Below are 46797 nucleotides of genomic sequence, written 5' to 3'. Positions count from 1 at the left end.
TTTAAGTATGCCTGAAATTTGCTTCCTACTAAGATAGAATAAATTTTGCCCTTCTCAATTTGCTGGTTTTGTGACTTTTCATTAAAAAGGGAGTGCCGCTTATTACCTCTTTGGTAGTTTTGCGACACTCCCTTTTTTCCGGACCTAACAGAGGAGTTCCGCTTCCAAGGTAAAGGTCTGGGCGTTCGTGATCCGGGCGGCCACCAGATCGCCGGGATGAATGTGGGCGACCGGTTTGAAATGGACCAGTTTGTTCTGGCTGTTCCGGCCGGACCAGACCACCGGATTCTTCTCGCTGGGTCCCTCAATCAACAGTTCGGTCAGCGTCCCGATAAACTCCCGGTTCTTCTCCAGGGAGATTTGGTTCTGAATCGCGATCAATTGCTCAAGCCGCTGCTTCTTCACAGTCTCGGGGACTTGATCGGGCATCGCCGCGGCCGGAGTCCCGATCCGTGGCGAATAAATGAAAGTAAAAGCGCCGTCGTAGCGGATCTTCCGGACCAAGTCCAGCGTTTCCTCGAAATCAGCCTCGGTTTCACCCGGAAAGCCGACGATGATGTCGGTCGTCAGGGCGATCTCTGGCAGCCGCGCTTTGATCTTGGCGACCAGCGCCTCGTAACTCTCTTTGGTATATTTGCGGTTCATCCGTTCTAAGACCCGGCTGCTGCCGGCCTGCACCGGCAGGTGCAAATGGCGGCAGATCTGCCTAGAGGCCGCCATGGTCTCGATCAACTCATCCGAGAGATCCTTGGGATGAGAGGTTTGAAAACGAATCCGCGGGATCCCGGTACCGGAGGCGATCTCCTGCAAAAGTTTAGCGAAATTCCAATCCCGCTCCGGGAAGTCCAGGCCGTAGGAGTTCACATTCTGGCCGAGCAGGGTCACCTCTTTGACCCCGGACTCCACCAATTCCTTGATCTCCTGGCGGATCTCGGCCGGCCGGCGGCTGCGCTCCCGGCCCCGGACATACGGCACGATACAATAGGAACAATAGTTATTGCAGCCATACATCACCGTAACCCAGGCTTTATGGGGATCGTCCCGTTTGGTGGGCAGACCCTCATGAATCTCCCCTTCGCTATCCCATACTTCAAAGACCCGCGACTGGGAAGTACGGATCTTATCCAGCAACTCCGGCAATTGATGCACATTATGGGTGCCAAAGACCAGATCCACATGTTTGTAGGTCTCCTGAATCTTGGCGACTTCGCTGGGCTGTTGAACCATGCAGCCGCAGACGCCGATGATCAGGTTGGGATTCCGTTCTTTGAGCGTCTTCAGATTCCCGATATGACCGTATAAACGATTTTCGGCATTCTCCCTGACGCAACAGGTATTGAGCAGAATCAGATCCGCCTCTTCCGGGGAGGCGGCCTGAGAATAACCCATCTTGCCGAGTAAGCCCGCCAAGACTTCCGAGTCGTGAACATTCATCTGGCAGCCGAAGGTGGTGATGAAATATTGCTGTGGCACTGTAAATTCCCCTATTTTTTAGTCTCACTCAAATAAGGCCCGGGTAAAGGCCAGCGCGTCGAATTCCTGCAGATCTTCCTTTTTCTCACCCACTCCGATGAGGTAGATCGGGATCTGGAACTGATGCGCGATAGCCAGGACCACGCCGCCTTTGGCCGTGCCGTCCAGCTTAGTGAGGACGATCCCGTCGATTGCGACGGCCTCTTTGAATACCTTGACTTGATTGACTGCGTTCTGTCCGGTGGTGGCGTCCAGCACCAACAAGGTCTCCAACTGGCGGCCCCCGATATTCTGGGTGATGATCCGGCGCACTTTCTTCAATTCTTCCATCAAATTGACCTTTGTATGCAAACGCCCGGCGGTATCGACGATCACCAGATCGCTCTTGCGGGACTGCGCCGCCGCCATGCCGTCAAAGACGACCGCCGCGGGATCGGCCCCTTCCTGGTGATGAATGACGGGCACGCCGATGCGTTCGCCCCATTGCATCAATTGCTCGGTGGCCGCGGCCCGGAAGGTGTCGGCCGCCACCAGCAGAACCTGGCGCCGATGGTCGCTGAAACGGGCCGCCAATTTGGCGATGGTGGTCGTCTTGCCGACACCGTTGACGCCGACGATCAGCAACACTTTATCGCGGGCATCGAAATTAAACTGTTTTCGTCCGGCTCCTTCGATCACCTGCCGGATCAGTCCGATCAGCAATGGCTTTAATTGGGCGGGATCGGACACCTTTTGCTGCTTCACAGTCTCTCGGAGCTGATCTGTCAGGTAAGTGGTGGTTTCCACGCCGACATCCGCCATGATCAGGGTGTCTTCCAACTCGGTAAAGAGCTCCTCGTCAATTTTCTGATAGGATGAGAAGATCCCTTCCAGATTGGTCACTAAAGAATTCTTGGTTTTCGATAGCCCTTCTTTTAAACGGGCAAATAGGCCTTTGTTATTCTCCGCCATCGTATGGTCCATTCCTTATGATTCATATTTTTAGGGCTCAGCCCACTTTTTCATTCAGATCCAGCGAGATTAATTTGGAGACTCCCATCTCTTCCATAGTCACCCCGTAGAGCGCGGTCGCCGCTTCCATGGTGCCGCGACGGTGGGTGATCACAATGAATTGCAGTCTGTGGCTGAACATTTCCAACAGATGCGAGAAGCGTTCCACGTTCACTTCATCCAGGGTGGCGTCGATCTCATCCAGCACGCAAAAAGGCGACGGTTTGACCGCCAGGATCGCAAATAATAAAGAGATTGCGGTCATGGCCCGCTCTCCTCCGGAAAGCAGCGACAGACTTTGTAGTTTTTTACCCGGCGGTTGGGCGATAATTTCGATCCCCGATTCCAACGGGCTGTCCGGCTCCAATAAGTATAAATCGGCATTGCCGCCGGCGAACAGTTCGCCGAAGATCTGCCGGAACTGGTCGCGAATGGTGGCGAAGGTCTCGTTGAATTTCTTGATGATGGTCCGTTCAATCTCATAAATCACCTTAAGCAATGATTCTTTGGCCTTGGTCAAGTCTTGCGACTGATCGGTCAGAAACTCAAAACGTTCCTTGACCTGCCGAAAATCCTCGATGGCCGCAATATTGACGGTGCCCAAGTCCCGCAGTTGGCTCTTATATTCCTCGATCCGGCGCTCCGGCTCCTCAGGCAGTTCCCAGGCAGGATCATACTGGGTGGACCAATCGGAGCCGTAATCTTCGTCCAGGTTTCGTTCAAAATTTTCGATCTCCATCTGCTTCTGATTGGCTTGCAGCTCCAAACGGTGCAGCTGATTCTGGAACTCATTGCTCTTCCGGCGCAGGCTCCGCTGTTTGGTCTCAAGTTCCTTGATGGCCTGGCTGATGGTGGCGCGTTCATGCTTGTTCCGCTCGATCAGGCTTTCCTGGGTTTGCAGTTGCTCTTTAATGGCCGCGGTTTTGGTCTCGGTGGCGGCGATGGTCTCCCGAATCTTAAGTCTTTCGGCGTCAAACTGCGCCAACTTGTTATCCAATTCAGCAAAGAAAGCCAGCAGTTCCGCCAGTTGCTTATCCAACTGCCCTTTGAGCGCATTTTTGCCCTGCTCGGCTTGGCGCTTGGCGCTCAAACTGGATCGTAACTCGCCGATCCCCTGGATCAGCGCCTCTTTCTGTTCCTTGGCGGCTTTCATCTGTCCCGCCAGTTCCGAAAGCTGATGCTCCAGTTCCCGCAAGGCTTGCTCTTTCTCCGCCATGGACTGGGCCAGTTCACCCTGGCCCAACTCGAACTGATCGCATTGGCCGGCCAATTCCTGCAATTGTTCGGCATGGAGCCGCTGCTCCTGATGGGTCTTTTCAATGGCCAGTTGTAGATTGGACAGTTCTTTGGCAACCGTCGCTTTTTGGATTTTCGCTTCGTTCTCCTGCCTCATCAAGTCTTTGGCAGTCTGCGCGTTTTGCTGCAATTCCTGGCGGTAACCGGCCGCAGTCGCCATCCCTTTTTGAAGCTCCGCTTCGGCAGCTGTTTTCTCCGCCTTGAGGTCCTCGATTTCTCTGCGCCGGCTCAACAGGCCTAAGCGCCGTTTGTCGACGCTTCCGCCGGTGATGGCACCGCCGGGAATCACCAGATCGCCTTCGGGAGTGACAGTCCGGATGCTGCGGTCCAGTTTCTGTCCAATCTGAATGGCCGTGCGCAGGTCGGGAGCGACCACGGTTTGACCGATCAAATAAGCGAGCGCCTGGCGGTAAAGGGGATCGAAGGTCAACAGAGAAAGCGCGGTATGACAGCCATGTTGCGCCAACAATACCTGATACTGTCCAACCCGCCCTTCCGAACCCTGAATCGTATTGAGTGGCAGAAAGGTAGCTCTGCCCTTATTATGTTTCTTTAAAAAGGTGATAGCCGCTTCGGCCTGCCGGTCGCTTTCGATCACCACGTTTTGAAGATTGGAACCCAGCGCGGTCTCGATAGCCAGCTCCATACCGGGCCGGACCTGGATCAGATCGGCAATAATCCCTTTGATGCTGGCATAGAAGGGTTCGCGGACTGCTTCCGCCAATAAGGATTTGACGCCCTGAAAGTAACCCTGGTAACTCCGTTCCATCTCATCCAGCAGTGCGATTTTACTCTCGAGACCCCGGGCTTTATCCTGCCATTCTCTGTTTTTCCGCTCCAACCCGCCCACTTCCTGCTCCAGCCGGGTATTTCTGGAGCTAAGCTCGATCATGGTTTGTTGACAATGAGAAAGCTCAGCTTCGATGCGGGACAAATCCTGCTGTCGCGATTCCGCTTCGTTTTCCGATTGTGCCAGCTGTTTCTCGAGGATTTCTTGTTTGCGTCGGCATTCGGAGACTTGCTTCTGGATAAAATCTTTTTGCAGTTCGGCACTATTGATCTTATTTTTGAGAGCGGCAATCTGATTCAGCGTCTCGATATAATCATTCTTCACCGATTGTTCGGTCGCTTCGAACGTGGCGAGCTGCTGATTGAAGGTTGCCAGCACGCTTTCCTGCTCCTGCAACAATTGGCCTTCGGCTTCCACTTGCTGGCGGATGGCGGTGATTTCGGTCTCTAAAACCCCCTGCTGTTCCCGGAGTGCAGCCTGACGCTGACGCCCCGTCTCCAAACCGTTTTGCTGCTCCAACTGTTGCCGGTCCAGATCGGATAGTTTTTCCTGGAGAAAATTCACCTGCTCGGCAAACTTGTCGATCTGGTTCTGAAGGCGGTAATATTCCTCGTTAAACTGCGTGAGCTGGTTGTCGTGCTCCAACAGTTGATAGCGTTTGGCCTCAATTTCCGCTTCAATAATATTCTCCTGGCCTTCAAAATCCTGAAAAGCCGCGTCCAATTCAGTTCGGGTTTGAATGATCCCGTTCAGCTCGGTTTGAAGCCGAGTAATCAAAGCGCCGAAATAATGGATTTCCACCTGGCTCAATTGCTGCCTGAGCGCCAAGTATTTTTCGGCCAGAGCCGCCTGAGATTCGAGCGGTCCCAACTGTCCCGCCAGCTCTTGCAAGATATCTTGCACCCGGAGCAGATTCCGGTCCGTCTCTTCCAGTTTTCTTTCCGCAATCATCTTGCGGGTTTTATATTTGTTGATCCCCGCGGCCTCTTCAAAGATGGCCCGTCTGTCCTCGGCCTTCACCGACAGAATGGAATCGATCTTCCCTTGTCCAATAACAGAGTAAGCCTCCTTGCCGAGGCCGGTATCGAAAAAAAGTTCTTGCACATCCTTAAGGCGGACGGAGGATTTGTTGATTAAATAATCACTTTCTCCAGAACGGAAAAGCTTTCGGGTCACGGCGATCTCCGTAAAATCCACCGGAATGGAATGATCGCTGTTGTCCAACACGATCGAGACCTCCGCGAGACCCAGTGGCCGACGTTGATCGCTGCCCGCGAAAATAACGTCATCCATCTTGGAGCCGCGCAGAGTTTTGATGCTCTGTTCACCCAATACCCAGCGCAAAGCGTCGGAGATATTGCTCTTGCCGCTGCCGTTCGGCCCGACCACTGCGGTCACGCCGGATGGAATTTCCAACCGGGTTTTATCGGCAAATGATTTAAAACCCACGATTTCCAGGCGTTTTAAATACAAAACGGTTCCTCCTTCGCTCAAAGTATTTTACCACAAGATGGGCAAAAAAGAAATACCCGCCGAATTGAGCGGGTTTCTGCAGGTTAACCGACTTCAAGGTGGATCGAGAGGTCTTTTCGCTTGCGAGCTTTGAGTGGAATTTTGGGGTTCAGTAAAGAGCCGTATTGAAATAGTATCTTCTTCAACTTGATCCGCGCCCGAGTCCGTGCATTATCGACAGCCTTCATGGAAAGTCGCAAATGCTGCTGAATCTCATGAATCGTCAGGCCATTCAGCAGCATTTGAATGACTTGGTACTCTACGGGGGAAAGATGAGCCTCCAATACAATGGCCAATTTTTGTACAATCCATTCATTTTCCACCTGCAGGAAAGGCTCTGGCTCTTCCGCGGGGATCGAATCCAGCAATGTTCGGGAGTCTTCTCCATTTAACTGAATATTCAGCGACAGGGCTTTGGCCGAAAAAATTGCTTTCTTGCTCATGGATTGCTTGATAAGATTATAAATCCGGCGCAGTATACAAATATAAGCAAAGGTACTAAATTTAATGGGATAGTTATCCGGGTCATATTCATCGATGGCTTTCAAAAGGCCGATGGAGCCTTCCTGAAAGTAATCTTCAAATTCATTAAACGATGGACTTTGGATTTTAACAATATGCCGAACCATCGGCAAATATTTTTTAACCAATTCTTCTTTGGCTTGAGTATCTTGTCCGGTCCGTATCCGGGAAATTAACGACAGGTCAAGCAGCTGATTCACCCTGAATACCCCCCTTTTTCATCTTAAAATAATTTATATGAGCGGGTTGTCCAGGATATTCCTTGGAAAGATATCTACAAAGAAAAGTTGATAAAAGAAAAATGGCTGGAAACTAATCCAGCCACCGTTAGACATTAAAAGCCATGTGATAAAGTCTTTTGAATCGGAAATTAGAAGGCAAAAAGGTTTATAAACGACTTTATCACTTGCTTTTCTGAGCTTTTGTGTTCACCCTGGCCTTCGGACAGGGTTTATCATAACGCTTTTAAAAGAGCTGTGATAAACCCGGCTAAAAGCCGGAAGGGTCACAGCGATTGCCTGAAGCAAGTGATAAAGTCGTTTTAAATCTTTTTATGAACTGATTTCCGTTTCGAGAGACTTTATCACATGGCTTTTAATGCAATTAAGTTTTGGTATCCCTATCGAGTTCGAGTAAAGTCGGCATCGTAGGAATTGACCGCTAATCCCATTGCTGTTTAAGATATTGAATGCCGGCTTGAGCCGCGTGGTTCTCCGCCTCTTTGATGCTGCGGCCACGCCCGGTTCCGATAACCGTTTCATTCAACAGCAGTTCCACTGTGAAAGTTTTTTCATGGGCCGGTCCTTCCTCTTGGATCAGCCGGTACAAGGGTTTAAAGCCCCGCGCTTGGGTGAACTCCTGCAAGGTGGTTTTGGCATCAATGGCCTCGTATTTCCGGATAATCTCCGGTGTTACCGCTTCGATAAGCGGCATGATGAGTTCGATCGTTTTTTCCAAACCAAAGGTTAAATAATACGCTCCCAAAAAAGCTTCGAAGAGATCCGCCAGAATGTTGACCTTGGCCCGGCCATTGCTGCGCCGCTCGCCTTCGCCCAACAAGAGAAAACGGTCCAAATTCAAGTCCAATGAAAACTGGGCCAACACATTGGCGCTGACAATGATCGCCTTTAATTTCGCTAGCTGTCCTTCATTATGCTTTGGAAAACGGAACAACAGATAGCGGCAGACAATAATCGAAAGCACACTATCGCCTAAAAACTCCAACCGCTCGTTGCTGGCGATATGGTGCTCGTTGGCATAGGAAGAATGGGTGGCAGCTTCAAGAAAAAGTGCCCCATGCTCTGGTTGAAAATGAAACCGTGCCGCCATTTCGTGAATTGCCGATGCCGGCATTGCCGGGATTGTCTTTTTAGTTGAGTCTTTCTTAATCATTCACTTTTTTAAAGGCCAGGCAAGCATTGTGGCCACCGAATCCCAATGAATTGGACAACACATATTCCAAGTCTGCCTTTCGGGCCTGATTTGGAACATAATCCAGATCACATTCCGGATCAGGGGTCCGATAATTGATGGTCGGTGGAATCAATCCATCCCGTATGGCCAAACAGGAAATAATAGCTTCGATTCCCGCTGCGGCACCGAGCAAATGGCCGGTCATGGATTTGGTGGAACTCACCGCCAATTTGGCGGCATGGTCTCCAAAAATGCGTTTGATGGCTTTGCTTTCAATGCGATCATTCGGAGGGGTGGAAGTCCCGTGGGCATTAATATATGAAACCTGTTCCGGAATTATTCCGGCGTCGGCCAGCGCCAGGGCCATTGCCTGCGCGGCCCCGTTTCCTTCCGGTTCGGGAGCGGTCATGTGGTAAGCATCCCCGGTCTCACCAAAGCCGACAAGTTCAGCGTAGATTTTGGCGCCGCGTTTTACCGCATGCTCCCATTCTTCGAGAATAATGATTCCCGCCCCTTCACCCATGACAAAACCATCCCGAGTCAGATCAAAAGGACGACTCGCTCCGGCAGGATCATCATTGCGGGTGGATAATGCCCCTGCTGATGTAAAACCGGCATAGGCCAATCCGGTAATGGCTGCTTCGGCGCCGCCGGTGATCATCACTTTAGCATGACCATGCTGGATGATTCGAAAAGAATCTCCGATGGAATGGGCGGCCGAAGCGCAGGCGGTCACCGCCGAGTGATTAGGGCCCTTCGCCCCGGTAACAATCGAAACATATCCTGAAGGCATGTCAGGAATGATCATCGGAATAAAGAACGGACTTACCCGACCCGGACCTTTTTCCAAGTAAATCCGAGTCTGCTCCTCAAAGGTTTTGATTCCACCGATCCCCGAACCGATAATCACACCAATGTCTCCGGCATTTTGATTGTCAATCGCCAACCCGGAATCTTCAAGCGCCATTTTCGCGGCGGCGACCGCAAATTGAACCACGCGGTCGGTCCGTTTCAGCTCTTTTTTCTCTAAAAACTGAGCCGGGTCGAAATTTTTGACTTCCGCTCCGATTTTTACATCATAATCGGTCGTATCGAAAGCAGTTACATAGTCAACGCCGGACACTCCCTCGATCATCGACTGCCAAAAGCGCTTCATTCCAATTCCGCCGGCGGCCACAATACCCAAACCGGTGATTACGACACGTTTTTTCATAGTTTCCCTCCTTGTTAGGGAGTTTGCTACACCAAGCTCAGAGGCTTCAATAAGCTGAAGATATCGCGATATGAAGAGAGTCCCGTCGGAACGAGACTCTCTGGTGCTTACTGACCGTTTTCCTTAATGTAGTTTACTGCATCACCGACAGTAGTAATCTTTTCGGCATCTTCATCGGGTATTTCCAAGTCGAATTCCTCTTCCAGAGCCATCACCAGCTCGACGATATCCAATGAATCTGCACCTAAATCATCAACAAAAGAAGCCTGTTCAGAAACTTCTTCTTCATCAACACCTAATTGTTCAACGACGATTTCTTTTACTTTTGCAAAGATATCCAACCACTTCACCTCCTTCCACTGGGTTGGTTAGAATTGGTTTTATATCAAAACAAAGATATTCTTCCCGCTAAATTACATTACCATACCCCCGTCGACATTCAAGACCTGTCCAGTCGTGTAACAAGCCGCCGGTGAAGCCAAAAATACAACGGCCTCAGCCACGTAATCAGGTTTTCCCAGAGTTCCCAAAGGAATCAGCCGCGTCAGATTGGCTTTCGCTTCTTCCGAAAGAACCTCAGTCATTTTGGATTCGATGAAACCAGGGGCGATAGCATTGACCCGGATATTACGCGAACCCAACTCTTTGGCCATGGTCTTGGTAAAGGCGATAACTCCGCCTTTTGAAGCGGCATAATTGGCCTGACCGGGATTCCCCATCTGGCCGATCACTGAGGCAATATTGATGATCTTTCCCGAACGTTGCTTCATCATCGGTTTGATTGCGGCTTTGGTGCATAGGAACGTGCCTTTGAGATTGATCGTTAGCACCGCGTCCCAATCCTCCTCGCTCATCCGGAGGAGTAAATTATCCTTGGTTATTCCGGCGTTATTCACCAGAATATCGATTTTGCCGAATTGCTTGACCGCCGTATCCACCAGAGTTTCACAATCCGCCATCTTGGTGACATTGCCCACGACGGCTACAGCCTGACCTCCGGAACGATTAATCTCCTCGGCCACTTGGTGGATCTCTTCATTGATATCAGATATGACAACGATCGCGCCTTCACGAACGAGAGCCAGTGCAATGGATTTGCCAATTCCCCTGGCAGCGCCGGTAACTATTGCCACTTCCCGCGCTAATCTCATATTACTAGACCTCCTTTAAAATTGCAAGTGCTTTTTTCAGTGACCCCGGATCCTCACAACCCAATAAAGTCACATCTTTCAGCGTTTTTTTGGTCAATCCGGTCAAGACTTTCCCCGGGCCGATTTCGATATACGTCGTGATCGCCTTTTCAGCTAAGAAACGGAGGGTGTCTTCCCAAAGCACCGCAGAAAAAATCTGCCGATAGAGGCTGTCGGCCATATCGAAAGCTAAAACGGGGCGTGCGGAAACGTTCGCAATCAAAGGAATAGCCGGGTCCTTCCAATGGCAGGCTTCTAATTCGGGACGGAATGCTTCAGCGGCCGGCCGCATTAGACTGGAATGAAAAGGACCGCTTACCGCCAAAGGAATCATCCGACCGCCTTGGGCAGCAATTGCTTCTTGTGCTTTGGCTATGCCAGTTTTTTCTCCCGAAATGACAATCTGTCCGGGGCAATTATAATTCGCTGCTTCCACTCTGCCAAACGAAGCGGCTTCGCTCAAAAGCGGCATCAAACTGGCCCGGTCAATTCCTAACACCGCAGCCATCGTTCCCTTATGGTCAGGATCGGCTCCGGCCATGAATTGAGCCCGGCGATTGAGCAAACATAACGCTTCTGCAAACGTCAACGCGCCTGAAGCTACCAAAGCACTGTATTCTCCCAGACTGTGCCCGGCAACATAGTCAGCCCGAATGCCTTCCGCGGTCAAGACTTTCCATGCTGCGATACTCACTGTGAAAATAGCCGGTTGAGCGTTCCGAGTATCTTTCAGCGCCTCTTCTGGGCCAGCGAAACAGAGTTCGGATATTTTTCTTCCCAGAACCTGGTCGGCCTCGTCAAAAACAGCCTTGGCTTGTGGAAAGTTTTCGTAAAATTCTTTTCCCATACCGACGTATTGCGAACCTTGTCCGGGAAACAAGAAAGCGATATTGGTCATGAGTGCTCCTCTGCAGATTTCTTAATAAGTTTGTACTGCGTCGGCGATCTTTTGAATAACTGACTCATGCACCGCTTTTTGAGCGGCTCTCACAGCGTTTTTAACCGCCTTGGCATTCGAACTGCCATGACTGATGAGGCTAACTCCGTTTAGGCCCAATAATGGGGCTCCGCCATACTCAGTATAATCCAGGCGCGATTTCATTTTATATAAGGATTTTTTAATTAAGGCAGCACCAAGGGACGACATGAGATTGGCGGAAAGCGCTTCTTTGATCTGACTCATTAAAACGGAGGCTAGTCCTTCGGAGAGTTTGAGTACGATGTTTCCAATAAAGCCGTCGCAAACAATCACATCGCATGCGCCGCGATGAACGTCGCGTCCTTCGATGTTACCAATAAAATTTAATTTACTTTCCGCTAAAAGTTGGTGGGCGGCCAAGGTTAGTTTATTTCCTTTGGTTGCTTCCTCCCCAATGCTTAACAAGCCGATTCGTGGATTCTTAACGCCCAAGACTTTTTCGGCATAAATCGACCCCATCATCGCAAACTGGAGCAGATATTCCGGTTCGCAATCCGCATTGGCTCCGGCATCCAATAAAACGCTGACTCCGGTCCGGGTCGGCATCGGCGAGGCGATTGCCGGACGATCGATTCCCGGAGTACGTCCCAAGGTGAGTAAAGAAGCAGCCATCGCCGCTCCGGTATTGCCCGCTGATATCACTGCCGTGGCAGTTCCTTCCTTCACTAGCCGATTGGCGACTACCAGCGATGAATCTTTTTTCCGTTTTACGGCGGTAGCGGGGTGTTCATCCATAACAATCACTTCCGTCGCCGGGACAATCTCTAGTTTCAGACCAGCCGTCGCGTGGTGCTTCAATTCATTCCGCACTTCAGTTTCCCTGCCGACCAACAATAAATCAGCTTCAAGTTCGCGACAGGCTTCGACCGCCCCAGCCACGATTTCCCGCGGAGCAAAATCGCCCCCCATGGCGTCAACAGCAATTCGCAACTGTCACACCCCTTAGATCCTGGATAAAAATTAAGATATAAATGTGAATCTCTCAAGAGTAGTATAGCCAAAAAGGCAAAAAAGTCAAGCCAATTTTTGACAGTAAAAAATTAAGGCCGAAACGACCTTAATTCCTTGTTAATGCCTTAACTTTGAGCAATTACTTCCCGGCCTTTATAATAACCACAATTGCTGCAAACTGTATGCGGCAGTTTGGATTCATGACATTGCGGACAAGTACCAATCTGCGGTGCGGTCATTTTTAAGTTGGCACGTCGTAAACGCTTACGGGTCCGGGAGGTCCTATTCTTAGGATTTGCCATTCGTTCCACCTCCTTCTGTGGATAACAATGTTTTTAATTTGGATAATTGCGGATTCGAATTGGGCGGGAGACAAGAACATGGTCCCTGATTTAAATTTCTACCACATTCCGGGCAAATCCCTCGACAATCATCGGAACAAAGGATTTTCATTGGAATGGACAGCATGACTTGTTCACGAATACACTCATCCAAAACGATAAAATCACCGCTAAAATAAAAGAGTGTTCCGGTATCGGCTGATTCGCGGTCGGAAGTAAATTCCTCGCTGATGAGAACGGTCTCCTGTCTGGTGATGGGTTCCAAACACCGTGCACAATCGGCCCGGTATTCCAAATCCACCGAAGCCTGCACTAAAAAACCTTCCCCGGTATTCGTCACCGTTCCTCTGACATTTACAGGACCGACAACATCAATACCGAGTTGCCCAAAATCAATTGCTAACGAACCTTCAAAGGAAACTGCTCCCCCACGTATCTCGCGGATTGAGCCTATACCAACCTTCACCAAAATCACCTTCGATTATTATATAGGTTAATTTTTGAAAAGTCAATGATTCCCACGGAATCTGCGGTAATAAAAAATTTTTACCATCCGTGCGTCTGCTTTGTCAATGATTTTCAAAATAAACCGGAATATTGTTGTGAAAAATGATCTTGAGCACCCTTAGTACTCAGAGAAAACTATCATATCAGAAGGATGGGATAAATGAAGAGGCATTATGCAGCAAAAAAAATGCGTTTTTCGCTTGGACGGGACCAAATGCACCGCTATGAGTCCGAACTATGGAATTTACCGCCCTATTTTCTCGGTAAGCTTGGCGGCGAACTTTCACGAGTAATGTTGGAAGCGGCCCAATCCTATATCTTTCAAAAGAGTCTCGAAGAAAGCCACCGCAGTTTTGACGCAGCGGCATTTCCAGATAAAAAGCCTTCTTATCAGGATTTTTCCGATACTTCCAAAAATCATACTACATAGCTGCGGTTTGATGGGGGAAGCTAATTCCCGAGGAGGTGAAAACACACATGGGTACTGGACAAAAATCCAACAGCTATCTCGTACAAGCCGCGAGCCCGGCTCTGGATCGTTTTAAATACGAGATCGCTAACGAGTTAAACATCGATCTTTCGAAAGTTCAGGGTGGTTACTGGGGCTATGTAGCTTCTCGAGAGACTGGTGCTATCGGAGGAAATATGGTTCGCCGGATGATTGAGGCTGCTGAAAGAACTCTGGCGGAACAGACGTACGCTGATGTCAAAGCCGGCTTTCAAGCGGGTTTGAGTGCGGGTAGCTATAACACCCAAAATCAAAACCAACTTCAGAGTCAGTACAAGGCAAACAGCTTTAATTTTGGCAACCAACAGTAAGTTCTGTACTTAACGTAAGGGGGATTTTATCCCCCTTATTTTATACCTCAGTCACGGCTTGACCCGGAGATCTTTTTATTTTACAATTGATAAAAAAGGATTGGGTTCATGTCCACGACTGTTCCGCCACTCACACGAGAAATACCGTTTTGTTGGACTGGTAAAACGGTTGAATCTTACCTCAAAACAACTCTTCGCTTGTCGCGCGGATTCATCCGTAGCTTAAAACGGACAAACGGCATATTCATTAATGGGATACCGGTAAAAACCTCCTATCGTTTCTTGGGAGGAGAGCAATTATGTATTGTATTGACGCCTCGATCCCAAACGATTCAACCCGAGATTCTGCCGCTTGAAGTCATCTACGAGGATCCTGACGTAATTGTCGTTAATAAGCCTGCGGGACAACTGGTTCATCCGGTTCGGAATCAAAAAACGGGAACGCTGGCCAATGCTTTAGTCGGCTATTGGTTAAGCCTTAATGAAACTGCATCTTTCCATCCCATCCACCGCCTTGATAAAACCACATCAGGATTGGTCCTGGTAGCAAAAAGTTCCTGGGCGCACCAGCAACTAGCCAGTCAACTTGAGAATGATCGACTGCATCGGCTCTATTTGGCAGTATGCTCCGGCAGACCAACTCGAAAAAGTGCGCTTATCACTCTGCCAGTTCAAGAAACTAAATACGTCATGAAACGGCAAATTGCCGCAAATGGTAAAACAGCCCGGACGGTTTGGCGAGTTTTACGAATTTACCCGTCCGGTGCCTTGATGGCCGTTAAACTTCATTCTGGCCGGACTCATCAGATTCGGGTACATTTAAGTCATATCGGTCTCCCTCTCCGGGGAGATGCATTATACGGAAGGCCGGACCCAAAAATTGACCGGCCCGCCTTGCATGCCGTCCGGCTCCGTTTCATCCACCCTCGGACGGGAGACCGCATTAAACTGACAGCTCCAATCCCCCGAGATTTTCTTTCTTTAATATAATATTACCTGGATATATTTTGAAATGATATTTTTTATAGCTTTTCGTAGCCTTAAACTTACTAAACTATCCCATATTCTATTATAAAGAAAGGAGTTTAACATGATTCATCTTGTTGCCAATACCATTCGGGGGTTAGCCGCAGATATGGTCGAAAACGCCAAATCCGGCCACCCGGGTATGCCGCTCGGAACCGCTGATATTGCTGCCGTTCTATACGGCGAAATTCTTAATCATCATCCAACCGTGCCGGATTGGCCCAATCGCGACCGTTTTGTCCTATCTGCTGGACATGGTTCAGCCTTACTTTATAGTGTGCTACACTTATCCGGTTATGACCTCTCCTTGGAAGACCTCAAGCAATTCCGGAAACTCGGCTCTAAAACGCCAGGCCATCCCGAATTTTGGCATGTTCCTGGCGTGGAGACAACCACCGGGCCACTTGGACAAGGAATAGCCAATGCCGTTGGAATGGCTCTTGCCGAGCGAATCCTAGCAGAGCGGTTCAACCAGCCGGGTTTTGAGGTTATGAATCATTATACTTATGCAATTGCCGGAGACGGCTGCATGATGGAAGGAATCTCCTCGGAAGCCTCGTCATTGGCCGGTGATTTGGGGTTGGGGAAACTAATTGTCATCTACGACGATAACAGCATTTCTATCGAAGGTTCGACGGAAATCGCCTTTAATGAAAATGTCGCCGAACGTTACCTGGCTTACGGATGGCAGGTCCTGAAGATTGACGGCCATCAACCTGATGAAATCCGAGCCGCGTTTGAAGCAGCAAAAGCAGACCGGGAACGGCCAACATTGATAATCGCAAAGACAGTCATTGGCAAGGGAAGTCCGCGGGAGAACGACCCGGAAGCCCATGGAACACCGCTAGGGAAAGATAACGTTTACACCTTAAAACGGACTCTCGGTCTACCAGAGCAGGATTTTTATGTTCCGGAGGAAGTTAATTGCTACTTTACGGAACAAAGGATGCTTTGGCAGCGAAATTATACCGCTTGGGAGGAAAAATTCGCGGCATGGTCCGAGCGTTTCCCGGAATTACGACGAGAATGGGATCGGGTGATGCGCAGGGAACTCCCGGACGATCTGGAATCCATCCTGCCCCATTACGAAGTGGGTACTGCCTTTGCCACCCGGGATTGCGGCGGAAAAATTCTTAATGCATTGGCTGCCAAAATTCCGGAATTAATCGGTGGTTCGGCCGACCTGGCTCCTTCGACAAAGACCTATATTCAGGGAGCTTCAGATATCAAAAAGGGCGAATATTACGGAAAGAACCTGCACTTCGGAGTACGTGAACACGGCATGGCCGGCATCCTAAATGGTTTATCCTTGCATGGCGGTTTACGCGTATACGGATCGACTTTCCTAGTCTTCGTCGATTATATGCGGCATTCACTTCGCTTAGCATCCTTAATGAGAGAACCGGTCATTTATGTTTTAACCCATGATTCATTCTACGTTGGGGAAGACGGACCCACTCATCAACCTGTCGAGCAACTCCAATCACTAAGAATTATCCCCGGATTTGAGGCAATTCGTCCCGCCGATGCCAATGAAACAGCTTGGGCTTGGCTGCATGCGTTAAAACGAACAAGCGGGCCAACTGCTTTGATTTTAACTCGCCAAAAACTACCAACCCTAGCTGGGACCTCAGGGGATGGTTTTCAGCATGGCGCATACATTTTACGTGAGGCCACACACAATCAACCAGATTTAATTATCCTCGCTTCGGGCAGCGAAGTGTCACTCGCTGTAGCCGTAGCCGATACTTTGAGTCAAACGGATAAAGCCGTTCGAGTCGTTTCCGTTCCATGCCTAGAATTGTTTTTGGCTCAAGAAGCGTCTTATATTCAAGCAATTCTGGGCGAAGATGTGCCTCGGGTTGCGTTGGAAGCCGGCGTCAGCTCCGGCTGGTATCAACTAACCGGAATCAATGGATTGGTCATCGGTATGGATCATTTCGGGAAAAGCGGCCCTGCCGAACAATTAGCAGAAGAGTTTGGTTTCACGCCAGAAAAAGTTACTCAACAGATAAAAACATTTTTCAACTGGTAAGCTTAACTTGATAGGTTTGAAATTAAGCTCCCTTCAAAGACAGGGGGCTTTTTTTTGTTAATACCGAATTTATTTGATTTTTATAAAAATCATTGCCAGGTTAAATCGCTCGGTTCTAATTTCTACATATTAAGCTTTCCTGCCAAATAGGATTCGGAGCATCGATTTGACTTATTCATCGCAAATCCTTTATGATGATACTTATATGTGCCAAAACTCAAAAAACGGGAGTTGAAAAACATTATGTTGGATACAATTCTATTCGATTTAGATGGAACGCTTTTGCCGCTTGATTTAGAAAAATTTATTAAAATTTACTTTGCGGAAATGAGAAGTTCTTTCAGAGACTTAATGGATCCAGAGAAATTAGTGAAATGTATTTGGACTGCTACCGAAGCCATGGTTAAAAATGTTGAAGAACGGACCAACGAAGTCGTGTTCATGGAGAAATTCAGCCAACTTATCGACGGTGATCTTGCCGTTTTTCAGCAACGATTCTCCGAATTTTATGACGGCGGTTTCTTAAAAACGCAAGAATCAGTCTTAAAATCCTCTGTCATGCATGAGGCGGTTTGTCGATTAAGAGAAAAAGGTTATAATTTAATCATTGCCACCAATCCGCTTTTTCCCAAAGAAGCCATCTACCATCGTATTCGCTGGGCAGGTTTCGAGCCAAGCGACTTTCCTTATATTACATCTTACGAACGAAATCATTATTGCAAACCGCAACCTCATTTTTATCAAGAGGTCCTCCGAGAGATTAATAAACAACCCGAACAGTGTTTAATGGTCGGAAATGACGTCCAAGAGGATCTGGTGGCATTGACCACAGGAATGGAGACCTATTTAATTACCGATCATTTAATTCATCGCAACGATGAACCCATCCAAACGACTTATCAAGGAACCTATGAAGATTTTCTAGGGTTCGTAAATCAACTTGAATCGTTAAAGCCCGTCTCATAACGATACACTAACCAAACACAATACTTTTTTCAAAATCCGCAGCATAAAATACTTTCTTGTTTTTACAATTTGACAGAGGCCAATGGCTCTGTTAAAATGTAACTAACCATTTGGTTTTAGAAAAGGAAGTGTTGTGGATGATTTTACCGGAATTGATTTCAAACGAAGAACAGCTTGATGAGGTATTAGGAACTCCTTCTCCTCAACTTACGGAAATGATGCGTCGCTTGGACGGCGATATCATGATCCTTGGAATTGGAGGAAAGATGGGGGCTTCCCTCGGCGCTGTGGCGATCAATGCGATCAAAGCCGCGGGCGTCTCCAAAAAAGTAATCGGCGTTGCTCGTTTCAGTGACCCTGACACCCGGAAAAAACTGAACCAACTCGGCATTGAAACAATCTCCTGCGATCTTCTGGATCGCCAAGCTGTCGCAGAATTGCCTAGGATTAAAAACATAATTTTTATGGTTGGCAGGAAATTTGGGACGGACGGAAACGAAGAATTAACTTGGGCCATTAACACCTTAGTCCCGCACATTGTTGCCGAACATTTTACGGCCAGCCGAATTGTGGTTTTCTCAACCGGCAATGTTTATCCCTTGGTTCCCGTCACTTCCGGCGGTTGTTCAGAAACCGATTCCACCAACCCGCTGGGAGAATATGCCCAGTCCTGCTTGGGGCGGGAGCGAATTTTCGGACATTTCAGTAAGCTCTACGGTACCCCGCTTTGTCTGTACCGTTTAAATTATGCGATTGATTTACGCTACGGTGTCTTGTATGATATAGGAAGAAAAATTTGGGAAGAGAAACCGGTTGACCTGAGTGTGAGCCATTTTAATGCTATTTGGCAAGGAGATGCCTGTAACCAAGCCTTATTATGCCTGGAGTACTGTACCTCCCCAGCCAATGTCTTTAATATCACCGGACCGGAATCGATTCCAGTCCGTTATGCCGCCGATATAATGGCTCAAATCATGGGAAAGAAAGTAACTTATAGCGGAAACGACGGTTCATATGCCTTGTTGGCCAACTCCGCCAAATCGGCGAAGCATTTCGGTTATCCCACCGTCTCTTTACAGCAGATGCTGACCTGGACTGCTCACTGGTTGATGCTGGGTGGCCGCGGCTTAAACAAACCGACTCATTTCGACACGAATAACGGGAGGTTTTAAGGTGATGAAAATTGGCGAGATTCCTGCCGTCATTCGGGAAAAAATAAAACGGGGCGTCGTCATACCCGCGCTCCCCTTGGCGCTGGATGCGGATCGAAAATTCGCACCGCGTTATCAAAAAGCGATCATCCGCTATTATATCGATGCCGGAGTAGGCGGCGTCGCAGTGGGAGTCCATTCCACCCAGTTTGAGATCCGCGAACCGGGGATCGATTTATTTCAGCCCGTCTTAAAGTTGGCGTCAGAGACAATCGATTCTTATTCGGCCGCCCAAGGAAAAGCGATCCTAAAAGTGGCCGGGGTATGTGGGAAAACCCAACAGGCTCTCGCGGAAGCCAGCTTTGCGCGGGAGACTGGTTATCATGCCTGTCTATTAAGTCTGGCGGCATTGGCCAAGGATGATGTCCCCGGATTAATTCAGCATTGCCGGGAGATCGCTCAAATTATGCCCGTCATTGGCTTTTATCTTCAGCCTTCGGTAGGCGGAAGAGTTTTACCCTATGAGTTCTGGCGGGAGTTCGCAACGATCGACAATGTACTGGCCATTAAAATGGCTCCTTTCAACCGTTATCAGACTTTCGATGTGGTCCGGGCGGTCTGTGAGGCCGGCCGGGAGCACGACATTCTCCTGTATACCGGGAATGATGATAATATCGTGATTGATCTTTTGACTGAATACCGGATTAACACTACGGCGGGTACCAAAGCCGTTCGGATCGTCGGCGGTTTGTTGGGACACTGGGCCGTCTGGACCAAGAAAGCCGTTGAGCTCCTGGATCAAATTCATGCCTTGGTCGACACCGGACAGCCTATCCCAGCGGAGCTGCTGACCCTGGGGGCCCAAATTACCGATAGCAATGCGGCATTCTTTGACCCTTCCCATGCCTTTGCCGGTTGCATCCCGGGCATCCATGAAGTGCTGCGCCGTCAAGGATTATTGCCCGGAACCTGGTGCCTGAATCCGAAAGAGGTCCTCTCCCCCGGCCAATCCGAGGAGATCGACCGTGTTTACCGTTGGTATCCCCATTTGAATGATGATGAGTTTATTGCCGCTCATCTGAATACATGGCTAAAGGAATGATTCGATGCAAAAGCGAGCGTTGGAAACCAAATCGAAGATCCTGGCAGCCGCCAGACAGGAATTCTCCGCCAAAGGGTTTCACGGCACCACCGTGGATGACATCTCCGGCCGGGCCGGGGTGAATAAGCAACGCATTTATGCTTATTTTGTCAATAAAGAGAATCTATTTGCCGAGGTATTGAAGGATTGCTATGAAAGCATCATGAACAGTGAAGAGTCTTTCCTGGCCTTATTGGAGGCGGACATTCCCCACCTGGCGGAGATCTTGCTCCGTCACTATTTCCTGTTTCATCAGAGCCATCCGGAGTTCTGGCGTTTGATCGCCTGGGAAAATCTGGAGGGAGGAGCGCATCTGCCGGTCTTGAAAGGCCTGCGCAACAAGACCTTCCAGCACCTGAGGAAACTGTACAACAAAGGCCAGGAACAAGGCATCTATTCTTTGGAAGTCTCGTTTGAGACGTTCATCTATACCTTATCGGCCTTGGCATTCTTCTATTTTTCCAACCGGCTCTCCATGAGTCTGACACTGAACCAGGATCTGTCTTCCTCCGAAATCCAGGAGACTTTGGTGCGGGAGAGTTTACTCATGTTTCGGCATGAGGTTCGCGAATCCGGTTCAGCGGTTTCCCAATCGTAGTTTTCGGGAAAGATATTGTCATCGGCATAAAATCGCGTACCTCCCCTTTCCCGGTCGGACGAACCGATAATTTTTCGACTCAAGCATTCTGAGACTGATAGAGGAGCTATTGTATGGAATCCCTCCGCGAACTATATCGCATCGGCATCGGCCCTTCGGCCAGCCACACCATGGCGCCCAAAAAAGCGGCCGAGTCATTTTATAAAAACACACCCGAGGCCGCCCGATACCGCGTCACGTTATACGGCAGTTTGGCCGCCACCGGAGCGGGGCATCTGACGGACCAAGCCATCCGCGAGACCTTCGCTCCGAAAAATGTTGAATTTGTCTGGAAACCTGATGAGTTCTTGCCACTCCATCCCAACGGGATGGAGTTTGAAGCTTTTGACCCGCTTGGCGCGGTTATCCACGCTTGGCGGGTCTACAGCATCGGCGGAGGCGCTCTGCAGGACGAAACTTCTAGTCTCATGACCAAGGACCTTTACGAACTGCAGACGATGGCTGAATTGGTCCAGTGGGCGGAAGGAAACGCCCAACCGCTCTGGCAATATGTCGCCGACCGGGAATCCGATTCCATCTGGGAGTATCTGCAAGAAGTTTGGCAGGCAATGCGTCAGGCGGTGGAACGGGGTTTAAATACTGAGGGCGTGCTGCCGGGAATATTGCGGCTGGAACGAAAAAGTCCCTCTTTCTATCGCAAGAGCAAACGAAACGGTTTTCTGCAACAAACCGCTAAAATATTCTCCTACGCCCTGGCGGTCTCAGAAGAGAATGCCGCCGGAGGACAGATTGTCGCCGCGCCGACCTGCGGTTCCTGCGGTGTATTGCCGGCAGTGCTCTATTATTTGCAGGAGATCCGGCACTGCTCCGATAAATCCATCCTCAAAGCGCTGGCCACCGCCGGACTCATCGGCAATCTGGTCAAAACGAACGGCTCCATCTCCGGCGCCGCGGTAGGCTGTCAAGGAGAGATCGGTACCGCTTGCGCCATGGCGGCAGGAGCTGCTGCCCAGCTGCTGGGCGGCGGGGTTCGTGAAATTGAATATGCGGCGGAGACTGGCTTCGAACACCATCTGGGATTGACTTGCGATCCAGTATCCGGCATGGTGCAAATTCCCTGCATTGAGCGGAACGCTTTTGCCGCCGCCCGGGCCTTGGATTCGGCAAAATACGCCTTGCTGGCCGGCGGCGAACACCGCATCTCCTTCGATGACGTCGTACGGACCATGATGGAGACGGGCACCGACTTGAAATGCTCCTATCGCGAAACCTCCACCGGAGGTCTGGCTAAGCTTCATCATTCTTAATTTTAGCAGCCTGGAGACGATACGATCATGGATGAATTATTACTCCGCGCTATCCAAGACAAAATCCGGTCGATTCTGCCGGAGATCACCACATTACGCCGCCAGATCCATCAAGAACCGGAGATCGGCCTGGCCACTCAGGCGACGCGTCAAAAGATCCGCGCCGCGCTCCAAGAAACCTCACTGGTCATCCAGCCGCCGCTGCTGGAGGCGGATCTGATCGCCGATCTTCCCAAACCGGGCGCGAAAATGATCTGTTTACGGGCTGATACCGATGGGTTACCGATTCAGGAAGCCACCGGACTCGCATATCGTTCGCGAGTTCCCGGAGCGATGCATGCTTGCGGCCATGACGGCCATACGGCGATCCTGGTCGGGACGGCCCGAGTGCTCGACGCGTTCCGGAGCGAACTCCCGGTGGCGGTCCGCTTCATCTTTCAACCCGGCGAAGAGATGATCTGTGGCGGCAAGACGTTGGTCCGGCGGGGCGCTTGCGCCGGTGCGGCGGCAGCTTATGCCCTCCATAACTGGCCCGGCCTTCCAGTCGGTCATATCGCTGCCCGAAGCGGACCGCTCTTTTCCGCCGGCGCCATGTTCAGCATCACGCTGACCGGACGGGGCTGTCACGGGGCTATGCCCGAGCAAGGCCTGAACCCGTTGCCAGTTGCCGCCGCGCTCATCACCCGATTCCAAGAACTGCATCAGCGGCTCCATCCCGTCGACGGCTCGATCCTCTCTGTCTGTTCCATCCATGGCGGCGAATCCAAAAACATCATTCCCGACAGCGCCGTCATCCGGGGCACGACCCGATTTTTAAGTACCGCCGCCGGCGACCGGATCGAAGCGGAGATGCGACGGATTATCGCGGCGATCGCCACGGAAAGCGGAACGACCGCCGAAATGGAGTATGAGAAAGAGTACTCCCTGCCCGTCCTGAACACGGAGACGGGTTTTGAGCGGATCCGGGCGACCGTCCAGCGGTACCTCGCCGAAGAGGCTTGGCAGCCATTGGAAAAACCCAACATGACCTGTGAGGATTTCGCGTTTTACCTGGAAGGCCGCGAGGGAGCCATGTTTCTATTGGGAAACGGCACCGGGTCGCCCGGATTGCATAACGCGGAGTTTGATTTCGATGACCGGAGTCTGGAAACGGGAATTTTGGTCATGAGCCTGCTGGCGTTGAACCATTCCTGATCTCACCCATCCCCAGCGATGCCGCAATCAGTTTCTGGAACCTCCCGGATAAGCCGGGGGTTTTTTCTTGACCCTTCATTCTTCCCCAATGAATTTCCGAATGAACCGTTCCATCGCTTCGTCCAAAGCAAGCCCCGACCAGTCGGCCGGCTCCGCCGGGGACAGCGCTCCCCCGCTCATGACGGCTTGCTCGATCCGTAATTCATCCCGGGCGACCGCGACCAAAAACCCGATCGATTCCAGTTCCGCCGCACAGAAGTTCAACTCCGTCTCATCCGTCTCCACCACCGGAAACCGGTATCGCTGACCATCGGCGCACGGGACCGCTTCGCCGGTATTGGTGTCACTGAATGGAAAATACAAGCTGCGCCCTTCTTCAAGCAATTCCGCAGCCAAGTCGCGTTCTTCCGCCGGACCGAATTCCAAGGGCTCATCGTAGCCTGCGAAAGGGGCAATCATGGCCGGTGGGATTCCCTGGCTGGCAAAAAAACGGGTGATGGCGCCGATAAACTGCGCCATTTCAAAGCGGTGCAAGGCGATTTGCAAGGTTTCCACATGAACCTCCGGAATTATGTTGCAATGATTTTGAAGGTACAAAAACTGATTGCAACAATTGCAACATATATAGTAACAGGATAATAATTCAACGTCGCCTCACAGCTTCCTGCCCATAAAGCCTGGCAAGACTAAATCAGAATGGCTCCCTTCATGGGTTGGAACATTTCCTGAAAGATCACCCAATTCTGCGGGAAGCCATACGGGGTGTTTTTGCTGCTCCAAAAACCGGCTCCTCTCAGATTGATCCCTCGGGTCAACTGGTATTTACCGGTGACGGAGCGGGCGTCCTCGAACCAAACGATGTGCTCTTTTCCGGCGGTGTCCACATACTTGAAATAGGGCGACTGAGCGACCGGGTCATATTGAATGACTGCCTGATAACGGCGGGCCAGTTCGATCGCTTTGACCAGATTGACGACACTCGCCGCTGTGCCGGGGGTGTAAGGCAATTGCCAATCGTAGCCGTATAGCGGAATCCCCAGCATGAGTTTGGAGGCTGGCACTTTGCCGGTTAGATAGGCCATGACTTTTTGAACCTTATTCAGCGGAGCCACGGCTTCCGGGGGTCCTTTGACATATCCCCAGTCGTAGGCCATGACAAACAGGAAATCGGACCAGTTTCCCAGCGCTTGCAGATCATAGGCAAGATGAGCGGGATTATCCGGAGTATCGGAATTTTTGGGCGGAACAGCCAGCGTCACCAGATAACTCCACTCTTCCAGCACCAGCTTGAGATCACGGATAAAAGCGGTAAAAGCCTCGCGATCCTCGGAAGAAACGTTTTCGAAATCGATATTGACCCCGGCAAACCCATACCGTTCCAATAGCGAAACCAGGTTTGCAATGGTTTTGGCCTTATTGGGCTCACTGCTGACGGCCGTCTTGAACAAAGCCGGTTCAAATCGTTGCGGACTCAGGTTGGTAAGGACCAGGAGCGGCAGGATATTATAGGACCGCAAGAGGCTGACCGTGCCTTCGACATCGGCCCCTTCGGGAATGGCAATGCTCCCATCCGCCGCGACCGAAAATTGAAAGACCGCGCCATAGGTAACCAATTGACCGATCTCTTCCAAGGTATTCGCCAGATCCGTTACATCCGCCAAATGAAAATAAGCCAGGCTTTCAATGGTTTTGGGCAGGAATGGAATTAAGATGGCTTGCCCGACCACTAATTTTTCAAGCGGAGAAAGCCGGTTCAATTCCAAAATCTCGGATACCGGGAAGCCAAAACGATTCGCGATGCCCCCCATGGTATCATCGGGTTGGACGACATAGATATCCGTTGCCAAAGCCGTTCACTCCCAGGTTAGCTTCATACCTTCTTTTATCCTATGCGCTGATGGACCGGGAAGTTACAGGCAAATGATTGACGGGCGATTCTCTGGAGGTCTCCGAAAGGAGGGTTTCAATGGCCGAAGCAGTTGCTTCAGTCGCTCAAGGAGTTGCTGGAATGACCGAAGCAGTTGCTTCAGTCGCTCAAGGAGTTACTTGAATGACCAAAGCAGTTGCTTCAGTCACTCAAGGAGTTGCTGGAATGACCAAAGCAGTTACTTCGGTCGCTCAAGGAGTTGCTGGAATGACCAAAGCAGTTACTTCAATCGCTCAAGGAGTTACTGGAATGACCAAAGCAGTTACTTCAATCGCTCAAGGAGTTACTAGAATGACCAAAGCAGTTACTTCAATCGCTCAAGGAGTTACTGGAACGACCAAAGCAGTTGTTTCAGTCACTCAAGGAGTTACTGGAACGACCAAAGCAGTTACTTCAATCGCTCAAGGAGTTACTGGAACGACCAAAGCAGTTGTTTCAGTCACTCAAGGAGTTACTGGAATAACCGAAGCAGTTACTTCGGTCGCTCAAGGAGTTACGGGAATGACCAAAGCAGTTACTTCGGTTACTCGGGGAGTTGCCGGGGAGTGGCCAACCTCAATCGATTTCCAACCCCATCGCAACGGAATCGTAAAACTTCCCAGCGATGCAGAACTCGCGAGTATTAGTGCCGCTCGCGACAAAGCCCGCTTTTTGGTATAAACGGATGGCGCGCTGATTGTCACTGCGTACTTTCAAATTAATCTTGCGAATGATCCGACCCTGTTTGGCCCAGGCGATGAGATAATTCAACAGTTGGGTTCCGATCCCTTTTCCCCAATGCTGCTTTAAGACCGTGATGCCGAACTCTCCGGCATGCCTGGTCCGGGGCCGCACACCTCCGGTAAACGATAAGTGTCCCACCAGGTTGCCATCGATGAAAGCGCACAGCATCAACCGGTTGTCGATTTTCGAAAAGGACTCGATATAGGAGGCCTCCATTTCCGCGGAAATACCATAGCCGTCTTCGCCAAACGTCAGGTTGTCCGTCTCCTTCCCCACCTGATTGGTGTAATCGACGATGCGTGAAGCATCCTCCTTTTCAGCCTCGCGGATCAACAGGATTTCGCCATTGCCTAATTGCAAATATTCCATCTCAAGCTTCCCCTTCCGAGCCGCCGCTTTCACCAGCGGGCGGCTTTCATCGAAACGAAAACCTTTCAACCGGATCGCTCCGATTGAAAGGCTTTTCAATACTCCATTGGAAACCGATACTTGGTTCCTTTCAGAAATAACCGCCGCGTGATGGGGTGCTCTATTGCCACTCCACCGTCGCCGGAGGTTTGCTGGTCACGTCGTAGAGAACCAGGTCGATCTGGGGGAAGTCGCGTTCGATCTCCCGCGTCAACTCGGCGACCGTCTCGCGGAGGATATCCTTGCCGATAGCCGCCGGCCGGCCGGTCATGAAATCATTGGTGATGATGGTGCGGATGGCCACGGAATATTTTTTGGTAATCCCCACCGGCAGCAGCACCGCAAAAACCTGGCTGATGGGTTTGGTATTCAGCTTGGATACCACCCTGGCGTCCAACTCCCGCAAGAGATCGACGCTTTCCGGATTGATGTACAGCGGATAACATTGGAGCGGCCCGTCCAAACGTTCTTTATTCAAAACATAAGCCACCCGGTTGATGAAATCGACCTGATTCGGCAGGCCGGTACCGATGGCATAGACTTTGTCCCACTCCAACTCGATTCCTTTGCCGTACGACAAGGCCAGAAAACGATGACTGCGACAGTCGCCCTGGACTCCGACGGTCCGGATGGGAACCGCCTCGGTATGGTAGGCGGGATCGAATCCGGCCATCAACTCCGCCACTCTGGCTTGCTGCTCGGAGGTGATCCGGTCCGTGGCATCGTTGCACATCATTCGCACCGCCAAGCCGGGACCAGGAAAAGGCTGCCGGGAGGCAATGCTCTCCTCGATGCCCAACGCCCGCGCCACCTGCCGGACCTCGTCCTTATGCCAGTCCCAGTTGGTCTCGATGACCAGCCCTTTCTCACGGGCTCTGCGGACGATATCCACGTCATTATGGTGAGTCTTAATCTTATGGGCATAGCCGCTGACATCGGGGTTGCCGCTCTCGATCAGATCCGGCCGGAGCGTGCCCTGAGCCCAAAAGGTTTGGTCGAAGTCCAGCTTTAGACTCTCAGCGGTGCGGCGGACGACCCGAATGAAGACCTCGCCGATCAGGTTCCGTTTCTCTTCCGGATCGACCAGCCGGGTCAAAGGGCCGATGGTTTTGCCATTGACTTCGATCACGCTATTGAAAAAGTCCGCCGCCGCATTCTCGCGGATCAAATGTTTTAAGCCTTGCGCTTTGAGGTTTTCACAAACGATATCGCTCTCATTCTTCCGCATCAGGCCATGGTCGATGTGGATGGCATAGACATTATCGGGATCCAGGGCCTTCAAAAGCAAAGCCGCGCTGACCGCCGAATCCACGCCGCCGCTGACCAGGACCAGCACCTTTTGGTCTTTGGCCTTCTCACGGATCTTCTCGATGGCGGTGTGAATCCGGTCTTCCAAAGCATAGGTCCCGTGCAAACCGCAGATTTTCATCAGAAAGTTGGTCAGAATGGCTTTGCCGGGCACCGTCAGATCCACTTCCGGATGGAATTGCACGCCATAGATGTTCAGCCCGGGATGATAGATGGCAGCGGTGACGTCGCCGGAACGGGCGGCAATCTGAAAACCGGGAGCGAGCTCCGATACGGTATCGCCGTGGCTCATCAGAACCACCTGTTTGGGCTCCAAACCATCAAAAAGCGGACAGCCCGGATCCACTTCAATCTCGGTCTCTCCATACTCAGTCCGTAATCCCGGCACAACCATGCCGCCGAAATGTTGGTTAATCAGTTGCATGCCGTAACAGATTCCCAGGACCGGAATACCCAGATCCAAAAGAGCCGGATCGTAATGCAAAGCTTGTTCATTCCAGACGCTGGCCGGACCGCCGGAAAGGATGATCCCCTGATACTCCCGGAGACGTTCCGGCGGCGTTCCAACCGGAAAAATATCCGATTGCACCAAGAGTTCCCGTACCTTTCTGTCGATGACCTTGGTATACTGTCCCCCGCAATCCAGGATTGCCACTTTTTCTGTTTTCACTCGAACACCCCGCTGTAGGATAAGAATTTTATGTTAAACTGATTAGAAGCGTTGTGATAAACCCTGTCCGAAGGCCAGGGTGAACACAAAAGCTCAGAGAAGCAAGTGATAAAGTCGATTTTTAATCCTTTGAAAGAGTGATTTCCGAATTTGAGGACTTTATCACATGGCTTTTAAAACAGTCCCCGGATCCGGCCGTCGTCGTCCAGATCAATCTGTTCCGCCGCCGGAACCTTCGGCAGGCCCGGCATGGTCAGGATCGTCCCGGCAATCGCCACCACAAACCCGGCCCCCGCCAATACCCGCACCTCGCGCACTGTCAGGGTCCACCCGCTGGGCGCGCCTTTTAAGGCCGGATCGTCCGAGAACGACATCTGGGTCTTGGCGATGCACACCGGGAGATTTCCGTAGCCCAGCTGTTCCAGACGTTTCAGCGCCTGTTCGGCCTGGCTGGTGTATGCTACGCCCTCCGCTCCGTAAACCCTGGTGGCTACCAGCGCAAGCTTCTCTTTTAACGGCAGTTCCAACGGATAGAGCGGTTGAAAATCGGCCGCTTCTTCCAATGAATCCAATACCGCCCGGGCCAGCTCGATCCCGCCCGGACCCCCTTTGGCCACCACTTCCGAGATGGCGGAACGGGCTCCGATAGCCTGGCATTTTTGAGCCAGGAATTCCAATTCGGCCGGAGTGTCGCTGGGGAAACGATTAATCGCCACCACCACCGGCAGCCGATAAAGTTCGTGGAGATTCCGGTAATGCCGCTCCAGATTGACGAAGCCCCGCTCCAACGCAGCCAGGTCTTCCCGGGATAAGTCTTCCTTGGCGACGCCGCCATGGAACTTCAGGGCGCGAACCGAGGCCACCAGAACCACGGTGTCCGGCTTGACGCCGGCCGCCCGCGATACAATGTCGAAGAACTTTTCCGCACCGAGGTCCGACGCGAAACCGCCTTCGGTAATGACATATTTGGAAAGTTTCAGCCCTAAACGGGTAGCGATAATCGAGTTGTTGCCATGCGCGATATTGGCAAAGGGACCGCCATGGACCAAGGCCGGCTGGCCCTCGATGGTCTGGACCAAATTCGGCTTGATGGCCTCCTTGAGCAAAACCGCCATTGCGCCGGTGGCTTTCAGATCCCGGGCATAAACCGGCTGATTGTCATAGGTATAGGCTACCAGGATCCGTCCCAGGCGTTCTTTCAGATCGTGAATTCCCGTGGTCAAACAAAGAATGGCCATGATCTCCGAGGCCACCGTGATATCAAACCCGGTCTCGCGGGCCACGCCATCCGATTTGTTGCCCAATCCCGCCACAATGCTCCGGAGCTGCCGGTCCGAGATGTCCATGACCCGCCGCCAAACCACCCGCTTTGGATCAATCCCCAGAGCATTGCCTTGATACAGATGATTATCCAGCAGCGCCGCCAGCAGGTTGTGAGCGGCGGTCACGGCGTGAATGTCGCCGGTAAAATGCAAATTAATCTCATCCATCGGCAGGATCTGCGAGTACCCGCCGCCCGTGGCGCCGCCTTTGACCCCAAAAACCGGCCCGAGCGAGGGCTCGCGCAAACACAGCAATACCGGCTGCTCAATCTGGCCGAACGCTTGCGCCAAGCCGATGGCGGTGGTGGTTTTTCCCTCGCCGGCCGGCGTGGGGGTGATCGCCGTAACATAAATTAATTTCCCATTGGCTCGATCTTGCAGTTGCTGCAACAGTTCCAGGCTGATCTTCGCTTTATATTTCCCATGCGGCTCCACATAAGCCTCGGCAATCCCGGCCCGGTCGGCTATCGCCTGGATGGGCTTGAGCGAACATGCCTGTGCGATTTCGATATCCGATAACATCAGAATCCTCCATGGTGGGATTGGATTTTCTCTCATTATACCAGATTTGAATTTCCAAATCCAATGTTTCAAGCGTTACATTTCATATCCTGAAAAACAAAAAGACCTGACGTTTCAGGTCTCGGCCCTCGTACAGGGAAAGCTTTAAATCCGTTTAATCTCGGCTCCGAGGTTCAACAGTTTTTCTTCCATCTTTTCATAACCGCGGTCCAAATATTGTAAACCTTCCAATACGGTGCGCCCTTCGGCCGCCAATCCGGCAACGACCAATGCCGCGCCTGCCCGCAGGTCGGGCGCGTAGACAGAGGCGCCGCTGAGTTTGGGAACGCCTTTCACGATGGCGCTGCGGCTCTCCACCCGAATCAGGGCTCCCATCCGGATCAATTCGTCCACATAACGGAACCGGCTATTGAAGACATTCTCTGTAATAACGCTGGTTCCTTCGGCCATCGATAACAACGCGGTCATCTGGGGTTGCAAATCGGTCGGAAAACCGGGATGAGGCAGTACGGTAACATCCACCGCTCTGAACTTGCCCTGGGAACTAATGCGAATCTCTTCCTCGCGAATCTCAACATCAACCCCGGTTTCGCGCAGTTTCGATGCCAGAGCCTCCACATGTTCCGGAATGATCTCTTCGATGGTCACTTCGCCGCCAGTGATGGCTGCCGCAATCATGAAGGTCCCGGCTTCGATCCGGTCCGGAATGACCATATAATCAATGAAACGATCATTCAAGCGGGCGACACCCTCGATCCGGATGGTGTCGGTTCCCGCGCCGCGGATTCGCGCTCCCAGCCGGTTGTAAAAATTCTGTTCCTCAATAATCTCCGGTTCCTTGGCTGCATTGCGAATCACGGTCGTACCCTCGGCCAAAATCGCCGCAGCCATAATATTTTCCGTGGCCCCGACGCTCGGAAAGTCCAGATGAATCTCGGTTCCCTTCAGCTTCTTGGCTTGCACGAAAACATAGCCGTGTTCCTCAATCACCTCGGCACCCAAAGCTTGAAATCCTTTTAAATGGAGATCGATGGGCCGCTGGCCGATGACGCACCCGCCGGGCTGAAAAAGTTTTACCCTTCCCACCCGGGTCAAAAGCGGGCCCATTACTTGTACCGAAGCCCGCATCTCCCGGACAAATTCATCCGGCGCCGCATAACTTAGTCCGTGTGTAGGAGTGATCAATAATGAATCCTCGTCTTCCCAAGCTACCTCGGCACCTAAACCTTTTAAAACACCAATCATCGTCTCCACATCACTGATACGGGGAACATTGCGGATTAAGCAATGATTATTCGCCAGGAGCGATGCGACCATCAATTTTAAAACCGCATTTTTAGCGCCGCTCGTTTTTACATGTCCTTCCAATTTCCGGCCGCCAATAATCTCTAAATGATCGACGGTATTCGCTTCAGCCTGTACTAGAGATCGAGCTTTCATCATTCTGTGAACTGCCTCCTACACGCGCTTCCCTAAACTATAAACTACCGAGCAGTGCTATCATATTCAATCATTTTAAAACTTGTGACTTTGGCTCAAACAACTTGTCCCGAGTAAAGCAGGACTTCATTCGGATGAGTATTTGAACAGATCTTTAAAGCGCATTTTCTGACAAATCCTGTTTTCTCAAGGATATTATTCCGCGTACTTGGAAATATTCAGCAGGATCCCCACACTGAATAGACTAACCACTAACGAAGATCCGCCGGAACTCAGAAAAGGTAAAGTGATGCCGGTTACCGGAATCGATGAGGTCACTACTCCGATATTGAGCACGGCTTGAAAAATCAGATAGGATGTGATTCCCGCCGCCAACAACCGGGCAAAGGGCTCTTTTACCCCGAGCGCAATCTTGTAGCCCCGCCAGGCCAATAGAAAAAAAAGCGTGATGACGGTCATCGTTCCCAACAGACCCAGTTCTTCCCCAAGAATCGAAAAAATATAATCGGTATGCGCTTCCGGCAAATAGTCAAATTTTTGGCGGCCCATACCGAGGCCTAAACCAAACGGTCCTCCCGAACCCAAGGCATATAAAGATTGAATAATCTGCCAGCCATCTCCTTGGGGATCTTTCCAAGGGTTCATGAAAGCGACCAGGCGTTGTGCCCGATAGGGCTCAATCAGCACCAACAGGGTTCCCAAAGCCAACCCAATGGCTCCTAGCACTGACATATGGCTGATTTTCGCACCACTTACGAAAAGCATCATCATAAATGTCCCAAAAATTACAATCGCCGTTCCCAAATCAGGTTCGAGCAAAATCAACAAGCAGACCAACCCCACTAACAGCAGGGGGATGATTACGCCAAACCAAAAATTGGTGACGCCTTTCTTCAACTCCGACATATAGTGGGCCAATAAAATAATCACCGACAGTTTAGCCAGTTCCGAGGGTTGAAATACAAAGAAACCCAACGTAATCCAGCGTTTAGACCCTTTGATAGAAGGCGCAATAAATAGGACCAAAACCAGAAAAAAGAGTGCGGCTAAAAAAACCGGTACAGTTACCTTTTTTAGGTTGCGATAAGGAAATTTCATCATAAACAGCATCACGGCGACGCCGATAACCGCAAATAAGAGTTGGCGCATTCCAAATAAAAAAGCGCTTTTCCCATGGGTGATATTGAGAGATTCTGGAGCGCTGGCGCTGGTCACGATGATTAAACCGATCGCCAGTAACGTCATGATAACGACAAAAAGAAATAAATCCGGAGGATTCCGCTTCATTGAAAACCAACCTCCATCATCATTACTTCAACAGATAACCCAAAATCCCAATGATGCCGAGAACCACTCCAACCATCCAGAAACGGATCATGATTTTCGGTTCCAGCATTCCCCCGAGCTCAAAATGATGATGCAACGGACTCATCCGGAAAATCCTTTTCCCCGATGTCTTATAGGAAGTTACCTGAATAACCACTGACAAAGTTTCCGAAACAAAAATGCCGCCGATAATCAAAAAAAATAGACTTAACTGGCTAAAAAGGCTAATCCCCGCCAAAGCGGCTCCCAGAGCTAAAGAACCCGTATCGCCCATAAAGACTTGAGCCGGCGGACCGTTAAACCAGACAAAACCAAAACAGGCGCTGGCTAAAATGATGGCAAACGTCCCCAGGCTGGGATGACCTTGCCAAAACGCGAGAACTCCAAAGGCTAATGCCGCAAAAGCGGTCGTTCCAGAGGCCAAGCCATCCAATCCGTCAGTCAAATTAACCGCGTTAGAAATGGCGACAATTACAAAGACCGCGTAAAGAAAGAAGAGCGGGTTGCCGAATCCAAAATCGGGGAAGCTTAAACTGAGATCCGTAAACGGCACCAACTGTGTAGTCGGAAAGCGGCCTTGAATCATGAAAACTGCGGCAAATCCCGCCAAAACGATTTGAGCAAACAGTTTTTGTCTGGCTTTCAAGCCCAATGAACGTTTGGCCACGACAATTATGAAATCGTCGACCAACCCAATGAATCCGAAGCTAATCGTCAAAAAGAGTACCCACCAAACTTCAGGGGTAAATACATCTGCCGCGGCTAAACCCGCAACCAGGGAAACCAGTATCAGAATTCCCCCCATCGTCGGAGTACCGGCTTTTTTTAAATGAGTCTGGGGGCCGTCGTCCCGAATACTTTGACCGAATTTCAAGCGGTGCAGTATTTTAATTGTAAAGGGCCCCAAACATAGACTTACGGCAAAAGCGATGAGCGCCGCAAACAGCAATTTAATCAGGCTGGCCACAAATCCCGACCTCCATTTCCGACAAAGCGGCCACAACTTCCTCCATTTTCATGCCCCGGGAACCCTTGATTAAAATCAGATCCCCCGGTTGAAGAATGGATTTTAAATGGGTTATCAAAGCGGATTTTTGTGAAAAATGCTCACTCTTGCCTGGAGATCTGGAATCGAATCCAGCGTTATAATCATGAGCAAGCTCACCAAAGGTCAACAAAAGATCAATTCCTATCTGTGCAGCATATTCACCGATTTCCCGGTGAATTTGGTTTGAAGTCGGACCCAACTCCAGCATATCGGCTAAAACAGCAATCTTGCGATTCCCTGCCCCCATTGTCAGCAGTGTTTCCAATGCCGCCTTGACCGAGGACGGACTGGCATTATAAGTATCGTCAATGATGCTGAAGCCGTACCGTTTCACAATATGAAGGCGTTTCTCCGTAAGCTGTGATTGCGCCAAGCCTTTTTTTATTGGTTCGGGATTCATGCCGAATTCCCGGCCTACGGCAAAAGCTGCCAGGGCATTCAAGACATTGTGCCGACCCGGAATCGGGATTTGAACCTGACAGCAACCTCCCTGAAAATAAACAGTAAACTCCGATCCCTGCGGACCGGTCTGAAGATCACCAGCCCGGTAATCTAAGTTCGACCCCTCCATCCCAAAGAGAATGCTTCTTCCCGGGCAATGATCCTTCATTTTTCGAACCCACGGATCGTCTCCGTTTAGAATTGCTAATCCATCCGGCGGGAGCGCTTCGATTAGCTCCGATTTGGCACGGGCGATATTTTCCTGTGAACCGAGCAGTTCCAGATGGCTTAGGCCGACGTTGGTGACAATGCCGATATTTGGCTCGGCTATTTTCGCCAGTTCACGGATCTGCCCCAATCCGCGCATTCCCATTTCAACCACGGCGGCTTTCGCTGCGCTACTGATTTTGAATAAAGTAAGAGGTAGTCCAATTTCATTATTAAAGTTACCGGCGGTATAAACGATCGGCCACTGCTGCGAAAGTACTGCCGCTACCAAATCCTTGGTGGTTGTTTTGCCATTACTACCGGTAATCCCGATGACCGGAATGTCGAATTTGCGCCGGTGGAACCGGGCGAGCATACCCAGTGCTTTCAATGTATCCGGAACCCGGATTACCGAACCGCGACCGACAGGAACATCCATTGCCTTCATTATTAATACTGCCGTTGCACCGCGCTCAAATGCCTGGTCCAAAAAATGATGACCATCAAATCGTTCACCCGGTAAAGCAATAAATAATTCTCCAGGATTCGTGCTGCGGGAGTCGATGGAGATTCCGGTAATGATCAAGCTTGGATCGCCTTGTACCAACTCTCCGTCAACGGCTTTAATAATCTCATTTAACGCGATTTCTGTCATTTAGTCTCTCCTCAAGCGCTGCTCGAGCGATCTCCCGATCATCAAAATGAATCGTCCGGTCGGCGAATTCCTGGTAGGTCTCATGGCCTTTGCCCGCAATAATGACGATATCAGAATCATTGGCAAGCCCGATAATCTTTCGAATGGCTTTTTCACGGTCGGGCTCCACCTGGTACGAAGCAGCGGGATTCGCTTTCTTAAAACCAGCTTCGATCTCTTGAATAATGGACAATGGATTTTCGGTGCGCGGATTATCTGAAGTAATAATGGTGAAATCGCTCATTTTCGCCGCCAGTTCCCCCATCAGCGGCCGTTTGGTACGGTCCCGGTCTCCTCCGCAACCGAAAACCAGCAGTAACCGTTGGGAAGTTAAGCGACGGGCAGTTGCCAAAATATTCTCCAATCCATCGGGGGTGTGCGCGTAGTCAACAATCACCCCGAAAGAAGAGGCTCCAGGAACTGTTTGAAAACGCCCCGGTACCCCCATTACCTTTTCTAAGCCAATTTTTATGGTGGCCGGTTCGATACCTAAAGCCAATCCTGCTCCAAAAACGCCAAGGCTATTATAGACATTAAAGTAGCCGGTGAGATGGAGGTTTAATTTAATTTTCCCATCCGGCATACAAACATGGTAAGAAACCCCTGTGTGTTCCAGACTGACGTCTTCCGCTTTGATTTGAGCCGGGTGCTCAATTCCATAGGTCAATACTCTAGCGGAAGTTTGACTGATCATTCCATTGGAATGCGGATCATCTAAATTCAACACCGCCCAGGCAGTTTGGGGAAGCTCCACAAAAAAACGAGACTTGACTTTAAGATATTCAGCAAAGGTCTTATGGTAATCTAAATGATCCTGAGTAATATTTGTAAAAATCCCGCCAATAAAAGAAAGGCCCCATACTCTATCCTGCGCAATGGAGTGGGATGAGACCTCCATGACTACATATTGAATACCGGCTTCCGCCATTGCCGCAAACAATTTCTGCAATTCTAAAACACCGGGAGTGGTATTATGAGAACCATTTCCGGTTTCGATGGATTGATCGCCGGCTAAGTTAGCGATCGTGCCGATCAGGCCGACCTTGTGACCGGCAGCCTCCAAAATGCTCTTCATCAAATACGTGGAAGTGGTTTTACCGTTCGTTCCTACCACTCCGATCAATTTGAGCCGGCGATCCGGATAACCGTAAAAAGCACCGGCTATCTCTTTTATTACCGGATTGGTGACCTCCGGAACCAGAACTAAAGTCAAGCCAAAATCGCATGTAGGCCATTCGGACACAATAGCAGCAACTGCCCCAGCCTCAGCAGCTTGCTTCAAATAATGATGACCATTAAAACGGGCGCCTTTCACGCATAAAAAAAGATCGCCCGGTTTAACCGAACGGGAATCTTGAGCAATTCCTGAGATATTTAAAAGAAGATTACCGGAACTTTGTTGTACCGGAATATTGATGAGCAAATCTCGTAAATTCACAGAACTTCCCCCTCTGCAAAATAGTTCCATCTATCAAAACCAAAGCCCCGATAAGAGATAGAACTAAATCCAGATAGGTATTCGCTAATTGCGAATACAATCCTGCTTTGTATGGATATGATAAAAAACTGTAACATTGGTAGTCTATCCGATCTCTTCATTTCTATCCGCTTAATGGTAAATTAAGGTGATTTGCTCGATGATGTCTGACAAGTGATTCTAACCGTGCTTCCAAACCGCAACGCAGTCCCGGGCAACGGGTTTTGACTAACCACTACCCCACGGCCAACTATCTCAATTTTCAATCCTAATTCGGTAATTACTTTTTCAGCTTTGGGTTGATCCAGGCCTTGTAGATTGGGTAAAACCACCTTATCATTCTGAAGGTTGTATTTTCCCGTGGGATCCAGATATAGCAATACCTTTGAGCCTTTTCCGATTACGACTCCGGGCTTAGGCGTTTGGTCATAAATGGAATTTCCCGAACCCGATATTCGATACTCAATCCCACTCTTTTTGAGAAGGGATACCGCCTCTGCCACCGACAGATTCAAAACGTTTGGCACGGTAATTTCCGGTTCAATGATCCGGACCTTATCTTTCGGCAACAATTCTTCGTCGAATTTTGGTTTAACCCCCAAGTACCGTAAGGTATCCCGTAGAATATTGCCAACCACTGGAGCAGCAATGACTGAACCATAACGGATTGAAATATTCGGCTCATCTAACAAGACCATCACTAAAATCTGGGGATTTTCAGCCGGAGCGAAAGCGACGAAAGAAGCGATGACTTGGCTATAACCTCGTTGACCCGCTACCACTTTTTGAGCGGTTCCCGTTTTACCCGCCACCCGGTAACCTTCCAAATAAGCGTTAGCCCCGGAACCATTCGTGACCACCGATTGTAACAAGCGGGCCATTAATTTGGCGGTCTTCGTAGAAATCGCTTGACGAACGACTTCACGATCGGTTTTTTTAATCAATTTTCCATCGGGAGCGTAGATCTCCTTAACCAAATGAGGTTTAAGAAGATATCCACCGTTTGCAATCGCTGAAACCCCCATCACCATCTGAAGCGGGGTGACCGTAATTCCCTGCCCGAATCCAATCGTCGCCAATTCAACATTTTTTACTTCCGCCAGTGATTTCAGCCGCCCGGCTGATTCTCCGGGAAAATCGATTCCGGTTAAATCTCCAAAGCCAAAAGCCTTGATGTGTTGATAAAAAGTTTCTTTGCCGAGCCGCAATGCCAAGGTGGCAAATACTGGATTGCAAGAATTCTCTAATGCCTCAATGAAAGTCTGACTACCGTGTCCGCCCGCTTTCCAACACTTCAATCTGCGATCATCCACAATAATGAAACCGGGATCGAAGAAGGTGGATTCCAGATTTGCTTTTCCTTCTTCTAATGTTGCCGCAGCGGTGAAGATCTTAAAGGTCGAACCTGGTTCGTACATATCCGTAAAAAGCGGATTTCTGCGGTTTTCAGCAGGATAATCCGCATATTGATTGGGATCGAATTTGGGCCGGACAGCGACGGCCAAAACATCGCCATTTTGCGGATTGACCGCTATCGCCATGCCTCTTTTGGAGCCCGTATCGCTTACGGCCTTTTCCAACTCTCTTTCTGCGATAAATTGAATGTTCTGGTCGATAGTTAGATAAATGGAATCACCTGGTACAGGAGGAATATAACGACGCTCGCCTTGCGGAATATGCCGTCCGGCAGTATCGAATTCTGCCTGGTCGCGACCGGGTACTCCTTGGAGGTATGAATCATAATATTTCTCAAGTCCCTCAAGCCCCTGATTATCGATACCGGCAATCCCCAAGACTTGAGACGCAAGATACATCTGGGGATAAAACCGCTGCGCTTTTTGGCTAATCTCAATGCCATGCAGTTTATGAACTTTTATAGCTTCTCGCAACCGCTTAATTTCGGTAAAAGTGACCTTCCGCTTGACCCAAACAAAAGAGGCTCGTTTGGCGATGAGCCCCTGAATCTTTTGCTTGTCTAGTCCGAGTATTTCCGAAAGGATCATAGCTGTCTTGGAAGGATTTTCAATCTCAGCAGGAACAGCATATACACTGTCAGCATCCACACTGGTTGCCAATTCGTTACCAAGCCGATCATAAATTGTTCCGCGGCGAGCTTGAACTGGGACTGAGCGCAATCGCTGAGCTTCAGCGGATTTTTTCAACCAACCGGCCATGAAAACCTGTAAATAAATAACCCGTAATACCAAACAGCCCGTCAAAATTAGCGCAATGAAAAGTAATACGGCGAGTCTTTTTTTTGAAGTTACCTCCAGACTCAACTTTTTCCCTCCGCCGAAATTTTTTGATATCATTTTTAGTATTCAGAGAGAAAGAGACACTTATCAGGGGGTTTTCGCCATTGTGGCTCCAAACCCTCCGACCCAGGAAGCGACTTTTGCTAAAAGACTCCCGCTTTTTCTGGGATTATCAATAGTATTCGAGGATTTTGGATGAGCAACTGCAATACAACGATAATCAGAAGACCCAGCTTCTCTCATCCCCAAATCATTTTGAGCGATTGACTTAATTCGATCCAGAGATTCAAGATTTGCCATATCCATTCGAACTTCGACCATTTCTCGATTCACATCTCTAATTTTCGCTTCCCAGCCGCGAATCTCATAGGTTTTCTGAATTACGACCGCTTGAATTAGGATGTTAAGGACCAGCACACAGAGCACTACTCCTCCGATTTTAAAGAAAACCCGACGATTCGGACGTTCTCTCCGTAAAATTTTATGGGACCGTACTGCGTCTGGAGAAACAGGATCGAAAGCAATTCTCTTTTCAGCTACTAACATATTACGCACCTTCCTTTTTCGTTAGACCAGTTTCTCTGCAGTTCGCAGTTTAGAACTACGAGCTCTAGGGTTTCTTTTTAATTCTTCCACACTAGGCAATATCGGCTTTTTGGTAATAATCTTTAATTTTGGTTTGCGATTACATATACAAATCGGAATATCCTTGGGACATTCACATCCCTTTGCCGCTTCGGCGAAACACGACTTGACCAAACGATCCTCCAAGGAATGGAAAGAAATGGCGACTAATCTGCCCTGTGGGTTCAGGAGTTCAATCGCTTGCTTGAGAGCCGATTCCAACACTTCAAGTTCACGATTGACTGCAATCCGGATTGCTTGAAAACTTCGTTTCGCCGGGTGAGGACCCTCGCGTCTCGCCGAAGCCGGAATCGCTTCTTTGATGATTTCCACCAACTCACCCGTGGTTGTAATGGTCTTTTCATGTCGAGCATCGTCGATAAACTGAGCAATCCTTTTGGCCCAGCGTTCCTCTCCATAAATCCAGAGGATTTTTGCCAGCTCATCTTTAGGGGTGGCATTCACCAAGTGAAAAGCGGAAAAAGGTTGGGTTCTATCCATCCTCATATCGAGAGGAGCGTCATGCTTATAGCTAAATCCCCGTTCTTCCTGATCGAGCTGCGGTGAAGAAACACCCAAATCAAACAAAATGCCATCGATTCCCGTAATATGTATTCTTTCAATGATTTCGGTTAAATAACTGAAATTCTGGCGGATTAATTCAATGCGGGCATTCATTCCCGCCAATCGATTTCGAGCTGCATCAATCGCTGATTGGTCCTGATCGATTCCAATTAAAGTTCCTGAAGAGGATAACCGAGAGGCGATTTCAAATGCGTGGCCGGCTCCACCAGTGGTTGCATCTACATAAATGCCATCCGGGCGAATATTGAGTTGTTCGATGGCTTCTTGACAAAGTACCGTTTGATGTTGAAACTCGGACATCTGCTCCACCCCAAAATTACAGCCTGATATTCGTCTTCGCAATCTCTTCATAAGATTCTTGAACTCGTTTCGAGTATTCTTCCCAAACATCTTTCGCCCAAATCTCTACTTTTGAGGAAACGCCATTCACGTAAACATCTCGTTCAATGTGGGCATGGTCTCTCAAATGTTGCGGAATAACTACCCGACCTTGCTTGTCCAATTCAGCTTCGACTGCGCCAGAAAAAAATAGTCGTTCAAAAGCGCGTTGCGTATCAGGCGAGGCGGTTGATAATTCTTCAATTTTTCGTTTCAAAATTTCCCATTGCTCAAGCGAGTAAACAAACAACGCCCGATCAAACCCCCTGGTGACAATGAATTTTTCACCGAGGTCTTCGCGGAATTTTGCCGGTACAATTAAACGGCCCTTTTCATCTAAGGAGTGTTGATACTCGCCAATCAGCATGGATTATGCCTCATTCTTGTTCTCCACTATCCTCCACTCTGCTCCACTTGTGTGTCTCTATTCTCCATTATCGTCCAATTTCCTCCTTTTAATAAGGGGTTTGAAAAAATTTTTTGATTAAAACAACAATTCGTATAACGCTTGAAAATGGCCACTGGCCAACATTTTGAGTAAAAATGATTTCATCAACCGATCATTTTGATAATAACTTTGAATATGGTGGTTCAGAAATTTGTTTAACTCCATAATCTCAGCAACCCAAGGGTCGAACCCATAAAGAAAACGATAACCTTTCCCTAGCCAATCAAGATCAACCTCCTGATAGCTTGACAAGGAAGCCACGGCACGACGTTGATGAATTGCATCGATAATTCCTTTCGGCCCAGGTTCCATCACTTTTAAAAAAGTTTTTCCGGTACCAATCAATTGTCCTTTACGAAAGTGATGAAAATCCGATCCTCCGTAAATTCCAAGATGAGAAGCAGCAAACCACTTATTCCAAATCTCAGAAAAAATGCTTAATTCTTCACAAGTCAAATCAACAATGGAAAAATTAAACATTTCGACACCATCAAGAAGATTAAACTCCAACATCGTTTCCAAATAACCTGAAGCCCAAGTATCAATAGGAATAGTCCAGGGATGAGCTAAAATTACCGCTCCGCCATTCTGGCGATGCGCGATAATCCTTTCTAGCAATTCATCTCGATCTGTTTTTGGCCATGCATAGTTACTCCCGATGATTAACAAATGGAAGTGTTCTCCCGCCGAAACTTCTTGAGAGACGATTACTTCGGGGTACCCAGTCTCATTCTTATAAATTTGCAACGCTTCCAATGCTCCGAGAATCTCATTGTGATCACTAATACCAATGGCATCAAATAAACGTTGGCTGGAAAACTCTAGAATTTGACTGGGATTAAAAATGCCCCCTGAATAAGTACTATGAATGTGAAGGTCAATGGTGATCCATCGTCCCTCACTGAAAGACTTTTTATGATGATGGTATGGTAAATACAATCGCGTAACATCCTCACATCAATTTATTGAGCAAATCAAAAACAAGTTGCTTTTTTTTGAAACAACCGATCTTGCGCATCCATTGCTCTTGGTAATACCGCATGCTCCATGGCTGTTTCTCAATAAAATACTGTCGTCCTAATATCCAATAATCATATGGAAAAGTTAGCATGACAAAGAGTAAACGTAATTCCTCGGAGCTCCATGGATAATAATGGTCAAAGTTCCAAAGTATCCTTAACGTTGAATCGAGGGACCATTGAAAAAGTCGAAGATAGCGGGCAATCAAGTTACATTTATCGTGTACTGGGTGATCAACTACCATGTAGTCAAAATCAAAAAGGCGAGCCTTTGCTTCTTTGATGATGAGGTTATGAAAAGCCCAATCATGATAGCAAATGGTGTCAATCTCTTTTCCCCGCCATTGAAGCAGTTCATGGATGGCTTGATGCGCGAGGGTTCCGTGATGATGCCATAATTGTAAATACTGCTGAGACCAGCCAGTTTTCTGGCGTATCGCAATTTCTCTGCAAGTTTCCATTTCTGCTAATCTACGTTGCCAAGTTTTTAAAAGATTGATTTTAATCGGACTCCAAATTCGTGGATTTTGCGCGATAAGTTCCTTCCCAAAACAATGAAGCTCCTTCATTGCTTGAATCGCGGCCTGAAGATCCTCTAAATTGAAATAATCCGCTTCCCGGCCTTCCAAAAATTCAATCAGAATATAGCGCGAACCTCTAAACCAATGATATGGCTTACCAGAATTCGATTCAAAAATTTGAGGTAAAACCGGACAAACCCGACTTTGTCTTAAAAGTTTTCCAATCAAAAGCGCTTGTTGAGCTCCGACTTTCAACTGTTTAAGCACTTTATGCGGGGTGACTTCTCTCAGTAGGTAAACGCCACGCCTTTGGTACAAAGGGTCCAGTTCTCCTAAACCGGAAAGAAAATCTGCGCCGACCCCTTGCGTGATACTTTCAACGCCAATCATCGCCAAAGCACCATATAAACACGAAGATTAAACCAGTCAGTATTAGAACATCTAATGGATTCGGTACGATTAGAGTTTTTAAGAGCTCCAAGCCAATAATTCCGACAAAGACCTTTTCTTCAAGATGTTTGATATACTTGAACGGACTCCCCATTTGAAGCACCCCCGCTAACATCGTATTCATGCTTTTGTCAAATGGGAACTGACACATTTGACGGGGATTTCATAATATATGATTGGAGCACTAACTTAACAGACCGGGGGTTGAGAAATGCAAGATTTCATACTTGCACTCAATAAAGGTTATGGGATTAACATTACAGCGCTTAAGCCACGGGGTCCAGTTTGGAAAGTTGTTGCTTCACAAGGCGCTTTTTGTCTAAAGCGGACGAAACAAGACCATTCTCATCTTTTATGGCTGGCGAAAACGATCGACGACTTGATAACCGCCGGGTTCGATGGGTTGCTGCCTTTGCTCTTAACTGTCCAGGGATCTCCCTATTGGAAATATAACAATCAGTTATTCATCCTAACCCGTTGGCTCGAAGGTGAAAAACCTAACTTCACCAGCTTCAAACAAAGGCAGACTTTTGCTCAGCTTTATGCCAAACTGCATTGTACATCAGCCATGCTTTCGATGGAATCAGGACCATCCCGGCCAGATTGGAGTGTAGAATATCAGAAGCGGGCCGCTTTTTTAAAATCCCTTAAGCTTGTGATCCCCAATCAAAAAAAACTGAATCGAACCGATCGCACTATTTTAAGCTGGCTGGACTATTTTGGTACCCAAGCGGAATTCGCAATTCACGGGCTATTCATGAATCAGTTTGATTTCTGGAATAATCAACCTACTGCCGGAGGCTTCTGTCACAATGATCCGGCTCCTGCCAATATTATTATAGAAAGAAGTTGGTTTCTGATTGATTATGAACTCTCAAAGAATGATCTCTTTATTCGAGAACTGGCCACCTTGCTATTACGAATGTTACGAATGAATCGGTGGAATCACCGGATCTTTGAAGAGTTATGCGAGGGGTATCAGCGAGAGCGAAATATGTCGGAAGAAGAATTGCGTTTTCTGCCTTATCTACTTGCCTTTCCCCACGGTTTTTGGCGGATTTGTAGCCAACGTTTCGAGGAGAATCTTCCTTGGTCTGAACGAAAGTTTGCATCGAGAATTTGGGAATTAGTCGCTCTTGAAAAAGAACGTTCAAGCTTTTTGCGAGAAATTATCCCTGATTTCAGGGAAGAGGCCCACTACATTCAAGGAGCAAATGCATGACGGATCATCCTGTTGATTTGGAAAACTTGTTGAGCCATTGGGGTTTACAAGTCCTTCGCTGGGAAAAAATAAAAGATGTTTACAAAGTTGAAACCGACCAGGGCATCAAGAATTTAAAAGTCTCTCCTCTCAAACCCAAGCGTCTCTTATTTGTTCATTCCGCCCTCAAGCACCTCATCAGCAATGGTTTTCAGGACATGTATCCATACCTGCCGACCGTAGAGGGAAAAACTTATATCACTGATCAAAAAAATGCTTATACGCTCTTTGACTGGATCGAAGGGCGGCAGTGCGATTTTCGGAATCGCTCCGAATTGACTCAGTCAACTGCAATTTTCGCAGATTTTCACAGAAAAAGTTTTGGCTTTGAGCCACCGCCCGGTTCAAATATGCGTGACCAATTAGGGAAATGCATCATTCATTTTACCGAACGGTTGGCCGATCTCAAACGATTTAAAGAGCTTGCCTTAACCATGAAAGACGATTCATTCGCCGCACTCTATCTTGAACATGCCGATTTTTACATGAACATGGCTAGCGAAGCAATAGAGCGCATCACAAAAACCTCCTATATGCAAATGGTAGCCCAAGCGCAATTCAAAAAGCCTTTTTGTCATGGCGACCCAGCGGCTCGCAATTTCATCCTAACTCCTGAGAATCATATTTTTATGATCGATTTTGACAGTTGTCGTTATGATCTTCCTTCGATGGATTTGGTCAAATTCTTACGAAGGATTATGAAAAAGTGCCATTGGGATTATCAGGTTGCGGACTTGGTGCTGGACTCCTATCAGACAATCCGACCCCTCAGTCAAAATGAACTTGATATAATCAAAGCAGCGCTCTATTTCCCACAAAAATTTTGGCGAATGGCAATTCGTTATTTTCATCATCATCAGCGTCACTCAAACGAACGAGCATTTGATAAATTTCAAAATTACATAAAACACCGCGAAGCTTTTACGAAATTTCATAATGGCTTTGAACATTATCAAGCGGTGGGTGAGCAAAATTGATCAGCGATTCCAACGAAGCGGCTTCGCTTGAAGTTGAAAATTTGACATTAATTGTAGCTTGTTTCGGTCTTAAACTACTGGGCTGGAAGGTACATCGAAAAATTTATTGTTTGGAAACGGATGCCGGCCTCAAATATCTAAAAAAAACTAAATTACAAGCGAAAGACATTTATTTTATCTCCGAGGCATTGGCTCATTTGCAAAGCCGAGGTTTCGTAAGCGTTCCACAGTTTGAGCGGAGTAAAAACGGGGAACCCTTTGTAAGTATGAACTCGGAACTATATGTGATGTCCGATTGGTATGCAAGCCAGGAATTAGACTTTGAAGATCTCACCGATCTCAGTCAGGCTATTCGATTTTTAGGAGAATTTCACCGTTGTGCCGCTGGCTTTCATCCTAGTATCCCCAACCCGGAACGAACTTGTTGGTTGACTTGGCCGGACAAATTGGAGGAAAGACTTCGCCAATTGAAGGATTTTCGCAGGTTAGCCTTGGCCGAAAAAGAATCTTCTGAATTTAGCAGATTATTTCTCCGTCATTTTGAACCATTTTACCGACAAGCCAACCTTAGTCTGGAGGCCTTGGTCGCCTCGGCGTACCCCGGGATAGCCGCTGAGGCGGCAAAAGCTCAGTATTTCTGCCACCATGATTACTCAAATCGCAATGTTTTACGTACGGATGAACAACAATTAGTACTGGTCGACTTCGATTATTGCTTACTGGATTTAAGAATTCACGATCTAATCAATTTATTAGTGAGGAGCTTAAAACATAATCAATGGCGCATCGAATTGGGTAAGTTTATTATCTCGGAGTATCATACGATAAACCAATTAACCCCTGATGAATTGGATGTAATGTATATTCTACTTTGCTGGCCGCAGGAATACTGGCAGGTTGGGCTGCAGTATTATTATGAAAAACTGCCTTGGCCCAAAGAACGGTTCTTGAAGAAACTTCGCCATAAAATCAATTACCAGCGAGAACGGGAGAGTTTCCTGCAAGCTTTCCCCCTAGAAATTGGAGTCCAAAATAAAGCGGGGTTAATCACTTAATCTACAGGCAGCCTAAACGCCAAAAGACTTCGGAGTTTCTCCGAAGTCTTTTGGTTTGAAAAAATCGCTCCTGGCGAAGACCTACTCTCCCGGCCGGTTACCCGACAAGTACCATTGGCGCAGAAGGGCTTAACTGCTGTGTTCGGGATGGTAACAGGTGGTACCCCCTCGCAATCAACACCAGGAATGGTGATGGGTTTTGACACCCTGAAAACTGAATAGGAAGATATTTTTCAATACCGAGAAGCAAAGATACCAGACTTGGAGTCGAAACTTTCACCTTCGGCTTATCCAGCC

The 46797-nt window shown here is 49.0% G+C and carries 42 protein-coding genes and 1 rRNA gene; 14 read left to right on the top strand and 29 right to left on the bottom strand.

Annotated features, from left to right (window positions below; all coding sequences use genetic code 11):
- Positions 1-144 precede the first annotated feature (144 nt).
- The 12 genes from miaB to EDC14_RS23225 all read right to left on the bottom strand — a co-directional run bounded on the left by miaB (position 145) and on the right by EDC14_RS23225 (position 13136).
- A complete protein-coding gene (gene miaB / locus EDC14_RS23280) occupies positions 145-1473 on the bottom strand; it encodes a tRNA (N6-isopentenyl adenosine(37)-C2)-methylthiotransferase MiaB (RefSeq protein ID WP_243663089.1) in 1329 nt (442 codons plus the stop codon).
- Between the two features lie 24 nt (positions 1474-1497).
- A complete protein-coding gene (gene ftsY / locus EDC14_RS23275) occupies positions 1498-2424 on the bottom strand; it encodes a signal recognition particle-docking protein FtsY (RefSeq protein ID WP_132016934.1) in 927 nt (308 codons plus the stop codon).
- A gap of 37 nt (positions 2425-2461) precedes the next feature.
- Entirely contained in the window at positions 2462-6022 is a 3561-nt protein-coding gene (gene smc / locus EDC14_RS23270; protein WP_165908263.1) for a chromosome segregation protein SMC, read from the bottom strand.
- An 83-nt stretch (positions 6023-6105) separates the two neighbouring features.
- Positions 6106-6783, bottom strand: a complete 678-nt coding sequence (locus EDC14_RS23265) for a sigma-70 family RNA polymerase sigma factor (RefSeq protein WP_132016932.1) — start codon at positions 6781-6783, stop codon at positions 6106-6108.
- Positions 6784-7243: 460 nt separating this feature from the next.
- Entirely contained in the window at positions 7244-7912 is a 669-nt protein-coding gene (gene rnc, locus EDC14_RS23260) for a ribonuclease III (protein ID WP_165908262.1), read from the bottom strand.
- 55 nt (positions 7913-7967) lie between these two features.
- Positions 7968-9209: a beta-ketoacyl-ACP synthase II gene (gene fabF, locus EDC14_RS23255; RefSeq protein WP_132016930.1), complete on the bottom strand. Its 1242-nt coding sequence runs from the start codon at positions 9207-9209 to the stop codon at positions 7968-7970.
- A 107-nt stretch (positions 9210-9316) separates the two neighbouring features.
- Positions 9317-9544: an acyl carrier protein gene (acpP, locus tag EDC14_RS23250; RefSeq protein WP_132016944.1), complete on the bottom strand. Its 228-nt coding sequence runs from the start codon at positions 9542-9544 to the stop codon at positions 9317-9319.
- Between the two features lie 78 nt (positions 9545-9622).
- Entirely contained in the window at positions 9623-10360 is a 738-nt protein-coding gene (gene fabG, locus EDC14_RS23245) for a 3-oxoacyl-[acyl-carrier-protein] reductase (RefSeq protein WP_132016929.1), read from the bottom strand.
- A 4-nt stretch (positions 10361-10364) separates the two neighbouring features.
- Positions 10365-11297 carry an ACP S-malonyltransferase gene (gene fabD / locus EDC14_RS23240; protein WP_132016928.1) on the bottom strand — a complete coding sequence of 311 codons (933 nt, stop codon included), beginning with the start codon at positions 11295-11297 and terminating at the stop codon, positions 10365-10367.
- Positions 11298-11318: 21 nt separating this feature from the next.
- Positions 11319-12308 (bottom strand): phosphate acyltransferase PlsX, encoded by a 990-nt coding sequence (gene plsX, locus EDC14_RS23235; RefSeq protein WP_132016927.1) that lies wholly within the window; start codon positions 12306-12308, stop codon positions 11319-11321.
- 146 nt (positions 12309-12454) lie between these two features.
- Complete coding sequence (gene rpmF / locus EDC14_RS27845) at positions 12455-12568, bottom strand: 50S ribosomal protein L32 (RefSeq protein WP_424337431.1); 114 nt, start codon at positions 12566-12568, stop codon at positions 12455-12457.
- Positions 12569-12617: 49 nt separating this feature from the next.
- The gene (locus EDC14_RS23225; protein ID WP_165908261.1) at positions 12618-13136 is read right to left on the bottom strand and encodes a YceD family protein; all 519 of its coding nucleotides are present in this window, start codon (positions 13134-13136) and stop codon (positions 12618-12620) included.
- Positions 13137-13337: 201 nt separating this feature from the next.
- Here EDC14_RS23225 and EDC14_RS23220 point away from each other — a divergent pair, with 201 nt between their 5' ends.
- The 10 genes from EDC14_RS23220 to EDC14_RS23175 all read left to right on the top strand — a co-directional run bounded on the left by EDC14_RS23220 (position 13338) and on the right by EDC14_RS23175 (position 23414).
- Positions 13338-13607 (top strand): hypothetical protein, encoded by a 270-nt coding sequence (locus EDC14_RS23220; protein WP_132016923.1) that lies wholly within the window; start codon positions 13338-13340, stop codon positions 13605-13607.
- Between the two features lie 47 nt (positions 13608-13654).
- Complete coding sequence (locus EDC14_RS27690; RefSeq protein WP_132016921.1) at positions 13655-13996, top strand: alpha/beta-type small acid-soluble spore protein; 342 nt, start codon at positions 13655-13657, stop codon at positions 13994-13996.
- Between the two features lie 108 nt (positions 13997-14104).
- On the top strand, positions 14105-14986 hold the full coding sequence (locus tag EDC14_RS23210) for an RluA family pseudouridine synthase (protein ID WP_132016919.1): 882 nt from the start codon (positions 14105-14107) through the stop codon (positions 14984-14986).
- Between the two features lie 100 nt (positions 14987-15086).
- The gene (tkt, locus tag EDC14_RS23205; protein ID WP_132016917.1) at positions 15087-17057 is read left to right on the top strand and encodes a transketolase; all 1971 of its coding nucleotides are present in this window, start codon (positions 15087-15089) and stop codon (positions 17055-17057) included.
- A 243-nt stretch (positions 17058-17300) separates the two neighbouring features.
- Positions 17301-18023 (top strand): HAD family hydrolase, encoded by a 723-nt coding sequence (locus tag EDC14_RS23200; protein WP_132016915.1) that lies wholly within the window; start codon positions 17301-17303, stop codon positions 18021-18023.
- Between the two features lie 137 nt (positions 18024-18160).
- On the top strand, positions 18161-19195 hold the full coding sequence (locus tag EDC14_RS23195) for an NAD-dependent epimerase/dehydratase family protein (protein ID WP_424337430.1): 1035 nt from the start codon (positions 18161-18163) through the stop codon (positions 19193-19195).
- A gap of 4 nt (positions 19196-19199) precedes the next feature.
- Positions 19200-20276, top strand: coding sequence for a dihydrodipicolinate synthase family protein (locus EDC14_RS23190; protein ID WP_132016940.1), 1077 nt, complete (start codon positions 19200-19202; stop codon positions 20274-20276).
- Positions 20277-20280: 4 nt separating this feature from the next.
- Entirely contained in the window at positions 20281-20913 is a 633-nt protein-coding gene (locus tag EDC14_RS23185; RefSeq protein WP_132016913.1) for a TetR/AcrR family transcriptional regulator, read from the top strand.
- Between the two features lie 113 nt (positions 20914-21026).
- A complete protein-coding gene (locus EDC14_RS23180; protein ID WP_132016911.1) occupies positions 21027-22220 on the top strand; it encodes an L-serine ammonia-lyase in 1194 nt (397 codons plus the stop codon).
- Between the two features lie 27 nt (positions 22221-22247).
- Positions 22248-23414: a M20 metallopeptidase family protein gene (locus EDC14_RS23175; RefSeq protein WP_132016909.1), complete on the top strand. Its 1167-nt coding sequence runs from the start codon at positions 22248-22250 to the stop codon at positions 23412-23414.
- Between the two features lie 75 nt (positions 23415-23489).
- Here EDC14_RS23175 and EDC14_RS23170 read toward each other — a convergent pair whose 3' ends face one another.
- Together EDC14_RS23170 and EDC14_RS23165 are read right to left on the bottom strand one after the other, a co-directional pair.
- The gene (locus tag EDC14_RS23170) at positions 23490-23969 is read right to left on the bottom strand and encodes a hypothetical protein (protein WP_132016907.1); all 480 of its coding nucleotides are present in this window, start codon (positions 23967-23969) and stop codon (positions 23490-23492) included.
- A 131-nt stretch (positions 23970-24100) separates the two neighbouring features.
- Positions 24101-25261 carry a glycosyl hydrolase family 18 protein gene (locus EDC14_RS23165; protein ID WP_132016905.1) on the bottom strand — a complete coding sequence of 387 codons (1161 nt, stop codon included), beginning with the start codon at positions 25259-25261 and terminating at the stop codon, positions 24101-24103.
- A 203-nt stretch (positions 25262-25464) separates the two neighbouring features.
- On the opposite strand from EDC14_RS23165, the gene EDC14_RS23160 reads away from it, so the two are divergent.
- Entirely contained in the window at positions 25465-26001 is a 537-nt protein-coding gene (locus EDC14_RS23160) for a hypothetical protein (RefSeq protein WP_132016903.1), read from the top strand.
- Here the strand turns inward: EDC14_RS23160 and EDC14_RS23155 are convergent.
- The 14 genes from EDC14_RS23155 to EDC14_RS23090 form a co-directional block, all read right to left on the bottom strand.
- The gene (locus EDC14_RS23155; RefSeq protein WP_132016901.1) at positions 25897-26433 is read right to left on the bottom strand and encodes a GNAT family N-acetyltransferase; all 537 of its coding nucleotides are present in this window, start codon (positions 26431-26433) and stop codon (positions 25897-25899) included. The two genes, EDC14_RS23160 and EDC14_RS23155, sit on opposite strands and share 105 nt — an antisense overlap.
- Before the next feature lie 160 nt (positions 26434-26593).
- A complete protein-coding gene (gene guaA / locus EDC14_RS23150; RefSeq protein WP_165908260.1) occupies positions 26594-28450 on the bottom strand; it encodes a glutamine-hydrolyzing GMP synthase in 1857 nt (618 codons plus the stop codon).
- A gap of 173 nt (positions 28451-28623) precedes the next feature.
- Positions 28624-30294, bottom strand: coding sequence for a formate--tetrahydrofolate ligase (locus tag EDC14_RS23145; RefSeq protein ID WP_132016897.1), 1671 nt, complete (start codon positions 30292-30294; stop codon positions 28624-28626).
- Between the two features lie 144 nt (positions 30295-30438).
- Positions 30439-31737 (bottom strand): UDP-N-acetylglucosamine 1-carboxyvinyltransferase, encoded by a 1299-nt coding sequence (gene murA, locus EDC14_RS23140; protein ID WP_243663088.1) that lies wholly within the window; start codon positions 31735-31737, stop codon positions 30439-30441.
- Between the two features lie 192 nt (positions 31738-31929).
- The gene (gene ftsW, locus EDC14_RS23135; protein ID WP_132016895.1) at positions 31930-33021 is read right to left on the bottom strand and encodes a putative lipid II flippase FtsW; all 1092 of its coding nucleotides are present in this window, start codon (positions 33019-33021) and stop codon (positions 31930-31932) included.
- A 22-nt stretch (positions 33022-33043) separates the two neighbouring features.
- Positions 33044-34018, bottom strand: a complete 975-nt coding sequence (gene mraY, locus EDC14_RS23130) for a phospho-N-acetylmuramoyl-pentapeptide-transferase (protein ID WP_132016936.1) — start codon at positions 34016-34018, stop codon at positions 33044-33046.
- Entirely contained in the window at positions 34011-35411 is a 1401-nt protein-coding gene (locus tag EDC14_RS23125) for a UDP-N-acetylmuramoyl-tripeptide--D-alanyl-D-alanine ligase (protein ID WP_132016893.1), read from the bottom strand. Before EDC14_RS23125 ends, mraY begins: the two co-directional genes overlap by 8 nt.
- Positions 35389-36888 (bottom strand): UDP-N-acetylmuramoyl-L-alanyl-D-glutamate--2,6-diaminopimelate ligase, encoded by a 1500-nt coding sequence (locus EDC14_RS23120; RefSeq protein WP_243663087.1) that lies wholly within the window; start codon positions 36886-36888, stop codon positions 35389-35391. Before EDC14_RS23120 ends, EDC14_RS23125 begins: the two co-directional genes overlap by 23 nt.
- A 182-nt stretch (positions 36889-37070) precedes the next feature.
- Positions 37071-39206 (bottom strand): penicillin-binding transpeptidase domain-containing protein, encoded by a 2136-nt coding sequence (locus EDC14_RS23115; RefSeq protein ID WP_165908259.1) that lies wholly within the window; start codon positions 39204-39206, stop codon positions 37071-37073.
- A 63-nt stretch (positions 39207-39269) separates the two neighbouring features.
- The gene (locus EDC14_RS23110; protein ID WP_132016887.1) at positions 39270-39728 is read right to left on the bottom strand and encodes a hypothetical protein; all 459 of its coding nucleotides are present in this window, start codon (positions 39726-39728) and stop codon (positions 39270-39272) included.
- Between the two features lie 21 nt (positions 39729-39749).
- Positions 39750-40691 (bottom strand): 16S rRNA (cytosine(1402)-N(4))-methyltransferase RsmH, encoded by a 942-nt coding sequence (gene rsmH / locus EDC14_RS23105; RefSeq protein WP_132016885.1) that lies wholly within the window; start codon positions 40689-40691, stop codon positions 39750-39752.
- A 16-nt stretch (positions 40692-40707) separates the two neighbouring features.
- Positions 40708-41136, bottom strand: a complete 429-nt coding sequence (mraZ, locus tag EDC14_RS23100; RefSeq protein WP_132016883.1) for a division/cell wall cluster transcriptional repressor MraZ — start codon at positions 41134-41136, stop codon at positions 40708-40710.
- Positions 41137-41253: 117 nt separating this feature from the next.
- Complete coding sequence (locus EDC14_RS23095) at positions 41254-42156, bottom strand: PHP domain-containing protein (RefSeq protein ID WP_132016881.1); 903 nt, start codon at positions 42154-42156, stop codon at positions 41254-41256.
- Positions 42157-42169: 13 nt separating this feature from the next.
- On the bottom strand, positions 42170-43147 hold the full coding sequence (locus EDC14_RS23090; protein WP_132016879.1) for a phosphotransferase: 978 nt from the start codon (positions 43145-43147) through the stop codon (positions 42170-42172).
- A 271-nt stretch (positions 43148-43418) separates the two neighbouring features.
- On the opposite strand from EDC14_RS23090, the gene EDC14_RS23085 reads away from it, so the two are divergent.
- The 3 genes from EDC14_RS23085 to EDC14_RS23075 are packed head-to-tail and all read left to right on the top strand — an operon-like array spanning position 43419 to position 46500.
- Positions 43419-44429 (top strand): CotS family spore coat protein, encoded by a 1011-nt coding sequence (locus EDC14_RS23085; protein ID WP_132016877.1) that lies wholly within the window; start codon positions 43419-43421, stop codon positions 44427-44429.
- Positions 44426-45445 (top strand): CotS family spore coat protein, encoded by a 1020-nt coding sequence (locus EDC14_RS23080; RefSeq protein ID WP_132016875.1) that lies wholly within the window; start codon positions 44426-44428, stop codon positions 45443-45445. The genes EDC14_RS23085 and EDC14_RS23080 overlap by 4 nt, the downstream gene beginning before the upstream one ends.
- Complete coding sequence (locus tag EDC14_RS23075) at positions 45442-46500, top strand: CotS family spore coat protein (RefSeq protein ID WP_132016873.1); 1059 nt, start codon at positions 45442-45444, stop codon at positions 46498-46500. Before EDC14_RS23080 ends, EDC14_RS23075 begins: the two co-directional genes overlap by 4 nt.
- A 68-nt stretch (positions 46501-46568) precedes the next feature.
- On the opposite strand, the gene rrf is transcribed toward EDC14_RS23075, so the two are convergent.
- Positions 46569-46685: ribosomal RNA gene (gene rrf / locus EDC14_RS23070) — 5S ribosomal RNA — on the bottom strand.
- Positions 46686-46797 lie beyond the last annotated feature (112 nt).

Source organism: Hydrogenispora ethanolica, from assembly GCF_004340685.1.
Taxonomy (GTDB): domain Bacteria; phylum Bacillota; class UBA4882; order UBA8346; family UBA8346; genus Hydrogenispora; species Hydrogenispora ethanolica.
The sequence above is the reverse complement of the archived record's forward strand: the minus strand, read 5'-3'. Positions and strand labels throughout refer to the sequence as shown.

Bases quoted from the DNA above. Each gene is read 5' to 3' on its own strand.
- fabF (WP_132016930.1), bottom strand. From the start codon at position 9,209: ATGAAAAAACGTGTCGTAATCACCGGTTTGGGTATTGTGGCCGCCGGC.
- fabG (WP_132016929.1), bottom strand. From the start codon at position 10,360: ATGAGATTAGCGCGGGAAGTGGCAATAGTTACCGGCGCTGCCAGGGGA.
- mraZ (WP_132016883.1), bottom strand. From the start codon at position 41,136: ATGCTGATTGGCGAGTATCAACACTCCTTAGATGAAAAGGGCCGTTTA.
- EDC14_RS23080 (WP_132016875.1), top strand. From the start codon at position 44,426: ATGACGGATCATCCTGTTGATTTGGAAAACTTGTTGAGCCATTGGGGT.
- EDC14_RS23180 (WP_132016911.1), top strand. From the start codon at position 21,027: ATGGAATCCCTCCGCGAACTATATCGCATCGGCATCGGCCCTTCGGCC.
- EDC14_RS23210 (WP_132016919.1), top strand. From the start codon at position 14,105: ATGTCCACGACTGTTCCGCCACTCACACGAGAAATACCGTTTTGTTGG.
- EDC14_RS23155 (WP_132016901.1), bottom strand. From the start codon at position 26,433: ATGGAATATTTGCAATTAGGCAATGGCGAAATCCTGTTGATCCGCGAG.
- EDC14_RS23190 (WP_132016940.1), top strand. From the start codon at position 19,200: ATGAAAATTGGCGAGATTCCTGCCGTCATTCGGGAAAAAATAAAACGG.
- EDC14_RS23145 (WP_132016897.1), bottom strand. From the start codon at position 30,294: ATGTTATCGGATATCGAAATCGCACAGGCATGTTCGCTCAAGCCCATC.
- EDC14_RS23195 (WP_424337430.1), top strand. From the start codon at position 18,161: ATGATTTTACCGGAATTGATTTCAAACGAAGAACAGCTTGATGAGGTA.
- fabD (WP_132016928.1), bottom strand. From the start codon at position 11,297: ATGACCAATATCGCTTTCTTGTTTCCCGGACAAGGTTCGCAATACGTC.
- rpmF (WP_424337431.1), bottom strand. From the start codon at position 12,568: ATGACCGCACCGCAGATTGGTACTTGTCCGCAATGTCATGAATCCAAA.
- tkt (WP_132016917.1), top strand. From the start codon at position 15,087: ATGATTCATCTTGTTGCCAATACCATTCGGGGGTTAGCCGCAGATATG.
- ftsW (WP_132016895.1), bottom strand. From the start codon at position 33,021: ATGAAGCGGAATCCTCCGGATTTATTTCTTTTTGTCGTTATCATGACG.
- EDC14_RS23160 (WP_132016903.1), top strand. From the start codon at position 25,465: ATGACCAAAGCAGTTGCTTCAGTCACTCAAGGAGTTGCTGGAATGACC.
- EDC14_RS23125 (WP_132016893.1), bottom strand. From the start codon at position 35,411: ATGACAGAAATCGCGTTAAATGAGATTATTAAAGCCGTTGACGGAGAG.
- EDC14_RS23085 (WP_132016877.1), top strand. From the start codon at position 43,419: ATGCAAGATTTCATACTTGCACTCAATAAAGGTTATGGGATTAACATT.
- EDC14_RS23185 (WP_132016913.1), top strand. From the start codon at position 20,281: ATGCAAAAGCGAGCGTTGGAAACCAAATCGAAGATCCTGGCAGCCGCC.
- murA (WP_243663088.1), bottom strand. From the start codon at position 31,737: ATGATGAAAGCTCGATCTCTAGTACAGGCTGAAGCGAATACCGTCGAT.
- EDC14_RS23090 (WP_132016879.1), bottom strand. From the start codon at position 43,147: ATGATTGGCGTTGAAAGTATCACGCAAGGGGTCGGCGCAGATTTTCTT.
- rsmH (WP_132016885.1), bottom strand. From the start codon at position 40,691: ATGTCCGAGTTTCAACATCAAACGGTACTTTGTCAAGAAGCCATCGAA.
- EDC14_RS23175 (WP_132016909.1), top strand. From the start codon at position 22,248: ATGGATGAATTATTACTCCGCGCTATCCAAGACAAAATCCGGTCGATT.
- EDC14_RS23220 (WP_132016923.1), top strand. From the start codon at position 13,338: ATGAAGAGGCATTATGCAGCAAAAAAAATGCGTTTTTCGCTTGGACGG.
- EDC14_RS27690 (WP_132016921.1), top strand. From the start codon at position 13,655: ATGGGTACTGGACAAAAATCCAACAGCTATCTCGTACAAGCCGCGAGC.
- EDC14_RS23110 (WP_132016887.1), bottom strand. From the start codon at position 39,728: ATGTTAGTAGCTGAAAAGAGAATTGCTTTCGATCCTGTTTCTCCAGAC.
- ftsY (WP_132016934.1), bottom strand. From the start codon at position 2,424: ATGGCGGAGAATAACAAAGGCCTATTTGCCCGTTTAAAAGAAGGGCTA.
- EDC14_RS23200 (WP_132016915.1), top strand. From the start codon at position 17,301: ATGTTGGATACAATTCTATTCGATTTAGATGGAACGCTTTTGCCGCTT.
- rnc (WP_165908262.1), bottom strand. From the start codon at position 7,912: ATGGCGGCACGGTTTCATTTTCAACCAGAGCATGGGGCACTTTTTCTT.